This is a genomic window from Paenibacillus sp. FSL R10-2748, from assembly GCF_038005565.1.
GTDB classification, from domain to species: domain Bacteria; phylum Bacillota; class Bacilli; order Paenibacillales; family Paenibacillaceae; genus Paenibacillus; species Paenibacillus polymyxa_B.
Genome location: NZ_JBBOTK010000010.1, coordinates 1 through 57671 on the forward strand (window position 1 = coordinate 1; position 57671 = coordinate 57671).

The 57671-nt window shown below is 44.2% G+C and carries 50 protein-coding genes and 3 pseudogenes (1 of these 53 running past the window's edge); 33 read left to right on the forward strand and 20 right to left on the reverse strand.

The window, feature by feature from the left end:
* Positions 1–172: 172 nt before the first annotated feature.
* Positions 173–3143 (reverse strand): annotated as a pseudogene (locus tag NSS66_RS23320) (Tn3 family transposase).
* Positions 3144–3289: 146 nt separating this feature from the next.
* Positions 3290–3829 carry a helix-turn-helix domain-containing protein gene (locus NSS66_RS23325; RefSeq protein ID WP_023988862.1) on the reverse strand — a complete coding sequence of 180 codons (540 nt, stop codon included), beginning with the start codon at positions 3827–3829 and terminating at the stop codon, positions 3290–3292.
* A gap of 269 nt (positions 3830–4098) precedes the next feature.
* Here NSS66_RS23325 and NSS66_RS23330 point away from each other — a divergent pair, with 269 nt between their 5' ends.
* Together NSS66_RS23330 and NSS66_RS23335 are read left to right on the forward strand one after the other, a co-directional pair.
* Entirely contained in the window at positions 4099–4512 is a 414-nt protein-coding gene (locus NSS66_RS23330; protein WP_013310427.1) for a DoxX family protein, read from the forward strand.
* A gap of 49 nt (positions 4513–4561) precedes the next feature.
* The gene (locus tag NSS66_RS23335) at positions 4562–5428 is read left to right on the forward strand and encodes a VOC family protein (protein WP_340959884.1); all 867 of its coding nucleotides are present in this window, start codon (positions 4562–4564) and stop codon (positions 5426–5428) included.
* Between the two features lie 73 nt (positions 5429–5501).
* Here the strand turns inward: NSS66_RS23335 and glsA are convergent, their stop codons facing one another.
* On the reverse strand, positions 5502–6440 hold the full coding sequence (glsA, locus tag NSS66_RS23340) for a glutaminase A (RefSeq protein WP_340959886.1): 939 nt from the start codon (positions 6438–6440) through the stop codon (positions 5502–5504).
* 135 nt (positions 6441–6575) lie between these two features.
* Here glsA and NSS66_RS23345 point away from each other — a divergent pair, with 135 nt between their 5' ends.
* Positions 6576–7634, forward strand: coding sequence for a DUF1835 domain-containing protein (locus tag NSS66_RS23345; protein ID WP_028541639.1), 1059 nt, complete (start codon positions 6576–6578; stop codon positions 7632–7634).
* Between the two features lie 110 nt (positions 7635–7744).
* On the opposite strand, the gene NSS66_RS23350 is transcribed toward NSS66_RS23345, so the two are convergent.
* Entirely contained in the window at positions 7745–8047 is a 303-nt protein-coding gene (locus tag NSS66_RS23350) for a hypothetical protein (protein WP_023988858.1), read from the reverse strand.
* 292 nt (positions 8048–8339) lie between these two features.
* Between NSS66_RS23350 and NSS66_RS23355 the strand changes: the two genes are divergently transcribed.
* The 5 genes from NSS66_RS23355 (at position 8340) to katA (ending at position 13072) form a co-directional block, all read left to right on the forward strand.
* Positions 8340–9245 carry an NUDIX hydrolase gene (locus NSS66_RS23355; RefSeq protein WP_340959888.1) on the forward strand — a complete coding sequence of 302 codons (906 nt, stop codon included), beginning with the start codon at positions 8340–8342 and terminating at the stop codon, positions 9243–9245.
* Between the two features lie 28 nt (positions 9246–9273).
* Positions 9274–9756: an NADAR family protein gene (locus NSS66_RS23360; RefSeq protein WP_023988856.1), complete on the forward strand. Its 483-nt coding sequence runs from the start codon at positions 9274–9276 to the stop codon at positions 9754–9756.
* Between the two features lie 5 nt (positions 9757–9761).
* The gene (locus tag NSS66_RS23365) at positions 9762–10661 is read left to right on the forward strand and encodes a TIGR02452 family protein (protein WP_068938776.1); all 900 of its coding nucleotides are present in this window, start codon (positions 9762–9764) and stop codon (positions 10659–10661) included.
* Between the two features lie 60 nt (positions 10662–10721).
* Positions 10722–11324 (forward strand): adenylyl-sulfate kinase, encoded by a 603-nt coding sequence (gene cysC, locus NSS66_RS23370; RefSeq protein ID WP_068938777.1) that lies wholly within the window; start codon positions 10722–10724, stop codon positions 11322–11324.
* A 290-nt stretch (positions 11325–11614) separates the two neighbouring features.
* A complete protein-coding gene (gene katA / locus NSS66_RS23375) occupies positions 11615–13072 on the forward strand; it encodes a catalase KatA (protein WP_028541635.1) in 1458 nt (485 codons plus the stop codon).
* A gap of 119 nt (positions 13073–13191) precedes the next feature.
* Here katA and NSS66_RS23380 read toward each other — a convergent pair whose 3' ends face one another.
* From NSS66_RS23380 to NSS66_RS23410, 7 genes are all read right to left on the reverse strand, one after another.
* Complete coding sequence (locus NSS66_RS23380) at positions 13192–14502, reverse strand: MATE family efflux transporter (protein ID WP_340959892.1); 1311 nt, start codon at positions 14500–14502, stop codon at positions 13192–13194.
* Positions 14469–15311: an ABC transporter ATP-binding protein gene (locus tag NSS66_RS23385; RefSeq protein WP_068938778.1), complete on the reverse strand. Its 843-nt coding sequence runs from the start codon at positions 15309–15311 to the stop codon at positions 14469–14471. Before NSS66_RS23385 ends, NSS66_RS23380 begins: the two co-directional genes overlap by 34 nt.
* Positions 15304–16140 (reverse strand): ABC transporter ATP-binding protein, encoded by an 837-nt coding sequence (locus NSS66_RS23390; protein WP_340959893.1) that lies wholly within the window; start codon positions 16138–16140, stop codon positions 15304–15306. The genes NSS66_RS23385 and NSS66_RS23390 overlap by 8 nt, the downstream gene beginning before the upstream one ends.
* A 7-nt stretch (positions 16141–16147) precedes the next feature.
* Positions 16148–17002 carry a nickel transporter permease gene (nikC, locus tag NSS66_RS23395; protein ID WP_023988850.1) on the reverse strand — a complete coding sequence of 285 codons (855 nt, stop codon included), beginning with the start codon at positions 17000–17002 and terminating at the stop codon, positions 16148–16150.
* Entirely contained in the window at positions 16999–17943 is a 945-nt protein-coding gene (nikB, locus tag NSS66_RS23400) for a nickel ABC transporter permease (protein ID WP_023988849.1), read from the reverse strand. Before nikB ends, nikC begins: the two co-directional genes overlap by 4 nt.
* Position 17944: 1 nt before the next feature.
* Positions 17945–19480: a nickel ABC transporter substrate-binding protein gene (nikA, locus tag NSS66_RS23405; protein WP_081326341.1), complete on the reverse strand. Its 1536-nt coding sequence runs from the start codon at positions 19478–19480 to the stop codon at positions 17945–17947.
* Positions 19481–19689: 209 nt separating this feature from the next.
* A complete protein-coding gene (locus tag NSS66_RS23410; protein ID WP_023988847.1) occupies positions 19690–21162 on the reverse strand; it encodes a DHA2 family efflux MFS transporter permease subunit in 1473 nt (490 codons plus the stop codon).
* Between the two features lie 126 nt (positions 21163–21288).
* Here NSS66_RS23410 and NSS66_RS23415 point away from each other — a divergent pair, with 126 nt between their 5' ends.
* On the forward strand, positions 21289–21858 hold the full coding sequence (locus tag NSS66_RS23415) for a TetR/AcrR family transcriptional regulator (protein ID WP_338532437.1): 570 nt from the start codon (positions 21289–21291) through the stop codon (positions 21856–21858).
* A 202-nt stretch (positions 21859–22060) separates the two neighbouring features.
* On the forward strand, positions 22061–22312 hold the full coding sequence (locus NSS66_RS23420) for a YolD-like family protein (protein ID WP_340959894.1): 252 nt from the start codon (positions 22061–22063) through the stop codon (positions 22310–22312).
* Between the two features lie 207 nt (positions 22313–22519).
* On the opposite strand, the gene NSS66_RS23425 is transcribed toward NSS66_RS23420, so the two are convergent.
* Positions 22520–22849, reverse strand: coding sequence for a DUF3817 domain-containing protein (locus tag NSS66_RS23425; RefSeq protein ID WP_023988844.1), 330 nt, complete (start codon positions 22847–22849; stop codon positions 22520–22522).
* Between the two features lie 627 nt (positions 22850–23476).
* On the opposite strand from NSS66_RS23425, the gene NSS66_RS23430 reads away from it, so the two are divergent.
* Positions 23477–25528 (forward strand): stalk domain-containing protein, encoded by a 2052-nt coding sequence (locus NSS66_RS23430; protein WP_023988843.1) that lies wholly within the window; start codon positions 23477–23479, stop codon positions 25526–25528.
* Between the two features lie 85 nt (positions 25529–25613).
* Here NSS66_RS23430 and NSS66_RS23435 read toward each other — a convergent pair.
* The 3 genes and pseudogenes from NSS66_RS23435 to NSS66_RS23445 all read right to left on the reverse strand — a co-directional run bounded on the left by NSS66_RS23435 (position 25614) and on the right by NSS66_RS23445 (position 27715).
* Positions 25614–26576, reverse strand: a pseudogene (locus NSS66_RS23435) (aldo/keto reductase).
* Between the two features lie 113 nt (positions 26577–26689).
* Positions 26690–27085, reverse strand: a complete 396-nt coding sequence (locus NSS66_RS23440) for a MerR family transcriptional regulator (RefSeq protein ID WP_338532436.1) — start codon at positions 27083–27085, stop codon at positions 26690–26692.
* A gap of 177 nt (positions 27086–27262) precedes the next feature.
* Positions 27263–27715 carry a helix-turn-helix domain-containing protein gene (locus tag NSS66_RS23445; RefSeq protein ID WP_081391243.1) on the reverse strand — a complete coding sequence of 151 codons (453 nt, stop codon included), beginning with the start codon at positions 27713–27715 and terminating at the stop codon, positions 27263–27265.
* A 391-nt stretch (positions 27716–28106) separates the two neighbouring features.
* On the opposite strand from NSS66_RS23445, the pseudogene NSS66_RS23455 reads away from it, so the two are divergent.
* From NSS66_RS23455 to NSS66_RS23475, 5 genes and pseudogenes are all read left to right on the forward strand, one after another.
* Positions 28107–28865: pseudogene (locus tag NSS66_RS23455) on the forward strand (MFS transporter); the annotation flags it as partial.
* 342 nt (positions 28866–29207) lie between these two features.
* Positions 29208–29813, forward strand: a complete 606-nt coding sequence (locus NSS66_RS23460; RefSeq protein ID WP_338532435.1) for a pentapeptide repeat-containing protein — start codon at positions 29208–29210, stop codon at positions 29811–29813.
* Positions 29814–29831: 18 nt separating this feature from the next.
* Positions 29832–30326, forward strand: coding sequence for a hypothetical protein (locus NSS66_RS23465; protein WP_338532434.1), 495 nt, complete (start codon positions 29832–29834; stop codon positions 30324–30326).
* Positions 30327–30338: 12 nt separating this feature from the next.
* Positions 30339–33176, forward strand: coding sequence for an excinuclease ABC subunit UvrA (gene uvrA / locus NSS66_RS23470; RefSeq protein WP_340959896.1), 2838 nt, complete (start codon positions 30339–30341; stop codon positions 33174–33176).
* A gap of 89 nt (positions 33177–33265) precedes the next feature.
* Positions 33266–34393: an NAD(P)/FAD-dependent oxidoreductase gene (locus tag NSS66_RS23475; RefSeq protein ID WP_023988836.1), complete on the forward strand. Its 1128-nt coding sequence runs from the start codon at positions 33266–33268 to the stop codon at positions 34391–34393.
* A 78-nt stretch (positions 34394–34471) separates the two neighbouring features.
* On the opposite strand, the gene NSS66_RS23480 is transcribed toward NSS66_RS23475, so the two are convergent.
* Entirely contained in the window at positions 34472–35338 is an 867-nt protein-coding gene (locus NSS66_RS23480; protein ID WP_023988835.1) for a MurR/RpiR family transcriptional regulator, read from the reverse strand.
* 181 nt (positions 35339–35519) lie between these two features.
* Here NSS66_RS23480 and NSS66_RS23485 point away from each other — a divergent pair, with 181 nt between their 5' ends.
* Together NSS66_RS23485 and NSS66_RS23490 are read left to right on the forward strand one after the other, a co-directional pair.
* Positions 35520–36539 carry a Gfo/Idh/MocA family oxidoreductase gene (locus NSS66_RS23485; RefSeq protein ID WP_340959897.1) on the forward strand — a complete coding sequence of 340 codons (1020 nt, stop codon included), beginning with the start codon at positions 35520–35522 and terminating at the stop codon, positions 36537–36539.
* A 1-nt stretch (position 36540) separates the two neighbouring features.
* Positions 36541–37533: a Gfo/Idh/MocA family protein gene (locus NSS66_RS23490; protein ID WP_340959899.1), complete on the forward strand. Its 993-nt coding sequence runs from the start codon at positions 36541–36543 to the stop codon at positions 37531–37533.
* A gap of 39 nt (positions 37534–37572) precedes the next feature.
* Here the strand turns inward: NSS66_RS23490 and NSS66_RS23495 are convergent, their stop codons facing one another.
* Complete coding sequence (locus NSS66_RS23495) at positions 37573–38115, reverse strand: TetR/AcrR family transcriptional regulator (RefSeq protein WP_023988832.1); 543 nt, start codon at positions 38113–38115, stop codon at positions 37573–37575.
* 198 nt (positions 38116–38313) lie between these two features.
* Between NSS66_RS23495 and NSS66_RS23500 the strand changes: the two genes are divergently transcribed.
* The 3 genes from NSS66_RS23500 to NSS66_RS23510 are packed head-to-tail and all read left to right on the forward strand — an operon-like array spanning position 38314 to position 40420.
* On the forward strand, positions 38314–38643 hold the full coding sequence (locus NSS66_RS23500) for a carboxymuconolactone decarboxylase family protein (RefSeq protein WP_075154243.1): 330 nt from the start codon (positions 38314–38316) through the stop codon (positions 38641–38643).
* A gap of 24 nt (positions 38644–38667) precedes the next feature.
* Positions 38668–39414 (forward strand): SDR family oxidoreductase, encoded by a 747-nt coding sequence (locus NSS66_RS23505; RefSeq protein WP_025722787.1) that lies wholly within the window; start codon positions 38668–38670, stop codon positions 39412–39414.
* 22 nt (positions 39415–39436) lie between these two features.
* On the forward strand, positions 39437–40420 hold the full coding sequence (locus tag NSS66_RS23510; RefSeq protein ID WP_023988829.1) for an aldo/keto reductase: 984 nt from the start codon (positions 39437–39439) through the stop codon (positions 40418–40420).
* Between the two features lie 145 nt (positions 40421–40565).
* Here the strand turns inward: NSS66_RS23510 and NSS66_RS23515 are convergent, their stop codons facing one another.
* Positions 40566–41483, reverse strand: coding sequence for an AraC family transcriptional regulator (locus NSS66_RS23515; RefSeq protein ID WP_075154242.1), 918 nt, complete (start codon positions 41481–41483; stop codon positions 40566–40568).
* Positions 41484–41957: 474 nt separating this feature from the next.
* On the opposite strand from NSS66_RS23515, the gene NSS66_RS23520 reads away from it, so the two are divergent.
* From NSS66_RS23520 to NSS66_RS23565, 10 genes are all read left to right on the forward strand, one after another.
* On the forward strand, positions 41958–42944 hold the full coding sequence (locus NSS66_RS23520) for an aldo/keto reductase (protein WP_193217084.1): 987 nt from the start codon (positions 41958–41960) through the stop codon (positions 42942–42944).
* A gap of 461 nt (positions 42945–43405) precedes the next feature.
* Positions 43406–44461 (forward strand): LacI family DNA-binding transcriptional regulator, encoded by a 1056-nt coding sequence (locus NSS66_RS23525; RefSeq protein ID WP_179085483.1) that lies wholly within the window; start codon positions 43406–43408, stop codon positions 44459–44461.
* 52 nt (positions 44462–44513) lie between these two features.
* Positions 44514–45686: a Gfo/Idh/MocA family protein gene (locus NSS66_RS23530; RefSeq protein WP_075154240.1), complete on the forward strand. Its 1173-nt coding sequence runs from the start codon at positions 44514–44516 to the stop codon at positions 45684–45686.
* Positions 45687–45721: 35 nt separating this feature from the next.
* Positions 45722–46450 (forward strand): ThuA domain-containing protein, encoded by a 729-nt coding sequence (locus NSS66_RS23535; protein ID WP_028541614.1) that lies wholly within the window; start codon positions 45722–45724, stop codon positions 46448–46450.
* A gap of 237 nt (positions 46451–46687) precedes the next feature.
* Positions 46688–47794 (forward strand): Gfo/Idh/MocA family protein, encoded by a 1107-nt coding sequence (locus tag NSS66_RS23540; protein ID WP_340959904.1) that lies wholly within the window; start codon positions 46688–46690, stop codon positions 47792–47794.
* Positions 47795–48539: 745 nt separating this feature from the next.
* On the forward strand, positions 48540–49577 hold the full coding sequence (locus tag NSS66_RS23545) for an aldo/keto reductase (RefSeq protein WP_053325522.1): 1038 nt from the start codon (positions 48540–48542) through the stop codon (positions 49575–49577).
* 101 nt (positions 49578–49678) lie between these two features.
* On the forward strand, positions 49679–50251 hold the full coding sequence (locus NSS66_RS23550) for a TetR/AcrR family transcriptional regulator (RefSeq protein ID WP_023988821.1): 573 nt from the start codon (positions 49679–49681) through the stop codon (positions 50249–50251).
* A gap of 310 nt (positions 50252–50561) precedes the next feature.
* Positions 50562–51314: an SDR family NAD(P)-dependent oxidoreductase gene (locus NSS66_RS23555; protein WP_023988820.1), complete on the forward strand. Its 753-nt coding sequence runs from the start codon at positions 50562–50564 to the stop codon at positions 51312–51314.
* A 47-nt stretch (positions 51315–51361) separates the two neighbouring features.
* The gene (locus NSS66_RS23560) at positions 51362–52441 is read left to right on the forward strand and encodes an alkene reductase (RefSeq protein WP_075154238.1); all 1080 of its coding nucleotides are present in this window, start codon (positions 51362–51364) and stop codon (positions 52439–52441) included.
* A gap of 178 nt (positions 52442–52619) precedes the next feature.
* A complete protein-coding gene (locus NSS66_RS23565) occupies positions 52620–53618 on the forward strand; it encodes an NADP-dependent oxidoreductase (protein ID WP_075154237.1) in 999 nt (332 codons plus the stop codon).
* A gap of 302 nt (positions 53619–53920) precedes the next feature.
* Here the strand turns inward: NSS66_RS23565 and NSS66_RS23570 are convergent, their stop codons facing one another.
* Together NSS66_RS23570 and uxuA are read right to left on the reverse strand one after the other, a co-directional pair.
* Positions 53921–55528 carry a mannitol dehydrogenase family protein gene (locus NSS66_RS23570; protein ID WP_053325519.1) on the reverse strand — a complete coding sequence of 536 codons (1608 nt, stop codon included), beginning with the start codon at positions 55526–55528 and terminating at the stop codon, positions 53921–53923.
* Positions 55529–56605 (reverse strand): mannonate dehydratase, encoded by a 1077-nt coding sequence (uxuA, locus tag NSS66_RS23575; protein WP_053325518.1) that lies wholly within the window; start codon positions 56603–56605, stop codon positions 55529–55531. It lies immediately after the preceding gene.
* 160 nt (positions 56606–56765) lie between these two features.
* Between uxuA and NSS66_RS23580 the strand changes: the two genes are divergently transcribed.
* Together NSS66_RS23580 and NSS66_RS23585 are read left to right on the forward strand one after the other, a co-directional pair.
* Entirely contained in the window at positions 56766–57419 is a 654-nt protein-coding gene (locus NSS66_RS23580; protein WP_028541608.1) for a GntR family transcriptional regulator, read from the forward strand.
* A gap of 69 nt (positions 57420–57488) precedes the next feature.
* On the forward strand, positions 57489–57671 hold the beginning of the coding sequence (locus NSS66_RS23585) for a hypothetical protein (RefSeq protein ID WP_226887811.1). The gene runs 192 nt beyond the window's last position; only the first 183 of its 375 coding nucleotides appear in the window; the start codon lies at positions 57489–57491; its stop codon lies beyond the right edge, outside the window.

Below are 57671 nucleotides of genomic sequence, written 5' to 3' on the forward strand. Positions count from 1 at the left end.
GAGTATCAAAGGTAGAAAATGATCAAACTTTTTTATAAAACCGAAACTTAAATCTGTAGAATAAGAATCCATTTTGATCAATCTTTTTTTCAAAGTGGATTCTTATTATTTACCGTAAAAAATACGAGTTTGTGAGGTGTTTTTGATCAAACTTTATTTCAAAGCAACACTTTTATGAAATTTTTAGATTGATTGGAATTCTCTTATTCATATTTAATTTAAATGTCCCATATGGATTCACATGGTTATAAAATAAAGGTGTTAATCCTCTAAAGTCTTCGGGAGTCATCCTCTTTAACCAATACTGATTGTTATTATAGAGAATCTCTTGAACCATTAAAGTATTGATATAAACTAAGCAGTTTTGAAGCAATTGGAGCGATAATGCAGATACTTCTTGGTCTTCTAGAGAATTGAACCGAATTTCGCTATTCTTTCCATAAAAAATGTAATTGTTAACAGAATTCCAATGTTCAATGGTATTTAGTCCTTCATGGATTTCTCTACGAACTTCCTCAAAATGCAGATAATCACATAAGAAAATGGTTTTTATCGCTTTCCCTAACTCACATAAAGCTTGGTAAGTCGGGTGCTTCGTATCTCTCGTAAATCGCTTTAAAATAGCTTCTGCTGATGCAGTTCCTAACCGTAAAGCAGTCGCAAACTTAATGATTTGCTCATACTGTTGACGGATGAGATCCCAGTTAATGGGCCTACTTAATACAGGTTGTAAGTGAGGATATTCCTCATTCATTCCGGCTTCAGGACGATATAATTTTTGAGAGCCAATATTTTTGAAGCGTGGCATCAGCTTAAAATCAAGCAAATGACAAAAGGCAAAAGCAACGACACTTTGTCCATGCGTGTCTACATAATTTCGGTCTATTTCCATGTCTGTACAATGACGAAGAACACCCTCCATCATGGCTGCAACTTCGGAGGAAAGACAAGTTTTAAGCTGAGAATAGATACATGCTGACTTGCGATCTGTATGCCAATATATCATGACTCCATGTCTTTTATAACGAGGATGCCATTCAGTAAGAAGGTTTTGATCCCACGATCCAAAATGTTTTGAATCGGAAGCGCAGGCGGTAGTAGCTTCCCCCTACACCTCTTTTATTCGATGGTAAATGATTTGCTTGGTAACCTCTGCATTGGCTTTTCGCAAGTGATCTTTATGAATAAATTTATTACGGATATACTGAAGTTCACGATAGCTATCTTGGTTATTTCCAGCAGAGACAGCTTTTAAACCTGTATTTGTTCCCAATCCAAATAGACTGAGAAGTAGCCGACGTTGAATCGTTTCCTCATCTAAAATAGACCGGTCCGCTGTAGTTTTAAAGTGCTTGGTGAATCCAGTATGAAAGTCTGTTTCTTTTAATAAATCTAAGAGGTTGATATTGGACCAACGGTTTCTGATCTCCTGTTTAATCATAGACAAATGTGGAGGTTCGGGCTGCTTTTCTAGCGGGGTAACACGAATCCATCCCTTGTTATTTCTGCTGGTAATCGCAACTTTATCGTTGCTCTTATCTTCAAAGCCTTGGTTCAGTAAATAGAGCTTATCTTTCATCAGTTGTATAATGTCCGAAATAAAAGGCTCTACATCGAGTGGCGCTTTTAGCGCTTGGAAATATTCTTCTTTGTGTTCTTCAAAATCTTGGGGCAGGTCTTCATCAGGATTTCGATATCGGTCAGCGCCCTCAATCCAGATTTCCTTACACCGAAGTCGCGTGCGAAGGGATTGTAAAACAGCAATCTCATAATTAATTCGGTTAACTCTCTCTATCCCCTTGCTATCTTCCTCAATAATGATATCCTTCCACTTAGGCTGAATGACTCCTTCAATAGGAACTTCGTCCCCAACTGCAAAAAAACGCTGACCACTTTCACTGTATTCTTGAATAAGTTGAAGAGCTTCAATGATAGGTTGATGGGATAGATTATTAGACTTAAACGTAAGGTTTTTTAGGATATCACAGAGAGCTCTCCTATAGTGCCCTCGATAGGAAGAGTACATCTTTATATAAATTTTTTCTTTGTATTCTCGGTTGTTTCTTGTCATGTCTTTAATAATATCCCGAATGGTGGAAGAGCTTACGATTGGATATAAAGTATCTTGAATGATTCCATCTGGATGATCAACTGTTGCTTTTAATAAGTTGAGAATGTGTTTATTTTTCCCCTGTACTTTTTCTAACTCTGCCACTGTTTCATTACGGGTTGTATTCTTTGCTTTATTTCCAAACTTAAGCGTGATTTCATCTAACAAATCAGCTAAATAATCGATGATTTCAGCTTGGCGATGCCAAAATAAAATAGCAAGTAAGGTGTAGCGAATAGGCATTGGGTGTGCACGCAATTCTGTTACTGTCTCAGTAGCTGCACGAAGCCGATATTTCTTTATTAATTTTGGAGTCAAATGATGAAATAAACCATCTGGAATTTGAAGGTGTCGAATAAGCCAATAATTTCTTAACTTCCATCTCCATTGTATTGACACTTGGTTTACGAGGGGAAGAAAGTAGGTGCCGAAAAGCTAAAATGTCCCTTTCCTCTTCATCAGATTCCCCCTTATCATGGGAGTCTAATAAAGAATCTAATCGAGCGCATGTCTTAGAAGATAATTGCTGATAGGTTTCTTGGTAGAAACCCTTTTCAAAGGTATCAATAGCAGAATCAATTATTCGGTTCAATCTCCCGGCAGAAGGTGGTTCAACTTTCCACTTGCGAAAAAGACTATATGCTTGGTTTTTTAAATAGTCTGTATCATGTGTAAATGGAACCTGTTCTACTAACCATTGTTCTAAACGTTCATTATCTTTACGGGTAAGTTCCTGAAAACCGAAGAAGTCTCGAATTTGCTTTCTATGGTAGGTGTAATTCCTTTCTTCAGCTCCCCAACGATATTGGTCGAATAGATCAGGAGACAGCTCGAGTTGCTTTGCAATATACTCAACAACAGGCCTTGGTATGTCACTTCTTTTGGTTGGGAATCTAGCCTCATGCTGAAAATACTTTAATAACACCGTAAAACCAAGACGGCTCGCACCAGTTTTGTTACCGATTAATTTACGCTCGATGTTAACCAAAATAAAATGTTCTAACAGCTCGTCTTCTGTCCAACTCCTCTTCATGTCTGTCTCTCCCTATATATGTAATATTTTTACCTATAATGTTAGTTTAGGTAAAAATAAACATTAAAAAGCCTTATTCGGCCTATATATTTTACATATTAATATCTACTTTGCGGTCTATGACAAGAACCCTGTGATCAAGCCTATTAGGCGTCATTTTCTGCTTCGAGAAATACGGAAATCAGGATACGGGCGTTGTTTTCACCCACGTTTTTGGCATAATGGGGGATAGCTGCCCTCCAGCTAAAGGAATCTCCTGCTTCCAAAGTAGCTGAATCCTCGCCTTGCTCCACGTATACCGTGCCCTCCAAGATAAAATGAATCTCATCCCCCGCATGAGCATGCTCCTCTTCTGTAGATGAGCCTGGCGGCATGTCCACCAGCATCATTTTAACGTTTCCTTGCCCCCCCAAATGATCGACCTGGAGGTTGTTTTTACCATATAACGTTTTACGACGCTCGTCCTTACGAATCACTTGCATCCGTTCCTCTTCTTTAAGAAGCAGAAAAGCAAGGGGAACCTTAAGCGCATTTGCGATACTGTCCAATGTTGCGATGGAAGGGGAGGTTTTATTATTTTCTACTTGACTCATAAACCCTTGCGATAGTCCGGTTCGTTCACATATTTGCTGGATGGATAAATTTTTACGTTTACGAGCGGCGCGTATGTTGCATCCTATACCCATAGAGCGTTCCTCCTTTAAGGTAATATAATGTATACTAATTTATTATTTATCATACCAAATAATTTGTTGACAGACTACAGTTTCTTATGATAAATTCACACTACAAAATAATTATTTCTATTACTAATAATTCGAGTTTGATTCACACTAATGTGGTGCGGCAGAGATTCAGACAGTATTATTTTTTTAACCAAATTATTAGTAATATAAATTAATTATTCATATGCACTTGTATGAGTGTAATAAACAAACAGAATGGAGAGATAAACATGAGTTCAGCAAGCAAAAACATTTCTACAATTATGCGGGTGGCGCTGGGAATTTTGTTTTTGGCACACGGAATTGCTAAATTCCAAATGGGGTTGGGTAATGTAGCAGGCTGGTTTTCCAGCATTGGCGTTCCAGGATTTTTAGGTTATGTCGTTGCGGTGATTGAGTTGGTCGGTGGGATTGCATTGATTCTTGGATTGCTCACTCGCTATGTATCTGGGCTTTTGGTTATTGTTTTGATCGGCGCCATTTTTACAGCAAAATTGTCCGGCGGGTTGATGGGGAATGGTCAAGGCGCTGGCTATGAGCTGGATATTGCTTTTATTCTGGTAGCTCTTCATCTGGTATTTGCTCCAACGACTCGATTGTCTCTGGATTCTTTGTTCAGCCGTCGTGAGTCAACCAAACAATAATTTTTGATTAGCTTTAGTCCTCCAATCCATGTAGAAAGAGGGAAATCTCATGACAGCACATATTCATGACAACACCAAAATCGGGCAGGTTTCATTAAAGGTTAGTAACTTGGCGCGTTCTATTCAATTTTATACAGAGGTCGTTGGCTTTCAGCTGCTGCGTCAAACGGCGGATACCGCTGAATTGACTGTCGATGGGAAGCATGCGCTACTGATCCTTAACTATATTAAAAATGCAGTTATTCTGCCGCGTCAATCTGCTGCCGGGTTATATCACTTTGCTATTCTTCTCCCAAACCGTGTAGCTCTGGGCCTGTCTTTACGTAATCTGCTGGCTCATGAGATTGAAATCGGACAGGGAGACCATGATGTAAGTGAAGCTCTATATATCCATGACCCTGATAATAACGGAATCGAAATCTATGCAGATCGTCCCCGTGATCAGTGGAAAAAGGATGCAAATGGATTTTACATGATGGGAACAGATCCCGTGGATGCAGAAGACTTGGTTGCGATTTCCGAAAATCTACCTTGGCAGGGACTACCGCAGGGAACGGTAATCGGGCACGTCCACTTCCATGTGTCTAATTTGCTCAAAGCACAGCAATTTTATTGCGATGTGCTTGGCTTTGACATTACGTGCCGGTATGGCTCTTCAGCCTTGTTCGTTTCCGCAGGTGGTTACCACCACCATATGGGCTTGAATATATGGGCAGGTGAAGGAGCACCACCAGCTCCTGAGCACGCTGCAGGATTGGATTATTTTGAATTGATCGTACCGGATCAGAATGAATTGGATGCCATTGTAGCTCGTTTAGAGGCAGCAGGCTATGGAATGCAAGAACGCGATGGCGCCAAGTATGTAGCTGATCCGTTCCGCATTCAAATTAAACTGATTAACGGTCAAATCTCGTAACATAGAAGACACGCAACAAAAAAGGGTATTCCTATGAGCCGTAAAGGCTGGGAATACCCTTTTTTCCGTATACTTAGAACAAGCTCCAGTCCAAATCCCGAGACATCTTCTCCAGCAAGTGTACACCGGCTGTACTGTTGCCCATACGGTTCAGAGAAGGTCCAACCAGTCCAATGCCATATCGTCCGGGTACCATCGTCATAATACTGCCTGATACGCCGCTTTTGGCAGGTAGTCCGACTTGAATGGCGAATTCCCCTGAAGCGTCATACATGCCGCATGTCGTCATAAATGTTTTGGCGATCTGTACATAGCGGCGGGGAATCAGCGGTATACCTGTCACCGGATCTCGACCATTGTAAGCTAATACAAGTCCCATACGAGCTAAATCAGCACAGTTCAATTTGACAGCACAATGTCTGAAATAAACTTCAAGCACATCCTCCACATGACCTCTTAAAATTCCTTTTTCCATTAGAAAATAAGCAAGGGAACGGTTCAAATGGCCTGTGGCAGATTCTGAATCGTAGACATCCTGATCATATTCCAATGTGTCATTGTGGGTAAGCAGGCGGAAAAATTGGAGAACACGGGCAAATCTCTCTTCTGGACTGTTCCCGCGAATCAGAGAGGAGACTGCGATTGCTCCGGCGTTAATCAGTGGGTTAAACGGAATGCCCGGCTCAACTAGTTCTAGCTTTAGCATGGAATTAAAACGGTCTCCGGTAGGCTCCATACCCACCTTAGAGAAGACAACGTCCTCTCCATTATCCATCAAGGCCAGAATGAGCGTAAATACCTTTGAGATACTTTGCATCGTAAATTGGATTTCCGTATCCCCGGCCACTACGGTTTCACCCGCACCGCTCATTACAACAACACCCAGCGCGTCGGCTGGTGCTTTGGACAGTTCGGGAATATATGCTGCTACCTTGCCATGAATATACTCATGACGGCTTTGTTCTACCCATTCCGGCAGTTTGGTCTGTAATCTCTGCCACTCCGATGTCATTTCTTTTCCTCCAGTCAAGTAAGCAATCTGTGGTATTTTATTGTAGAGTAAGAAGTGATAGCTATACGCCTATTCTAAAGATATTTCTGGTCGAAAGACAAGTTTGAATTGAATTAGATAAAAGGAGGCAGTGACTTGTTGTTATCTCATAATGAACCGAATTTTGATGAAGACTACGATGAGGTTATTAAGGGTCGAAGACTTAGAGGTTTTGTACATAGTGTACTGGAGCAGGTTGCAGCCTTATCAGACAAAAATCCTGAATGGGCTAATCCTATATTAGAGCAGTGGGCAAATGATGTGGAAACGAGCCGAAATGAGCGTCTGGAGCATGAGCGCACCCGGGAGAGGCATGTGCATCTATTGTTTTCTCAGTCTGCCGCAGGCTCGATGAAGGGAGGACTTTCAGGTGCAGGATTGCGGCTTGAGAGTATCGTGCTGTCTTTTAATGATCAGTTTTCCATAGGACCATTGTGGAGGCTGGAAACATTAGAAGGACAAGAAAACCGTCACGGCTGGTTGGCTGAACGGATGATGCATTATGAGTTTTTCCATTACGCCAATTGGGAGCACCGTATTGAACAGATGATGGTTACCCTAAGTGAAATTCCAGATGAGAAGTCGATCACGATTTGGTGTGGCTCTAATGCTGACGAGCAGGTCGGATTACGCTTTGTATTATATCTCTTGCGCAAAAGAGCTACACCTATTCGGGTCATTAATGTCACGGATACCTTGGAGCGGGAGCCGGATGATCATTTATATAATGAGAGTCCATTCCCTTTATCCATGGGCGTGGTGCATTCGAAAGAAATCGAACGGTTCATTAAGCGAAGTGAAGATGAACTTTATGTGGTGTGTATGGAAGACCGACGTCGATATGAACGGGAGTGGTTGGAGCTTAGCGAGCAAGATAGTGTCCTGAGATTATGGGACAATGACCGTATTGTCCATGTGCCGGAGGATTATTTGGATCAGGCCTTGCTGGATATGATTAGCAAGATACAGTTAGCGGATAATCTGGGATTTGTGAACACCGGAAAAATAATAGGTCAAGCTTTAACGCAGTGGTCGCAGCCAAGAAGCGATACTTTTTTGGAATACCGGATTCAATATTTGATCGCCCATGGCAAACTTGATTTTCAGGGGATGCCGGGAATGATGAATCGTTATGCTGTGAGAATAAAGGAGTAAAGCAAAAAGTGATCAAATAAAAACTGCCGACGGGATCGGCAGTTTAGTTTAAAGACCTTCTGATGTATCAGGTTGATTCATCAGAAGGTTATTTTGCTATGTACTTGGAATCAATAGTAGCTGCTTGAATTCAATGAACTTATGATAGCAGGCAACAGAGCAACAGCCATAATGATATAGATCACGATTACAATAGCGGCCCAAAGAAGGCCTGCTTTAGCATAGTTAGCTTTGCTCGGATTAGTCGAGCCGCTAAATGCCCACACAAACAGCATAATAAGTCCAACTACCGGTATAGCCATCAAAAGTAAACTGATCATCCACTCCTTGAATGATACAGGAGGCGGGTAAACAGGGGCTGGCCTGGATGGTGCTCCTTGCTGATTGTTTTGCGGGTTAAACTGGTTAGTCAATTAGATCTTCTCCCTACGTGTTTAGTATGTTGTATTTCCTATATTGACCAAAACATCATACATGATATGACAATAAGCAACAAGTAAAATTCAGTAAACAGTCTAATAGTACTATCAAACGATTGAAAATAGGTCTATACACCCTATTGACGAAGCGCTTTTTATATATTATTGTATTGATATTAACATTTTGTTTTTATCAATTTATTCAAATTAAAAATTACATAAAGCATTCGTCACTTTTGAATCAAAAGCGACAAATGACCCATATATGAACAGGTAGGTGACGCAAGTGACAGATGGATCGAAACATAATCACAGTGGCTTGACGGAAGAGGAGTTCTTGGCCCTGTATGATGCGAATGTATATGAGCGCCCATCCGTAACGGTAGATATGCTGCTATTTACGGTAATGGATCAGCTCCAACAAAATTACCGGAAGCTGCCGGAGAAGACCCTCCAGCTTCTTTTGATCCAAAGAGGGGAGCATCCCTATATAGGGCAATGGGCGTTGCCGGGTGGTTTTGTAGGTATAGATGAAAGTCTGGAAGAGGCTGCACGACGCGAGCTTAAAACGGAAACGAATGTGGATCAGATTTATATGGAGCAGCTATATACTTGGGGAGATGTGGCACGTGATCCTCGTATGCGGGTAATTAGCTGCGCTTACATGGCATTGGTGGACCACGATTCCTTGGAGGTACAGGCGGGGGATGATGCCGCTGATGCCCAATGGTTTGAGCTGGATTACAGCGTAGCTCAGGAGACGCGGACGAAGCAGCCGGAAGGTTACACATGGGAACAAGACATTGATATCACATTGAAGCATGGGGACATCCATCTATCAGCCAAAGTAAAAATAACTGAAATTCTTAAGGGAAGAACCATTGAAATCAAGCGAGAGGTGCTGGAGTCACAAGGAATTGCTTTTGATCATGCCAAAATTATTGCGTACGGTATAGAGCGTCTGCGCAGCAAAATAGAATACACAGATATCGCGTTTCACCTGATGCCAGCTCTATTTACACTGAGTGAGCTTCAGCAGGTGTATGAAATTATTCTAGGTAAGGAGCTGTTGGCCGCAGCTTTTCGTCGCAAAATAGCTGATCTCGTGGAAGAAACCAATGAGTATAGAAAGGCGGCTGGACATCGTCCGTCCAAGTTATACCGATTTAAGCCTCGGTCGCGTTTTATGTAGCATAAGGAATATGAAATGAGGAATCTTCATGGAAAAGTTTACATTTTTTTATCGCAGTCATTCGCCATTTTCGCAATGGTATCCTTCTGATTTTGTCGTGGATGGATTGGAGTTTAACTGTGCCGAGCAATATATGATGTTGAAAAAAGCACAGCTTTTTGGGGATGAAGAGGCGGCCTTGAAAATTATGCAAGCCCCTACCCCAAGGGAGCAAAAAGCCCGGGGCCGCAGTGTGCGCGGATTTGACCAATCCTTGTGGGAGGCCAATTGCCGGCAATTTGTATATGACGGTAATTACGCCAAGTTTACACAAAATCCGAATTTGCTCAAGCACCTGCTTAAAACGAAAGGAACCACTCTGGTTGAGGCTAGTCCGACCGACACCATTTGGGGTGTAGGCTTAGCTGAGAGCGATGCTCGTATACGGAACCGCAAGCTATGGCGTGGCACGAACTGGCTAGGAGAAATATTGACAAATTTACGTGAGGATGTATTGCAAAAGGAGGAATAGTCATCATGAAAAATACAATGAATTCCCGGAGCAACCGGGATGCCCGATCGCATATGGCGCAGGAAACACTATCCATTTTGGAACTTGGGTATTATACGAATATCAAACTGGTTCAAGTAAATATGACAAAAGAGATAGGAAATGCGGTCACAGACTCGAAGTTATATACACCTTCTCAGCTGGTAGCTGTAAAACAAGAGGCAGAGCAAAGAATAAAAAGTATATTGGGGCCTTTTTCCCGTATAGACGAACAGACGATCATTGCAAAATTGGAAATTACGGGAGAAAGCACGTTACAGGCGGCATACAGACTCCAGGTAGAGGAGAAGCTGGCCCACGTGGCGTGTTTGAATTTTGCATCAGCCAAAAATCCGGGAGGTGGATTTCTCGGAGGCAGCCAGGCTCAAGAAGAAAGCTTGGCTCGTTCGTCAGCATTGTATCCTTGCATTTCACAAATGGAAGAGATGTATGGACATAATCGGAAGCTGCGGAGCTGTTTTTATTCAGATTATATGATTTATTCGCCTGAAGTTCCGGTATTTCGGGATGATCAGGGGACATTGTTGGAGAAGCCGTATCAAGTCGATTTCCTGACCGCACCTGCTGTAAATGCTGGAGTTGTGCGAGAACGGGAACCAGAGCAGGTGAATCGGATTGGTGAAGTGATGCTGGAGCGGATTCGTTACATTCTTGGAATGGCTAAGCAAAACGGCGTAGAACATCTTGTGCTGGGAGCCTATGGTTGCGGAGTATTCCGCAATAAGCCGGAAGAGGTTGCCCTCTGGTTCAAGCAAGTACTTGTAGATGAAGGATATGGCTTGTTGTTTGACCGGATTGTTTTTGCAGTGTTGGATCATAAAGCAGAGCAGCGTACTTTAAACAGCTTTAAAAATGCTCTATCCTGAAGCTTGAGCTGTGCATAAAAACTGTTTACTATAATATCTCATGAAAAAGGAAGGTGCTGAATGAATCCATCTTCGAATATAACCTGGCATGTGTCCGATGTTGATAAGCAAGCGCGTCAGCTTTTGAATGGACATAAAAGTCCGGTGCTTTGGTTTACTGGCCTGTCTGGTTCGGGAAAATCAACGGTATCCTCCACACTTGAAAAAGCGTTATACGCACGAGGCATACACACGTTTATTTTAGATGGGGATAATGTTCGGCACGGTTTAAATCGGAATCTAGGTTTCCTGCCCGCTGACCGTAAAGAAAATATCCGCCGTATTGCTGAAGTTGCAAAGCTAATGGCACATGCGGGTGTTCTAACGATTTGCGCCACCATTTCCCCTTATCGTGAAGATCGTGAAATGGTAAAGGACATTTTACAGCAGGAAGGTTGCTATGAGATTTATATACAGTGCAGCTTGGAGGAATGTGAGCGACGCGATCCAAAAGGAATGTACAAGAAAGCACGTGCCGGAGAAATTCATCATTTTACGGGGATTGATGCTCCCTATGAAGTACCGCTGGAACCGGATTTAATCGTATCGACTGAAGGTCGGGAGGTAATCCAGTCGGTTCAGGACATCTTGGATTTTCTTGATAGGAAGCAGCTGCTTTTATGATTTTATGATGAATTCTACATGAATATTGTCTGAAAGCCTCCATGCCAAGACTTCGAGAAGTGATCAAAGTAATCATTACAGAACGTGAAAATTGAAGCATACCTATTAGTAAATAAATACAATACTGCATATACGGCAAGCCTTATAGGGCTTGCTTTTTTGTTTATGATTTTAAACTAATTCTAAATCCTAAATTGTAATAATTATAAAAAAGTATTGATTTTTGTTTGTGCACAATTTATAGTGAAAGGCACATAGTCAACCAATTCATTCAAGAGGTGATGTCAATCATGAGTAACCAACCAACGAATCTGACTACAAGCTGGGGCGCTCCTGTTGGAGATAATCAAAATTCGATCACAGCAGGCTCACGGGGTCCCGCACTAATTCAGGATGTGCATCTGCTGGAGAAATTGGCGCATTTTAACCGGGAGCGTGTGCCGGAACGTGTCGTTCATGCAAAAGGTGCAGGGGCGCACGGATATTTTGAAGTCACTAATGATTTGTCTGCATTTACAAAAGCAAGCTTCTTGTCTGAGGTGGGCAAGCGTACACCGATGTTTATTCGCTTTTCGACTGTGGCGGGTGAGCTGGGCTCGTCCGATACTGTACGCGACCCGCGTGGTTTTGCGGTGAAGTTTTATACAGAAGAAGGCAACTATGATCTCGTGGGCAATAATACACCTGTGTTTTTTATTCGGGATGCCATTAAATTTCCTGACTTTATTCATACGCAAAAACGTCATCCCCAAACTCATCTGAAAAACCCGAATGCGGTCTGGGATTTCTGGTCCTTATCTCCTGAATCGCTGCATCAGGTAAGTATCCTTATGTCTGACCGCGGTATTCCAGCTACACTTAGACATATGCATGGTTTCGGTAGTCACACGTTCAAGTGGGTCAACGCCGAAGGACAGGCAGTATGGGTGAAATATCATTTTAAAACGGAGCAAGGTGTGCAAAATCTTGATGTGGATTTGGCTGCGAAAATTGCCGGTGAAAATCCGGATTATCATACAGAAGACTTGTTTAATGCCATCAAAAAAGGTGATTTTCCTGCATGGAAACTTCATGTGCAGATTATGCCGGTAGAAGATGCAGATACGTACCGCTTTGATCCATTTGATGTGACAAAAGTATGGTCTCAAAAGGATTATCCGCTGATTGAGGTTGGGCGCATGGTGCTGAATCGCAATCCTGAGAACTACTTTGCTGAGGTAGAGCAGGCGACATTCTCTCCGGGTTCATTTGTTCCTGGAATTGAAGCATCCCCGGATAAAATGCTGCAAGGACGCCTGTTTGCCTACGGCGACGCACATCGCTACCGTGTAGGTGCAAATCATAATTCGTTGCCGATCAACCGTCCGCATGCAGAAGTACACAACTACCAACGCGATGGTGCATTACGCAGTGACAGCAATGGCGGAGGATCTGTTTATTACGAGCCTAATAGTCTCGGTGGACCCAAAGAATCACCTGCGCACAAAATTGCTCCTTTTGAAGTGTCTGGCGAAGCTCAAAGTGTAGCCTACGATCATCATGATCACTACACACAGCCAGGCGACCTGTACCGCTTGCTCAGTGAAGAAGAGCGTGCACGTCTGGTCCGAAACATCGTAAATGCGATGAAGCCCGTAGAAAGTGATGAAATCAAACTGCGTCAGATCGGTCATTTTTATAAAGCTGATCCTGAATATGGACGTCGTGTAGCCGAAGGTTTGGGCTTGACCGTTCCTCAAGGCGAGTAGAGGTATCTGCAAACTCTAACCTGAAAGCCGTATGAATATATAATAAAAGGATGTCCCAACACCACGTACATGGTGGATGGGACATCCTTTGTTTTGAGAGCGATGTAAATCAGGTGCTGCTATATCCTCTGCAAGCGAGGTAAATAGATTACAAGAAACAGCGACCGTCCTAGGGCAAATACAATAAAGGACAGCCAAAGTCCGTGATTCCCATAATGGGGAACGCACCAGAAGAGAGCGATCAAAAAGCAGAGCAATGAGATCAGCATCGAATTACGGATCGGATACGTTACCGTCATCCCCGTAAACACACCGTAGAATACCAGTCCCAGTCCGGCTGCCAGCGGAAAGACCACAAGCCATCCATTATAAGGGCCTGTAAGGTTAATCACTGTAGCATTATCCGTAAATAGCGAGATAAGCGGCTCTTTCAGTGCGAAATACAATCCTCCCGTCACTACGCTGGTCACCAGTGTCCAGAACCAGGACAAGTGAATAACCCTTTGCAGCATTTTACGATCCCCGGCACCCCTAGCCTGACCCGTCATAATGCTACTGGCGTTGGCGAACCCATCAAAAAAGTAAGCCATAATATAATGGATCTGCAACAAAATAGCGTTCGCCGCCAACTGATCGGTTCCAAAGCTCGCACTGCGTGCCGTAAACAGATTAAACATTGTCAGCAGACAGGCTGTGCGAATCATGAGATCAAGGTTTGTCGCCATGACATTTTTCAACTCTGAAGCTCCAAACCAACCTCGCCAATTCATCTGTCCGCTTTGCTTCCATTCCCTCCAAATCGATGAGCGGAACACCAGCGCCAGACCCAATACACATGCAAGAATTTCCGCAATCAGAGTAGCGCTTGCCACACCCGTGACATTCCAATGCATCATCTGTGTAAATACAATAGCTAATACCATATTGATTACGTTCATTGAAATTTGCAAAAACAATGTAGCCTTCACACGGGACAATCCCATCAGCCAGCCGAGCAGCACATAGTTCACCAATGTTAGAGGTGCTCCCCAAATACGAATGTTAAAATAAATCGCTGCCTGCGCCGCCACATCCTGCGCCGGATGAATTAGCTGGAGAGAAGCCAGCAGAATTGGCTTTTGTAACACAACGAATACCGCACCAATGAGTAAAGCAATGGCCAGTGGGCGCATGAGAGCAGCTATGCCCTGGTCGTTATTTTGTGCCCCTGCGGCTTGTGCCGTGAAAGCTGATGTGCTGACTCGCAGAAAGCCAAACAACCAATATAAAGTATTAAAAATAAGAGTGCCCACCGCTACACCGCCTAAATACGCGGAATGGCTTAAATGACCGATTACAGCTGTATCCACCGCACCGAGCAGCGGGGTTGTAATCGTCGAAATAATTAAAGGGATAGCTAAAGCAAGATAGGCTCGGTGGGAAGGCAACATGTTGAAAAAACCTCCAGTAATGATTGTGTATAGGGATGGCGATCCGAATGAAATAATGCTTCTTTGGGAAAATGCTCAAGCACACTGCCTTCTTTCATGACCATGATTCGATCACTCATAAAGTGCACAGCCGCCAGATCATGTGAGATAAACAGATAAGCCAGTCCTAGCTCATCCTGCAAATCTTTGAGCAGATTCAAAATGGTGGCTTGTGTGGTCACATCCAGACTTGCTGTTGGCTCGTCCAATACGATAAAATCCGGTTCTGTGCTGATGGCACGTGCGATGGTTACACGCTGCTTTTCCCCACCGCTGAGCTGATGTGGAAACTTGTCCAGGTAGCTGGCTGGAAGCTTTACCATCTCAAGCAAATGTTCTGCTGTATCCCGACGTTCTGAGGACTTACCCGCCATAAAGGAAGGAACATAGTACTTAAGCTGGTCCAGTGGCTCCAGCAGGGATTGCAGGATGGTTAGTCTGGGATTCAAAGCCGCGGATGGATGTTGAAATACTGCACCCAGCCTGCTACGAATCCGTTTTAATTCGCTCCGCTTTAGCCCACGGATAGACTGTCCATCCAGTCTAAGCTCACCTTGATCAAACGGGTCCAATGTCAAAATACAGCGAGCGAGTGTGCTTTTCCCACTGCCGCTTTCCCCGACGATACCCAGACATTCTCGGGGGGAGATCGACAGAGCAACATCTTGCAGCACCGTTTTACCTCCAGCGTAAGCCTTCGTCAAACCGGAGACGGTCACGACAGCATTAGACGTGTCTTGCTGCTGAGCGTAGGCGGCTTGATTATTCATGTAAAGCGCTCCTTTCCAATGCGTTCTGTTCTTCAGTGCTGTTGTAAGGCAAACGTACTGGAGCGCCCGGAGACAGCGGCGGAATAGCCGCCAGTAGACGACGAGTATACGGGTGGGCCGGATGGTTCAGCACCGCTTGCGTTTCACCAGTTTCAACCAGTGAACCTTCGTGCATCACTGCGATTCGATCTGCATACTTGCGTACATGACGCAGGTCGTGAGTGATCCACAAGACGGAAATACCCGTCTCCGTCCGGATTTGGTCAATGAGCTGAAGCACCCGATGAGCTGTGAGCGTATCCAGCGCAGTTGTAGGCTCGTCGGCAATAAGCAGCTTCGGCTCCAGTAGTAGTGCAGCCGCAATAGCTGCCCGTTGCAATTGACCGCCGCTGAGCTGAAACGGATAGCTGCGGTACACGCGCTCGGCGGGAAGCTGTACGCGCTCCAGCACCTCGATACAGCGTTGCTTACGTGCCTTGCGATCTTGTTTGCCATGGGCGCGCATCAGCTCGTCCAGTTGGCTGCCCACACGCAGAAAGGGGGTGAAAGCCCCGTGGTAGTCTTGAAAAATGTAAGATATTTCACTACCAAGCAAAGAACGTCGTTGTTTAGCGGATAAATCCAGCAAATTATTGTCCTTCCACGCAATAATTCCTTCCGCTGTAACAGAAGAGGGGAGAAGGCCGCCGATAGCAAATGCCGTCATGCTTTTGCCACTACCGCTTTCGCCGGCTAGAGCACACCATTCCCCCGGACGAACGGCAAGCTTCAGTTGCTCTACAATCGTTTTTATATTTGTCCGAATCGTTAAGCCTTCAATAGTCAGCATGTACAGCTCACTCCTCTGTCCGGGTTTTAACATCATAACGGTCGCGCAGTTTGTCTCCCAATACGTTCGCCAGTAGCACTGTTAGCACGACAGCTATCCCTGGAACCAGCATCAGGTGGGGAGCCATTTGAAAATACGCTCGTCCTTCATTCAACATCGTACCCCATTCGGGAATTGGCGGCTGTGGACCTAAGCCCAAAAAAGATAGGGAGGCAATCATTAAAATGATTTTGCCGATATCCAGCGTAGCTAGCACAAGAACATTCCCAATTGCATGGGGGAGAATATGCCGCATGACAATCCGCAGGGAGGAGGTACCCGCCAGTATGGATAACGAAATGTAATCCTTTTGCTTTTCAGCCAGAACGGTACTACGCACCAGGCGCGCATAACCAACCCATTTTACCGCAGTCACCGCGAAAATAAGATTTACTAAGCCTGGTCCGAGCAAACCGCTCAGTACAATGGCAAAAATATAATCAGGTAATGTCATGAAGGCATCGACCACCCGTTTGAATACACGATCCATCCAGCCTCCAATAAACCCTGAAAGCAGACCAAGAGGGACCCCGACAACCAGCGAAACGGCCAAAATCAATAAACTGGTTCCGACAGTCGTCCGAAGTCCAGCTATCACTCTCGATAGTACATCTCTGCCCAAATGATCTGTTCCCAGCCAGTGTGTAGCGCTGATCGATTGTAGTCGATTCCCCATCTGGATACGATACGGATCTTGCGGAGCAAGAAACGGAACGACTGTAATTGCTGCAAGAATGAGCAGGATGGAGAGCGACACGATCCATGTATTGGACAATCGCGTTCTAGTGAGCTGCCTGTTTTCCGCATGTACGGATTTTATCATGATAAACGTTTCTCCTTCAAAGCGATTTCAGGATTGACCCAACGGTAGGACAGCTCTACCAAAATATTGATACATACAATGAATGCAGCCATAAATACGGTATAGCCCTGAATAATGGGGTAATCCCTTGCAGCAATGGCATCCACAATCCATTTGCCCAGCCCTGGATAGGCGAATAGCACTTCAATCACGACTGTGCCTCCCAGTAGGCTGCCTATACTCTCACTGAATACCGTAATGAGTGGAACAAGACTGTGACGGAGCATATGTCTGAAAAAAATGCGGATGGGGCTGATTCCACGCGCTTGCGCCGCTTTGATAAAGTCTTGCCCCGAGCTTTCAATCAGACTTGCGCGGATCATTCGTACATAAACGGCCGCCATTGCCAATCCCAAGGTAAGAGAAGGGAGTACCAAATGAAAAGCGGTTCCTTCACCCATAGACGGCAAAATACGTAATTTAACTGCAAACCATTCGATAAACAAAAGCCCCAGCCAAAAGCTGGGAATCGAGGAGCCAATTAAGGCAAACACACGACTGGCTCTGTCAATCCAGCGGTTACGGTAGAGCGCCGCCATCGTTCCCAACGGGAGAGCTATCAGCAGCATAATGAACAGAGACCCTCCGGTAAGTAGCAGTGTATAAGGCAGTTTTTCCATAAACTCTGTGAATACTGGACGATGGGTTAAATAAGATTGTCCAAAATCAAACTGAAGCAACTGGACCAACCACTTACCATATTGCACAGGTAATGGTTGATCCAGCCCCAGTTGGCTGCGCATATCCATAATTTGCTGATTGGACACAGCTACATCGTCGACTCGGAGAATGCTCCGGACGGGATCGCCCGGAACAAGCTTAAGCAGACAGAAGCTCACAAAGGAAAGAATAAGAAAGAACAAGACCAGTTCAAGAAACTTTTTGGCGATGGATTTAAACATGCTAGTTCACATCCAGGTCCTGGGTCAGCAAGTAGTATTCACTTTGGCTAGTTACCCAGTTATGTACGTAATCGCGATAGGCCACTACGTTGTTTGGATGGACCAGAAAGGATTGCAGATTTTCTTGGTCAATCAGCGTGACAGCCTTCAGCGCCAGCTTGTTGCGTTCTTCCTCATTCACGGTGGTGTTCAGTTGTGAAATCATACCCGTGAGTTCCGGTACATGCACACGCCCATAATTCAGTGCTCCTTCAGGCATGTAAGCCGCATTCAGAAAATAGCTTGCATCGCCGCGCGGGGCTGTAATGCTACTATAAGTCGCTAAATCCCAATCCTGATGAGCGGCAAGATATTCGTCAATATTATCAACCTGACGGATATCAATCGTAATGCCAAGTTCTTTAGCGTTAGCCTGAATAAGCTGAGAGATGAGTGGAAGCTCCGCTCTCGACTGGTAAGTTAGCAATGTAAGATGAAGCGGCTTGCCGTCGGGGTTCGCAACTTTACCGTTCTGTACTGTATATCCAGCTTGCTTGAAGCCTTCTCGGGCAGCATTCAAATCAAACTGTTTCGTAATATATTCCGGTGAAAAAGGAAAGTCGGACAAGAACGGGCCTTGAGCAGGGGTTCCCTGACCAGACATGATACCACTGGCGATCTCATCCCGGTTGATCAGGTTATCAAATGCTTTACGAACAGCCGTCTTTTTCAGATCGTTATTGTTCATATTGTAAATAAGCTGATGCGTTCGCAAACTAGGAAGTGAGTCAACCTTAACGGTAGAATCAGCTTTCAATAGCTCCAGGCTTTCAATTGGCGGGCGATACACAATATCAGCAGTTTTGGCTTGAAAAGCAAGCTGACGTGCATTGGCGTCTTCGTTAAACATGAATTTAGCATGTTTCAACTTTACTTCACCGTTCCAATATTGTTCATTGCGATCTAAATTCAGTTCACTTCCAGCACGGAAACTGGCAACCTTGAACGGTCCCGTTCCTGATGGGAGTTCACCTGTAGCTGTTGTGTCTATAATAGCCGTATTCGGATGAACCAGCTCGGACACAAATTCCGGGAAAGGCTTGTCTGTCGTAATGGTCAAAATCTGTCCATCCGCATGAATATCACGGATATGTAGCGCATTTTTGACCGATGGATTGAGCTTTAGCGCTCTTTCCAAGGAGGCTTTGACAGCAGGGGCATTGACGACTTTACCGCTGTGGAAGTTCACACCTGGTCGGATGTTGAAGGTCCAGTGCTGTCCGTCCTTGCTGTCCCATTTGTCTGCAAGCCAAGCTTCCAGCTTAAGATCCTTGTTCACTTTGATCAGTGTTTCACTTACTCCAGCACGAACAGCTGTGTAATTTACATCTGAATGAGGATCTATAGAAGGGCTTTGCACATTGAACAATAAGGTGACACTTTTATCTTGTGGTGCAGCAGATGGAGAGGGTGAAGCTGACGGAGATGAAGCGCAGGCTGCCATCATCACCGCAATTACCGCAGGTATAAATAGTTTAAAATACGAACGCTTAAACAACAGGGAGTCCTCCTTAATAGTAATCGTAATTTTTACGCTTTAATACATAAATCATATCGTAACCAAATGAAGGAGCTTTGTAAATATGTAATTGATGAATGTGTATTTAAATTCATATGAAAAAAGGCTGCATAACCAATAGTGAGATGGTTAGCAGCCTTTAAGTGTATTTAGAAATGTTTAATTTGGAATGGCTAAAAATTTATGAATTAATGCATGGGTGCTTTGGCAGTGCCATGTTCAACATGAACTCTACGGATGAAAAACGCAAGGATCAACCCGATCACACTGATGATCATCGCAAAGAAAAATGAATTTTGTGATCCGATTGCCATGGCATTAGCCATTTCATTTACGGATTCAGGCATACTGGATTGGCTCAAATAGCTGTCCATGCCTTTCGAGAGAATGCTTACCGCTACGGCTGTACCGATAGCACCAGCAACTTGTTGGAGCGTGCTCATAATGGCCGTTCCGTCTGGGTATAGATCCATAGGGAGCTGGTTTAGGCCGTTTGTCTGAGCTGGCATCATAATCATGGAAATGCCGATCATCAAGCAACTATGAAGCACAATAATGAGTACGAGAGTTGAAGTTGTTGTAATGCCGGACAGGAAAAACAAAACAGCGGCCACAATCACAAGGCCTGGAATAACAAGCCATTTGGGACCAAATTTATCGAATAGGGAGCCCATAATGGGAGACAAGAGACCGTTGATAATCCCACCAGGCAGAAGTACCAAACCTGCTGCTAGAGCAGACAGAGCCAGCCCTTTTTGCAAAAAGAGTGGAAGAATCAGCATCGTAGAAAGGATCGTCATCATACATAGGAACACCATAATAACGCCGATAACGAACATTGGATATTTAAACACACGCAAATTCAACATTGGCTGCTTCATTTTCAATTGACGTACAGAGAACAGTATCAACGATACCAGACCGACGATCACTGGAAGCAGAACCATCGGGCTAGCCCAACCTTCGCCACCTTCTCCAGATTTACTGAAACCAAACACGACACCACCGAAGCCAATGGAAGACAGGAGGATAGATAAAAGATCAATTTTGGGCTTGGTCGTTTTTGAAACGTTTTGCATAAATAAAATACCGCAAATTAGCGAGAGAACTAAAAACGGAAGAGAAATCCAGAAAATCCAGTGCCAAGACAGATTTTGCAGTACCAGTCCTGCAATGGTAGGTCCCACCGCAGGTGCAAACATAATTACCAATCCGATGATCCCCATAGCCGCGCCTCTCTTTTCAGCCGGGAAAATGATCAAGATGGTGTTAAACATCAACGGCAATAACAGCGCTGTACCAATGGCCTGAAGAATACGAGCGATCAATAGCACTGAAAAAGTAGGTGAAAGTGCAGCAACGAGGCAACCAGCTATTGAGAACAGCAACGATGTAACAAACAGCTGTCTTGTCGTAAAGGTTTGAATCAGCAATCCCGATACAGGTACTAAAATACCGAGTGTCAGCAGATAAGCGGTCGTCAGCCATTGGGCTGTTGCAGTTGTAATATGCAAAATCTGCATCAAATCATTCAGTGCAATGTTAAGTGCCGTTTCACTGAACATTCCAATAAAGCCACTAAGGAGCAGGGCAATCATAATAGGTAGCACCTTGAACGTTTTGGGTTCAGAGGGTGAACTCGTTTGACTCTTTGTACTCATGTTGTTTTTGTTCCTCCAATAAATTAATGGGTATTGAATTATAACGATCGGTCTATATATAATAAACATGTTGTTATTTTTTTGTCAAAGTAAATTATAAATAATATATAATGAAGGATGCTGTATATGGCTGCTAAACCTGAATCATACGAGAATATCGTACAAACCGCATCGAAGCTCTTTTTTCATCAGGGGTATCACGCAACTGGACTGAATCAGATTCTTGCGGAGAGTGGATCACCGAAGGGCTCACTTTATTATTATTTTCCGCGTGGTAAAGAAGAATTAGCTTTGGAGTGCATAAGAAGAGGGAATGAATTTATTAAGCAAAAATTAAAACAGACACTGGACGAAAACGATAATCCTGTACTAGCCATTCAGAATTTTATTCGTAATACAGCTGAGGAGGCAGACCGTACCGGCTTTAACGACTTCATGCCGATTGGCTTCTGGGCTGCTGCTGAAACTTCCTGTATTAGCGAATCGCTACGTCATGCTTGTGTGAATACATTTGCAGATTGGCAGCGCATTTATATAGAACGTCTTCAGAAATCGGGCTGGACAGAGGAAAAGGCACACAGTCTGGCGGTACTTATCATTTCGATGCTCGAAGGTGCATTAATTTTGGCTGTTACGCAACAGAGCAGTGCTCCTATTTATAATATCGTGGATTACATTCCACAGTTGGTCAAATAATCCTGTCTCTTCGATTTTCAATCGCTCCTAATGAGCTCCAACAAGCAACTTTAAAAAGCCGATGTTCTCGTTTTTGAGAACTTGGCTTTTTAGAGGTTCTGAGACGTAATTTTACTCACATTACCAGCACCAAATGATGAAAAGTATGGTAAAATGGAATGAATTTGATTTTGATTTTGCACGAAAGGAAGGGTGATAGCAAATGGCAAAAGCGAAGGTAGCCAAACGGCCTACTCGGGATGAATTTGTACTGGAGGAAATCGGGAATCAGCTTGTAGAAGCACAACGTGAGCAATCCGAAATCGTATTGACCGTATGGGGACGCCAAGAAACAACCCGCGGACAGATCGTTAAAATGGACCCGAGAACGGGAAAGGTTCATGTGGAGAGTAATGGAGAAACAGAAAAAGTTCCTTTTGTGGATATTATGAGTGTAAATTACCCGAGAGATTAGTTGTTGTGATTACATAAATATAGCAGAAAGGGACGAAAAGAATGACAAAGTTAGGGTCTCCCTTACTGCTGTGGGAAAGTAACAATTTACAATTCGCGTATACAAAAACAACCGAGTGGTTTAGAGCCATCGGTTGTTTTTGTATACTGCTGCATGAGTGGGAAGAGAAAGCCGCGTTATTGTGTTGGCACTTTCCCTTGTACATGCTTATGTAGCTTTTATCGGGCTGGTATGACTGGCACGTGCTTCGGCTTTCTTAAGCACCTTACGATCAAAAATGAAGGGGCCAAACGGCAACAGCGATGCAATCAAGGCTGCAAGACTTTGCAGTAGCGTTATTTTCCGCAGAATCAGCATGACCACAGTAGCTATGACATAAGCCACGAACAGTACCCCATGGATCATACCCACCCAGCTTACCATTTGCGGCATTCCAGCTGCGTATTTAAGCGGCATAGCGATACACACAAGCAGTAGATATGAAATCGCTTCAATATTACCAATGACACCAAACATCTTAAAGGCATTTTTGAACATAATACACCTCCTTCTCCTATTGCTTAAAATTTAATATATCCTATAATGCAATGTTATTAAACGGTAGAAAGTTACGATATATCGAATATTTACAGCTGAACCCCAAGGTTATGTCAGAGCTTTCACATGACTGAAGTATCTCACATCAATGCTTCATTTCGCTGATTCCAACGTACCACAGCTTAGCGTGCCCGGAAACGATAATCGTAATTTCGTTTATCTTGTCAAAATATGTATCTATATTCACTGGTTGCATGATCTAATCTATTAAAAGCAAAAATATAAAATATAAAGTCACTCTGATATTAACACGCTATCGAGAGGCCGAGCAAAAAGTGATGAAATTGAAACAAACAATTGGGCTTAGAAAGATGGCTTGGAGTAAGAAAAAACACTAAGCTGGTCAAGTTCGAAGGCTTAGCATATGTTGTTTGCGCGACCCTATCAGTAAAAATGCTAGTGTGAAGTCTAAACATTTTGTATGCAAATTCCGATAACAGTTAAATGAACGTGTGTACATTATAGTGTGAATTTTAAAAGCTGGATGGCAGCAGAAGGGTTTATAAGCTTAACTTATTAGTTTTGACAAATAAAATTTCCATACTGGTATCAAGGAGAGCATAGATCATGAATAAAAAACGTTTGCGTCAATGGATGGCTCCGTTCGCAACGGCTACACTGATTTTAAATACGGGATATGGCATTTTGGCCCCCGATGCAGTGGCTAGCGCGTTGCCGACTGAGAGGCATAACTCAAATCTGACAGGACTGAATACAGCACAGTTACATACCAAATTAGCAACCGCTCAAGGTCGTAATGTGCCGGTTACTTCAGGCACGAAAGTGACTACGTTAACAAAAGGTTATGGTCAGAACACCTATCTCAACCAAATGCTAAAAGTAATGTCGAGCCAAATGGTTACTGCGAATATCGCGCCGGCAGAGGTAAGCAATCTGACAGCGGTTCCTACAGAAACAACAAAAGTAAATTTGTCCTGGACCAATCCGTCGGACCTTAATTTCGACCATGTAAAAGTGGTTGGTGTCACTAACGATGTGTATGTAGATAATATTAGAAGTAACTCTTATATGTTGAGCGGTTTACAGCCGAATACGACCTATACCTTTCGAGTGAAGACGGTGAATAAGAGCGGAGATGAATCACAAGGTACGACAGTACAGGCCAAAACGGCTTCCATTGATGTCCCTGTAGATAAGACACCTCCAGGAGAGGTAAGCGGGCTGACAGCGACGAATGTCGGATATAACGCTTTTACCGTAAATTACATATTGCCTAAGGATGCTGACCTGAGCCAAGCGATCATCTATTTAAATGGTAAGGAAGTGCAGCGAACTACAGGGACGTCCTATACGTTCAGTGGATTGATTGCCTCCACAAATTATACAGTTCTGGTCAAGACTATTGACAAATCCGGCAACATCTCTGGAGGAATCAGTATTCCGGTTACGACCTCAGCGCTCAGCGTTGATACCGTGCCCGAAGTGACAGGAGCTTCAGTGACATCAGTTAATAACTATAGCGTCACTGTTTCCTGGACGAGACCCAGCGGAATTAGTACAGTCAGTCTGTATAAGGACGGGCAACTGGTAACCGATTCATCAGGAACATCCTATACATTCAACAATCTTTCTTCAGGGCAGGCCTATTCGTTCACGATTAGGTCCAAGCGAAGCACAGGTGCATTGTCCTCCGGTGTGAGACTGACTGCCACAACGGACAGTACGTCCTCCAATTCGTCAGAAGTGTCCAATCTTGAAGTAGATAGCAAAAGTGACACCTGGATCAAAATCACCTACGATATGCCGAGTAAAGCCGACAAGGTGAAGATATATGTTGATGGAGATTATGAGGGAACTACAAGCTCTGAGTCCTATAAAATCACGGATTTGCGAGAAGGACGCTGGTATGAGATTAAGGTCGTAACTGTCAATAGTAATGGAAGAGAATCTAGCGGTGTAAAGATATCAGAACGCACGAATTCGGATGGTTACTATTCTTCTTCGTCATCTAGTTCATCGAATTATGAGAAAGCGAGAGATTTGATGCGAATTGCAGAAAACAGTCTGAATGCCTCGGACTGGCGTTCTGCCAGAGATGCAATCAGTGATCTGCCGAGCGGAACCCGTAAAAGCGATTTGCTGGATCGGTTAGAAGCTATTCGCAATAGAGCGATTGGTACCAGTAGTTCATCATCCGGGACGAGTTCTACAACAACAACTTCTGGTACAACGTCCTCATACCCTAACAATGCGGTTTCCTCATATTCAACTTCGTTCACCCTGACACCAGGAGCTAAATCAGCTTATGTCGATGGTCGTGCTACGACGATGGCTCAGGCTCCGCGAATCATAAATGGGGCGACGATGGTCCCGCTGCGCTTTATCAGTGAACGGATAGGTTACGAGGTAAATTATGAAAAGGCGACCAAAAAGATCATTCTGACTCGACCTACAGACGGCAAACAAGTAGTGCTTCAAGTCAAGAATTCGACCCTTGCCGTGTATGAGTTAAACAACTCCCGAAGTTATTCGACGAACATCACAGCTCCGGTTATTGTTAACGGCTACACACTGGTTCCATTACGAGTAATTAGCGAGCTTTCGGGGTATCAGGTGAACTATAATACTGCATCCAAACAAATTACGATTACAAAATAAATACTTCTGTAGAAAGGGTTCTAAAGTTTTCACTTTAGAACCCTTTCTGTGTATTAGGAAGTGTATGTAGAACAATGACAATCTGTTACTCTGTAAACAAGTTATTTTGATTGAAAAGAATATCGAGTTGCTTAAGCTCGCCACTTGTTAGTCGAACACCCAGAGTTTGAAGATTGGACTCGATTTGATCAGACTTGGTTGCACCTGGAATAATTAGATCAACGGCTGGACGCGTTAATAGCCAAGCTAGCGCAATCTGTGCAGGATCTGCACCCTTGTCTTTCGCGAATGCTTTGAAGCGATCCACGCGTTCCAAATTTGCGAGAAATGCTTCTTTTTGAAATAAAGGATTATTCATTCGTGAAGTGTCATTAAAAACATCATCCTTCTTATATTTACCGGCCAACAGACCTGATGCGAGCGGGAAAAAAAGGAATCAGTGAAATTTCGTGCTCTAGACAATAAGGAATAACGTCGGCTTCTGCATGACGAACCAGTAGTGAGTATTCAGCTTGAAGAACATCCAAGTGCTTATCAACATTAAAAGCCTGAAGCTGCTCAAAGCTTAAATTTGAAGCGCCAATGGCTTTGATTTTCCCTGACTTCTTCAGCTCTGCAAGTGTGTCAGCAGCTTCAGCTAGCGGGGTCCGGCTATCGGGAAAATGAAGAAAGAAAATGTCAACATAGTCTGTCTGTAATCTCATCAGGCTGTCATCCACAGCCTTATGTAATGCAGCTGGACTGTTGTCGACTTCCAGATGGCCTTGATTAAATTGGGGTTAGAAGAAGATTTAGTAGAGATTACAAGATGTTCACGGCCACCATAATCCCGGATGGCTTCACCGATTAACTCCTCAGAGTGGCCCATTCCATACAGAAATGCGGTATCAATGAAATTGATCCCTTTTTCAAGGGCAGTCCTAATTAATTGTCGGCTTAGAGTATCATCGACTTTTGGATACATCATTGAATTACCTACCACACCTGCTCCAAAACCAAGTTTAAATGCTTTTAATCCTGTTTTTCCTATTGCTATTGTATTGTTCATGTTTTTAAGCTCCTCTTTTGTATGATGTGGAATCCTAGGAAGGACTCTAATGCACATCTTACAACCTGGTGTAAACACTAGGTCAAGCAGAGCGATCAGGAATCGAAAACAGATTAAGTTTGGGTTTCAAGTGGCAAAAAGTTATGGCCAAATTTTTGCCCGGTTTGCAATTTCAATTCAATCATATCCTTAATTTCCTGAAGTTCTTTCAGCTGCTGATCTGTCTTTTTTTGGTAATCGTAAAGCCTATCGTACCATTCAATATTTGATATGTTGCTCTCATCTAATTGAAGCTGGATCATAGGTTTTAACTCCTGCAGCGACATCCCAGCTTTTTTTAAACACTTGATCATAAGAAGTGCCTCTTTGTGTGAATTGTTATATATCCTGTGTCCATTATTTTTTCGGGCCACGGGAGGAAGAAGACCCATTTTCTCATAATACCGTAAGGTATCCTCACTGACTTGGAATTGATCCATAAGTTCCTTCATTTTAAAATTTGTTGTCATCTCTCGTCACCTTCGTAAGGGATCATTTAACGCATTAATTATAATATCTGGAGTTAACACGAGGTCAAGATTTATTCATGGAGAATCAAGATATTTCGCAGTATAAGTTTTCAAAATGAGACACGCTGCTGGACTTGGCTATTATTGTTTTCTGCTATATGAAGATAAGATCTCGCATTACTGTATATTCGAACAGGCATTAAAACGAAATTCATGCGGGGTCAATCCACATCGTTCCTTGAAAATTCGATAGAAATACTTCATATCATGAATACCGACTTCAAGTGCGATCGTTTGAACGCTCCAACTGGTATCTAATAGTAAGCTACAACTCTCGTGAATACGAATATCCTGCAGCATTTTTGTATAGGTCATTCCGCTAGCTTTTTTAAATTTGCGTTGAAATTGACGTGAGCTAATTAAAAATTGCTTGCAAATTTGATCAACCGACAACGGATTTTTATAATTTCTGGTTATATCATCAATCGTATACTGAATGGGATCCGTTATGACTGGCTTGGAAACATGAGCTACTTGTATCACATGACTGAAGCTTCCAATAGAGCAGACATTGTATTCCTTCAAGATGTTGTTAAATGGGGAGTGTATAACTTGCCTGAAGGGAGCCATAATCCGAGAAGCGCAGCCCCTTATGTTCTGGAAAATGGAGAGGGAGACCGATTACTCACTGGAGATCAGCTCCACAGAATTCTAGCCACTCCTGATTACCTTTGGATTATGTTGTTTTGCGCTAGGATCTATTGTCGGCTTTTTTTCTTCTAATTATTGGATGGTTATTGTGAGCAGAATCTTCCAATCCATAGGGGCGTCTGTTGTCCCGGCATCATCCATGTTGATCCCGATTTGCTATATATCTATCGAAAATCGTGGCAAGCTTTGGGGATTACCTCTGCAGGAATGGCCTTAGGGACGGCAATAGGCCCAATTATTGCTGGATTTGTTATTGGATTTGCAAGCTGGCGCTACCTATTTTTAATTTCATTTCTAGTCATTATTACAATCCCTCTTTTCAGGAGGTATTTTGCTTGCAGCTTCAATTACGCTGCTGCTACTCTCCATTACTGGACACAGCTGGAGTTATTTTACGGCTACTATCCTAATATTCATATTATTCATCATTCGCATTAACAAAACGGATGAACCCTTTATTGAACCGACACTTTTTAAAAATACAAGGTATACGATAGGGTTGATTATCGCTTGTATGATTCTTACACTTAATTTATGTGTTCCGTATTTGATCCCGCAGGTGTTAAGCTCAATACATCACTTATCTTCTGTAAACACAGGACTCGTGATGTTTCCTGGTGCTTTGATTGCTGCATTGCTTGGGTTGGTGGGTGGAAGAATTGCGGATGCAAAGGGCAATCGCTTTGTATTCTCGTTGGCATTCCTGTTCCAAGTGATGGCATACCTCATATTGGTTTTTTTTATGGACACGTTTCCTGCCATGATTGCAATTATCTTAATTCTAGCGAATACTGGATTAACATTTGCTCAGATTACAATGGCAAACACCATTTCTCGAACGTTAAGCGGCAACCAAACCGGAGTTGGTATGGGTATCTATATGATGGGAAGCTTTATGGCGGGGGCTATCGGAACGTCTATTCTTGGATCCGTACTTGATCAAGGAGCACAAAGCAAAATTATGTTCAGCACTATTTTTTTGATTTTGGGCATATGGATTATAGGCTTTGCTATTTTCTATTTTACAGTTTTTCGTAAAGAAGCATCACCCGTTCAGCAAGACACATAGCAATCAATTATACTAAACGATCCTTATTAATAACCGACAGGTGTCTTAGTTACGACCTGTCGGTTAAACCTTACTAAAACACTCCTGACATCAGTATGTCAGGAGTGTTTTCATTTCGATGCAGCAGACAGAGGAACTCAATGTCTATTTGCATTAAGCGAAAATGAAGACTGAACCTCTGAATATTGGTTTCAAAAAAAATGGACTTGACTTTCTAACCATTTTAGACAGGTACTTGACAGGTATATGATATATTAAAAAAAGTTGAGATTTACTTATAGACTTTCAACATGATTGTCTACTCATAAGAATTAAAAATCAATTAAATGGCGGGGATATACAGTGTATCAATACAAAGATCAGGATTATGAAGCTGTTCATTTTGATGGACAAGATTTGCGGTATGGAGAACTCGTACGCTGCACTTTTAAAAAGTGTACATTCATGAATACTTCATTGGATGAGATCGAGACAAGCCATTGTCGTTTTATTGAATGTGACTTTAAAGGTGCTGCTCTATGTGGATCTGTGCATACGGAATCAGCTTTTGAAAATTGTTCTTTCAATGGTGCCAACCTTTTTGTTTCCAAATTCAGCTCTTGTAAAATGACAGGATCGGACTTTGCAGGTGCTCAATTGGACGGTGTCACTTTGAGTCAAGGAGACTGGTCCTACACTAATCTAAAGCATACCAAGCTGGGGAAACAGGATTTGAGAGGAATTCGTTTTTATGAAGCAGATTTTTCTGATACCGATTTGACGAAAGCTGACCTGAGAGACTCTGACCTAACGAGAGTAACTTTGAGCAGAGCGAACTTGCAGGGAGCCGATCTACGTGGTGCCAATCTTGAAGGAATTGATTTGAAAACTTTGAATATTAAAGGCGCGCGAATGGATAGAGAGCAGGCGATTCTGTTTATACGCTCTTATGGAGCAAAGGTAGACTGAAGAACAGTGGAGGTTTTCATGGAACAGTCTAAAAAACTTCTTTTTTATCCAATGTATGGTGTATGTATTCTCGAATCTGTAGAGAAAGAAGATGACTTGGAAAACCTACAAAGTTCCTATAACTTGTATTTTCCTAAACAAGGACTTCGCATGTTTATTCCGCAACATAGAGCACTGCAAAAATGTATCCGACCTTTGTCCAATGTGGATTACTTTTTGAGTTCCAGAGCTCAATTTTTTGGAGAATATGCTCAACTTCCTTTGAACCCTTCTGAACGTCGCTGCTTTTTGCAGGCCAAGATCGAGTCAGGGCTTCTTCATGATCATTTTGGCATCATCAGGGATATGATTTGTTCCAAAGCCTACAATTTGAAAATGAATTCTCATGATAGGTCCATTCTGAGTATGGCTCGAGAGATGCTGGTAAGTGAACTAATGTATGTTTTGAATCTTTCAGCGGACGATGCAGGCAGGTATTTGAAAGAGGATATTGAAAAGCGTCAGCTTGGGTAGGAGGAGCAGTACATGCAAAATTTTATTAACGTTCATGGAGCACGGGAAAATAATCTGAAAAATATTGATATTCAAATTCCTCGTGACCAAATCGTTGTGATCACCGGGGTGAGCGGCTCGGGAAAATCCAGCCTGGCATTCGATACGCTATATGCTGAGGGACAAATGCGTTATGTTGAATCACTATCTTCCTATGCAAGACAATTTCTCGGGCAGATCAATAAACCAGATGTCGACTCGATCGAAGGACTTTCACCCGCAATTGCCATTGAACAAAAAACGACATCTAACAATCCACGTTCCACAGTGGGCACTGTAACTGAGATTTACGATTTTTTGAGGTTATTGTGGGCAAGGGTTGGAACGCCGCATTGTCCATCCTGTAAAAGTGAAGTTACGCGCCAGTCTGTCGATCAAATTGTAGATCAAATATATAGGCTTCCTCAAGGAACGAAATATATGGTGCTCGCACCTTTAGTACAAGATAAAAAAGGGGAGCACCAGCACATTTTTGAACAAGCGAGAACCAATGGCTATGCACGTGTGCGAGTAGACGGTATCGTTAAGAACCTATCAGAAGAGATCCAACTTGATAAAAACAGGAAACATACTATCGCTATTGTAGTGGACCGTCTGGTAGTCAAAGAGGGGGAAACTCAGAGACTGACAGACTCTATTGAAACAGCCATTACTTTGTCCGGCGATACTGTATTGGTTCACCGGATGGATAGCGGTGAGGACATGCTGTTCTCCCAAAGTTTTGCTTGTGCCCGTTGCGGATTTTCCATGCAGGAGCTGTCTCCTCGCATGTTCTCTTTTAATAATCAGTACGGCGCCTGTCCGACTTGCTCGGGACTTGGGTTTCATCTTGAGGTTGACCCGATCAAAGTCGCACCTGATCGCAGTCAATCGTTGAACTCGGGCGCAATTAAAGCTACCGGATGGGGAAATGTCGAAACCAACTCCTATTGCAAAATGTATTTTGAAGCGATTGGAAAAAAGGCTGGATTTGATCTGGATACTCCTCTTGATCAGATTTCACAGCAAGCATTGGACATGCTCCTGTATGGAACACAGGGTGAAAAACTTGAACTTAGATGGGAAAGCAATCATCGGGAGAGGCTGCTGCACCAGGCATTCGAAGGGATTGTCAACAATCTGGATCGACGCTACCGGGAAACCCAGTCCGATACAATGCGGAAAGAACTTGAAAGCTATATGTCCGCCTTGCCTTGCCACGACTGTCACGGTGATCGGCTGGCACCGATGCTTCTTGTTGTAACCGTCTGTGATATGAACATCTCAGATTTCTGCAAGCTGTCTGTTACCGAGGCCATTCATTTTATCGAAAATATGCATCTGTCCCCGGCTAAGGCTATGATTGCCGCCCCGATTACGACGGAGATTGTTGACCGACTTGTATTTTTGAAAAATGTCGGGCTGGAATATTTGACGTTATACCGAACTGCCGGAACACTTTCAGGCGGGGAGAGTCAGCGCATTCGTTTGGCCACCCAGATAGGATCGCGCTTAACAGGAGTGCTGTACATTCTCGACGAGCCCTCGATCGGTTTGCACCAGCGAGACAATGAACGGCTTATTTCCGCTTTGAAGGAAATGCGTGATTTGGGCAACACCGTCATTGTGGTGGAGCATGACGAAGAGACGATCCGCCAAGCAGACTGGATTGTGGACATTGGTCCGGGTGCGGGTAAACATGGAGGAGAAGTGGTTGCTCAGGGAGAACTTGACCAAATTACCGCTGAAAAACGTTCGATAACAGGCCAATATTTGTCGCATCAAAGATGGATTCCCGTGCCTGAGAACCGTCGACCAGGCAATGGACATCATCTGACTATTGTGGGAGCAGCGGAAAACAATCTGAAAGACATCAATGTATCCATCCCATTAGGAACGATCACGTGTGTTACGGGCGTTTCCGGATCAGGTAAGTCCAGCCTTGTTAACGAGATACTTTATAAAAAGCTGGCGGCGACGCTAAATCGAGCTCATACTCGCTCAGGAAAACATTTACAAATTGATGGCATAGAGCATTTGGATAAGATTATTAATATGGATCAAAGCCCGATCGGACGGACTCCTCGTTCCAACCCGGCCACATACACCGGTCTTTTTGATAATATTCGCTCCCTATTTGCCATGACAAACGAAGCCAAGGTGCGTGCTTATGGCCCGGGTCGCTTTTCGTTTAATATTAAGGGCGGACGCTGTGAAGCCTGTACGGGTGATGGATTGATGAGAATCGAAATGCATTTCCTGCCCGATGTGTATGTGCCTTGTGACGTCTGTAAAGGGAAGCGATACAATCGCGAAACTCTGGAAGTTCACTATAAAGGGAAAAGCATTGCAGATATCTTGGAGATGACTGCGGACGAAGCTGTTGTATTTTTTGAGTATGTTCCAAAAATACGGAAGAAAATCGAGGCGCTCTGTAAAGTGGGGTTGGGTTATGTGAAGCTGGGTCAGTCTTCTACAACGCTATCAGGCGGAGAAGCGCAACGAGTGAAACTTGCATCAGAACTGCTGAAGCCCGCTACGGGTTCAACGCTATATGTTATGGATGAACCCACTACAGGACTTCACGTTGCGGATGTGCAGCAATTGATCAATATACTTCATGTGCTGACCGAGGAGGGGAATACCATTGTTGTTATCGAGCATAATCTGGATGTGATCAAGAATGCAGACTATATTATTGATCTGGGACCCGAAGGTGGTAGCAACGGAGGGAATGTCGTATGTACCGGGACCCCGGAACAAGTGGCCGACTTTAAGCTGAGCTACACGGGGCAATATTTACGAAAAGAACTTAGAGACATACATTCATAGATAATCATCCTAATCTCGAATTTCAAACTCTATGCATTCATGCAGTATTCGCTATAATGGATACAGTGATTTAGGAAAGGGATGTAATCATGAAGAAGGTCATCGTAATTGGATCAGGAATTCTGGGGGCATCGACAGCATACCAGTTAGCAAAAATGGGTGCTAATGTCATTATTGTAGACCGCAAAGATAAAGGACAGGCTACTGATGCCGCAGCTGGCATTATCTGTCCCTGGCTATCACAGCGACGTAATCAGGCTTGGTACCAGCTGGCAAAGGCAGGCGCACGCTTTTATCCTGGGTTGATTGAAGAACTCAAAAGCGAGGGAGAAACAGAAACAGGCTATGCTCAAGTGGGTGCTCTCAGTATTCATGATGATTTGGAGAAAATCAAAAAAATGGAGGAGCGGGCACACTTACGACAAGCGGATGCACCGGAAATCGGTGAAATTACCCGGCTAAATGAAAAAGAAACCCATGAACGGTTTCCTTTGTTAGTAGAAGGTTATCATTCTGTTCATATTAGCGGTGCCGCCCGTATAGATGGTCGTGCGCTGCGGGATGCGTTGGTCCAATCAGCACAGAGACATGGAGCGACCCTTATACATGGGGATGCTGCACTTCAATATGAGTCCGACCAAGTAACTGGAGTAGCGGTCGGTGCAAAAAGTTTCTCGTCCGACAAGGTCATTGTTTGTGCAGGTGCATGGGCAAATCAATTACTGTTGCCTTTGGGCATTCATTTTAAGGTTAGTTATCAAAAAGCACAAATTATGCATTTGCAGGTTCCTAATAGGCAAGACACAGGCACCTGGCCTGTAATCATACCGCCTTCTGATCAATACCTGCTGGCTTTCGATAAACAGAAGATCGTAATAGGGGCGACTCACGAAAATGAAATCGAGGGTTACGATACGAGGGTAACAGCAGGTGGGATGCAGGAAATTCTGAACAAAGGTTTAGAGTTGGCCCCTGATTTAGCAAACAGCACTTTTCAGGAGGTAAGAGTTGGTTTCCGTCCTTTTACACCCGGTTTTCTACCGGTGATCGGAGCTGTTCCAGGCTGGGATGGTCTTATAGCGGCAAATGGGCTTGGAGCATCCGGGTTGACCATGGGCCCCTTTATTGGAAATCAGCTGGCAAAGTTGGCACTTGGAATGGATTTAGATATCGATATCAATGATTATGATATTCGAAAAGCAATAGATGAAAGTTGATCCTTGACCGGAGACAACAATATATATGCTTATGAAGTCGCCATACTGGCGACTTTTTGTTTTAGTGCTATATTCATTCTATACGTCATTCATCATGTCATTGAGATGCGAATTTTTTAACGATTGTGTTGTGGTTTGCATGTTTTTCAAGTAGTCGATTTTATAGATACAGGAATAGATCACATTTAATACATAGTCAAAGGCAATCTGCGATGAAAATGTACCAATCTTGGCATGTTTTACTTCGTCATTAGGGACCTGGATACAGATATTACTGAGTTTGGCCAATTCGCTTTGATTGGTTGCTGTAATTGTGATAAAAGGGATATTTTCATGTGCGAAATGCCGTGCTGCTTTTAAAAAAATCGGCGACTTTCCGTGGTAAGTTAAAAAAACAGCGCAATCCTGTGTCGTAAGATTAGCCGTATGGTAAGCCCACTCAGACAGCTCCGTGGCTATAAACACATACTTGTTTATTTTTACCAATTTATTTTGGAAACTTTTCGCACGGATTTGTGAATCACCTAACGCATATATAAAGATTCTTTTCGCTTGATCCAGCAGTAGGGCTGTTTGCGACAATAAATCATCATCCATGAATGTAAAGTTTTTTTCAATCGTTTCTTTCATTAATTCTGCAATTTCTTTCGCTACTTGAAGTGGGGATTCATCAAAACCGAAAGGATAGTTGGGGTCTACATTGGAAATGTTCTGGGTATTCTGCTGAAATTCCCGAGCAAGTTTGATTATGAACTCCTTGAAACCAGATAGCCCAAGTTTATGTGTTAATCGATTAATCGCGGAATGCGAAGTATATGTTGCCTTTGCAAGCTCCTGAATATTTAAGTGCAGGATACTTTCCTTATGAAGCAAAATATAGGATGCAATGCTTTTTTCGTTTGGTGTAAAGTTTTGCATTTCGGATAATTGCATCAGTATTTTCAACAGGTTCACTCCGGTTCAATTGAAATAACGTTTGATAAAGGATATAAAATAAACATTTTGTTTAAAAACAACCCGCCATGTTGACAAATAATCGGTTGAATGTACCATTTTGGCGGCAAATCCTTTACGATCAACATTCTTCTTCTATAATAAATGAAAAAGAGCCTAAGGGGGAAATAATATGCTTACCATCGGTTATATTGGAAATGGGAAAAGCACGAACCGTTATCATCTTCCTTTTTCATTGAACAGAGCTGATTTGAAAGTGAAGACGATATACACACGTAATCCAGATAAAGGGGAGTGGAAAAAAGTCCCTGACGTGCAGTATACAGATAATATTGAATCTCTAATGAACGATAAGGAGATTCAGTTGATTGTTATCTGTACACCTGTAGAATCCCACTACGACTATGCGAAAATGGCGCTTGACCACGGGAAAAATGTACTTGTTGAGAAACCTTTTACGTTAACCAAAGAAGAAGCCATGTCGATCTTCCAATATGCTAAAGAGAAAAATCTGGTTGTACAATGCTATCAGAATAGACGTTACGACTCGGATTTCCTCACTACCCAGAAGATTATTGAATCAGGAAAACTTGGAGATTTGCTGGAAGTGGAGATGCATTACGATTATTATCGCCCTGAGATCCCGAACTCCACTTCTCATTTTTCCAAGTATAACAGTTACCTATACGGACATGGCGTTCATACCATTGACCAGGTTCTTTCCTATTTTGGGAAGCCGGACACAATTCGTTACGATGTTCGTCAATTGCTGGGTTCTGGGAGAATGAATGATTACTTTGATCTGGATTTTTATTATCCCTCGCTCAAGGTATCCATCAAATCCAGCTTTTTTCGCTTAAAAGAGCGGCCGAGTTTTGTTGTATACGGCAAAAAAGGCGTTTTTATAAAGCAAACGAAGGATCGTCAGGAGGAGCATCTGAAATTATACTATCTGCCTAAGGGACACGCCGATTTCGGCATCGACCTGCCCGAGGATTACGGCATCTTAACATATTTGGATGATAAAGGCGAGTATCATGAAGAAAAAGTCGTTTCTGAAAAGGGAGACTATGCCCGAGTGTATGACGATATTTATCAGTCGATCGTATTTGGTAAAGAAAAAGTGATTAAAGACGAAGAAACGATAATTTGTATGGAAATACTTGAAAAAGGTATAGAGGAGTGCAACTAAAATGAAGTTGGGAATTGTCGGAGCAGGGATGATCGTAGGGGATCTATTGAGCTTTATTCAGGAAATCCCGACCATTTTATTAAAGGGCATTTGTTCTAGACCTAGCCACCAGGAGAAATTACTGGATTTGAAAAATAAATATGGAATATCTCAGATTTATTCGGATTACAGCGAAATGCTGATGAACCGTGATGTGGATACAGTTTATATCGGGTTGCCTAATCATCTTCATTATTCATATGCCAAAGAAGCATTATTGAGTGGTAAACATGTCATTTGTGAGAAGCCGTTTACTTCCAATTTGCAAGAATTTCTAGAGCTAAAAGAAATTGCTAAGCAAAGAAAACTGGTATTGGTGGAAGCCATAACGAATCAATATTTGAAAAATTATTTGTCAATGAAGGAGTATCTACCTAAACTTGGTGAGATCAAAATAGTTGAATGCAACTATTCTCAATACTCATCTCGATATGAAGCTTTCAAAGCGGGAATAATCCAGCCTGCGTTTAATCCGGAAATGTCTGGTGGAGCCTTGATGGATATTAATTTATATAATATTCATTTTGTTGTTGGATTCTTCGGTAGCCCAAAGAAAGTGGAGTATTGGGCGAACATGGAGCGTGGAATTGATACTTCAGGTATGCTGCTGCTTGATTACGGTGATTTCAAGTGTGTCTGCATAGGTTCAAAAGATAGTACGGCCCCCAATGCCGTGAACATTCAAGGCAATAAGGGCTATTTACACATGGCAAGTTCAGCTAATATATGCGACTGCTTTGATTACACTGCGAATAAGGAAACGCCAATTCGGGTGGACCTAAAAGATCATTCGCATCGAATGTATGACGAATTCGTTGAGTTTGACCGCATCATCGAGGAAAAAGATTTGGAAAAAGCCTCAGATATGCTTGAACATAGCGAGAAGGTCATGAATGTCATTGAGAAAGCCAAGCAGTCCGCCAATCTTGTATTTGGCCCTGATAAACCATTTTGAGAGTAGCAGACATATGTCTGCTACTCTTTTTTATCAGATTCACAATTTCCGGTCCAACAGCATGCCTATTTGCTCTGCCATCTCGACAGGAGGGAGAGGTTTATCATTCAAAAACCACCACTCCATAATCCCTACCACAGCGGACGCTGCATAACGGACAACCACTTCTTCGTTTAGTCCCCGATTTCTTGCTTCATTCATGTCGACCTCTTCCCGAAGTTCATCGATCATAAATTCAAGAAACTGAGTGCGGAAGTAAGGGGCGCCTTTGCTCACCAGCATCGTGGAGAAAAATAAATAGTTAGCCTCAAAATATTCAAACCAAACAATTTCGGCCTCTGTAAAGCTCAAATGAGCCGATTCAATACATAATCTTCGAAGTTCATTGATGTGTGCGGCGATCAGCTTATCCAGCAAATCATATTTGTCCACGTAATGAAGATAGATGGTTCCCCGGCTTACATTCGCTTTGTCGGATAGATCCTGAATCGTAATATGGTCGAAACTCTTTTCGGCCATCAACTCCGTTAATGCTTTCTTCAAGGCTTCCTGTGTTTTGAGTATTCTCCTGTCCACTTTCACTGTGTTCAACCCCTAAACTTCTAAATGATAATTGACTGTTTTAACTTATATGTCTATTAATGAACAAATCAAGCGTATTTAACAATTGCAAGCATTCTGTATCAGCTTATAATAATAGACACAAGTTCAATAATGTATCTTTTTCAATTATAGATGCATTTATATGAAGGATCAATGCAAAGAAAGAGGAGATATCACATGTCAGATACTCAAAAACTTACGGCTGCACAGCGAACGATTGGGGACTTCTCACCAAAGATCGTCGTGCTGACCGACAAGGTGCTTTTTGGGGACGTTTGGGAACGCAAAGAGCTGGCCCCACGCGACCGCAGCCTCATTACCGTAGCAAGCTTGATCACCGGAGGGAATTCCGAACAACTGGGCTTTCATTTGGGTAAAGCCAAAGACAACGGCCTGACGGAAGAGGAACTGATCGAAGTCATTACCCATCTTGCCTTTTATGCGGGCTGGCCGAAGGCGATGTCCGCTATTACAGTGGCCAAAGAACTATTCGCAAAAGAAAACTAAGTCTCGAAAGGATGTTCATTCTCTATGTCCAATATTCAAGATAAAGTCGTTATTATTACAGGTGCTTCCAGCGGAATCGGAGAGGCAGCGGCCAAAGAACTGGCATCTAAAGGTGCGAAGCTTGTGCTGGCGGCTCGCCGTGAAGACCGTTTACAAAAGCTGCAAGAAGAAGTTGAACAAAGCGGGGGTACAGCCATCTACAAAGTAACCGATGTGACATCGCATGAACAAGTGGAGGAGTTGGCTTCGTATGCACTTCAAGAGTTTGGGAAAATCGACGTACTTATCAATAATGCCGGAGTCATGCCGCAATCGTTTCTCTTTAAGAAGAAAATTAATGAATGGGATATGATGATTGATATTAATATCAAGGGCCTTTTGTACGGGATTGCTGCTGTTCTGCCTGCGATGCGGGAACAGAAATCTGGCCATATCATTAATCTGTCTTCTATTGCCGGACATAATGTCTACCCCGGCGGCACTGTATATTGCGCGACCAAACATGCCGTAAGGGCGATTACGGAAGGTTTACGTCAAGAAGAGGCGATCAGTGGTACCCAGATTCGTACAACGAATATCTCTCCAGGAGCTGTCAGCACTGAATTGACGGAGGGAATCACGGATGCAGAGTTAAAACAAGCCTACGACGAGTTATATCAAGGAGCGATTAAAGCGGAAAGTATCGCACGTGCGATTGCTTTTGCGATTGAAGAGCCAGGAGATGTTGCGATCAATGAAATGATTATTCGCCCTACCACACAACAGGCGTAAGTCAACAGCAGGAGGAATGACGATGAATTATCGTACAGTAGGAAAAACAGGAATCAAGGTTTCAAATTTATGTTTTGGCACGATGTCCTTCGGCGGAAATGCCGATGAAGAAACATCCAAAAAAATGTTCAACCGCTCCCGCGAAGCTGGCATTAACTTTTTCGATACAGCAAACGTGTACAGCCAGGGTCGCTCCGAAGAAATTCTAGGCGAGTGCATCGAGGACTGTCGGAATGAGATTGTACTGAGCACCAAAGTTTTCTATCCGATGGGACAGGACGTGAATGCTAGGGGGCTTTCCCGTCGTCATATCATGCTTGAAGTGGAAAACAGTCTGCGACGCCTGAAGACGGACCGCATCGACTTCTACTTCGTGCATATGTTCGACGAAAATACACCAATGGAGGAGACGCTTCGTGCACTCGACGATCTTCAAGCGCAGGGCAAAATCCTTTACCCAGCGGTGAGCAACTGGTCGGCCTGGCAGATTGCCAAAGCGGTCGGCATCTCTGCCAGGGAGGAGCTGGCGCGCTTTGAATTGATCCAGCCGATGTACAACCTGGTCAAACGTCAGGCTGAGGTAGAAATCCTGCCTCTTGCCGCTTCCGAGCAGATTGGGGTCATTTCGTACAGCCCTCTGGGAGCCGGGATTCTTACGGGCAAATACGGAACGAACAAACGACCGGAGCAAGGACGGCTGGTCGAAGAGCAGCGGTATACGGACCGCTATGCGGATGAAATGAATTTTGCCGTCGCCGACCGCTTTACTGCACATGCAGCAGAACGAGGCGTGAAGCCCTCGACGCTTGCGGTAGCCTGGGCGATGTCCAATCCTATGATCACGGCGCCAATTATTGGCGCAAGAAACCTCGCGCAGCTGGAAGACTCACTGGGCGCTGTCGATGTAGAGATGACTCCAGAGTGGCGCGATGAGATTTCCAGACTTTCGGTGACTCCCGCGCCTTCTACAGACCGGGGCGAGACGCTACTGCCGAACTGGGCTTGAAGACCGAAGACCGCCTAAATGATGTTGGGGAAGTCGGTGGTGTCCTCGTTTTATAGGAAATGACGCTGGAAGTTAAACGTATCATACCGAAAAAGAGACGGCCTAAGGTCGTCCTTTTTGCTTCTTCGCCGATCAGTCTAGATACTTAGTCATTCATGACCTGGTCGTATTTTTCCTTCAATCGCTTGATGTCCGCTCTCGGAGGAGCACCGAACATGCGGGAGTATTCGCGGCTGAATTGGGAGGAACTCTCGTAACCGACCCTGAAAGCGACGTCTGCGGCGTCCGCCGATTCAGCCAATAAGATGCGGCGAGCTTCCTGAAGTCTCAGCTGTTTTTGGAACTGAATTGGGCTCATGGCGGTTACCTCTTTAAAATGCCGATGGAACGAAGAAACACTCATGCTGGCGGTGTCTGCAAGATCTTCGATCCGAAAAGACTGGTCCCAATTTCGGACAATATGGTCGATAGCTTCCCGGATCCGATAGGTGCTGCTTCCTTCGACTGCAATCTGAGCCAATTCGACTCCATAGGGCCCCTGCAGCAGCCTGTACAGAATCTCCCTCGTGTAAAGCGGGGCGAGAAATGGGATTTCTCCCGGGGTGTCCAGCAGACGGGCAAGCCTGAGCACGGCGTCCTGAATGGACGATTCCATCCAGCCGACGAACAGGGCACGCTTGGCATTATCTTTTGACGTGACCTTAATATCACAATCGTTCAGCACTTCAAGGATCTGGTTCTGTGTAAATTCGAGCTTGAGACTCAGGTAAGGAGAGTCAGCAGACGCTTTTATAATTTGACCGATCACAGGCAGATTCATGGAAGCGATCAGATAATTGGACGGTCCATATTCAAATCTCTCCTGTGCCAGCAAAATTTCTTTCAGACCTTGAACGACAACACAAAAAGAAGGCTTGTAAACCCGATAAGCGGGCTCAGTTATGCTGGAATGCTGATAGAAAAATAGGGAAGGGATCGCCGTTTCCTTGGCGCTATTCTGAAGCGAGTGACGCTCGATTAATTCGGTAAGCTCCTGTTGCTGTCGAATAAGGTTCTCGGACATTCAATCCTCCTTGCAGGTTTGTCTGGTCCCATTATAAGACTTATCCGCCTGTAGCAACAGTAGCCGTAATAGGATTGGGCAATCATTTAAGACGAATGAGATATCACTTCGCTTTTTCTGTTCGGCATAATAAGACTAAGCTCACAGAATCAAGCAAGGGGGAGAACAATGTAACAGCTGAAGCGGATGAAGTGACAGAAGCCTCTAAACTACCGCAAGCATAACGACATTATCAAAGAACAAGTTTAAAAAAGGGAGGAGATGAATTATTTGAATCGTTGGTTTAGGAACTTATTGGTTCAAAGGCTTATCACATTAATAGAGTTTGAAGAGCATGAATGTTTCAAAAAATTATATAATAGTTCTCTTGATAGGATCGTAAGCCAATTAACTAAAGAAAAATAATGAACATTTATCATTACCCACCCTCCTACTGGATAAAGAAAAAATGATATTAAGAAAGGAAGAGGTATGTTGGAAAAGCGTAAATTGGGAAATAGCGGTCTGGAAGTTTCCGCAATCGGACTTGGATGCATGGGAATGAGTTACGGTTATGGGCCGGCTTCGGACCAAAAGGAAATGATCTCGGTCATTCGGAAAGCAGTCGAGCGCGGCGTGACTTTCTTTGATACCGCCGAAGTATACGGACCCTACACGAATGAAGAACTCTTGGGCGAAGCTCTTCTTCCTGTTCGAGATCAAGTCGTGATTGCCACGAAGTTCGGCTTCAATATCCAGGATGGCAAGCAGTCCGGAATGAACAGTCGCCCTGAGCATATCAAGAAAGTTGCCGAAGAATCGCTTAGACGGCTCAAGATTGAAGCCATCGACCTGTACTATCAGCACCGAGTCGATCCAGATGTGCCGATCGAAGAGGTAGCGGGAGCTGTGCAAGATCTGATCCGGGAAGGAAAGGTGAAGCACTGGGGATTGTCTGAAGCAGGAGTGAAGACCATTCGTCGTGCACACGCGGTTCAGCCACTCACTGCAATTCAGAGCGAATATTCCCTGTGGTGGAGACGCCCCGAAGAGGAACTCCTCCCTGCCCTAGAAGAGCTCGGTATTGGCTTCGTTCCGTTCAGTCCTTTGGGCAAGGGCTACCTGACGGGAAGTTTTAACGCAAACACGACATTCAACCATGACGATTTGCGCAGTATTCTTCCACGTTTTACTCCAGAAGCGCTGGAGGCCAATCAGGTGTTGGTCGACCTGCTTAAAGAGATGGCTGAGCAGTTAAAAGCAACGCCAGCCCAAATCGCACTCGCCTGGCTGCTAGCCCAGAAGTCGTGGATCGTTCCGATCCCGGGCACACGGAAATTAAGCCGTCTGGAAGAAAATCTAGGCGCAGTGGACATTAAGCTCACATCCGAAGATGTGCGCAATATTAACAGCGCAGCCTCGCAGATCACTTTGATGGGCGCCAGATATACGGAGGAACTGGAGAGAAGAACGGGTCTTTGATCTAATTCTTCAAGTCATATCCCAATCATGAGGAAATCTCTTTTGTTAAAGTAAATAATTAGATGAGAAATCGTATTTCTCCGCAATATTAAAATTCTGTCCCGCCTTGTGAGGCGGGGTGAGTATAAGTCCAATGTTCATTAACTCGCTGCTGGTAAAATAGCATTAAAATCATCCCAAAAATCGAAATAGCGGCAGTCATGGACGAGGAAATAAAGTCCTAGAACTGCCGCTATTTTATTGAACTTTCGTATCCGTTAGCGCAATAGTTAATAAACATTTATTTGTTCGCGGCACCGACTGCTGGGGCTGGGATATTCCGTTCAATCTGCTGGCAAGCAGGAATCGCGAGACAATGTCCTTTTAGTAGAGAAATGAGCTTATTCATCTTTGAAGCACGCTTTTTGGGATTGACAGAGGTATGGCTGCATGAGAAAATGTACGCGCGTACATAAAATGATTTGGAGGTGGGTAATATCGTTTCGCGCAAGGAAGTAGCAGAACTTTCCGGCGTGTCTGAAGCGACGGTATCCCGGGTCTTAAATGCAGTAGGTCCTATCAAAGAGGATACGCGGAGAAGGGTTCTGGACGCAGCTAATCAGCTTGGATATGTTCCTAGTGCGCTGGCCCGTAACTTTGCCCGAAGCAAGAGTGGCCATCTTGGTGTGGTTATGCCTTATGTCCCGAAGGCGCACCTGTTCTCAGCCTATTTTTTCTCTGAGATGCTGAGCGGTATCGGAAACAAGGCCAGAGACAGCGGACTCGATCTGCTTCTATTGTTCCGGAAGCCGGGGGAACGGATTGATTACAGTAGTCTTTTCCGCCAGCAAAGGATCGATACCTGTATCATCCTTGGAGCCAGGGATGACCACGATGAGGTGGAAGCTCTAAAGAGACTTCAGGAAGAAGGGCGTCCATTCTGCGTCATGAATCACCATTTTGAAGGGCAATCGTTCTGTGAAGTGGATGCAGACCATGTAGAAGGCAGCCGAGCGGCTGTAAGTCACCTCATCGAGCAGGGATACAAACGGATTGCCTTTCTCAACGGCCCGGATATCTATTCCAATAGTACTGAGCGAATGAAGGGTTACCGTACCGCGCTTCAGGAGGCCGGTATTGAATATGACCACGATCTGCTTCTGGAAGGTAACTACAGCCGTCGAAGCGGGCTCGAAGCCTCAGCCACAATAGCAGACAAATTGAATGATATTGATGCCGTATTTGCGGCGAACGACCGGATGGCCCTCGGGGTAATGCAGGGTCTCCGTGAGCGCGGACTGCCAGTTGACCGGTTCCCAGCGTTTGTAGGCTATGACGATTCGGATGCGGCTGAGATGGCTGTTCCGCCGCTAAGCAGTGTCCGCGTTCCTTTTTATGAGATGGGAGAGCTTGCAGCCTCGAAGCTTATACCCGATTCTCTGGACCTTATTCCAGCCCTGGAACTGACCGGGTCCGACTCGATAAGAGAACTCCTGTCCACAGAGCTGATTATCAGGGCGTCATCCATTCGTCCATAACACCAATCGTCAAAAACTCGTTGAAAATCAGACCCATAAGGAGGATCACGACATGTCTAATCGTCTTCGTATCGGAATGGTTGGCTACAAATTTATGGGCAAGGCTCACAGCAACGCTTACCGTAGTCTACCCATGTTCTTCCCAGATGCCCCGCTGCAGCCAGAGATGTCCGTTATCTGTGGACGCAACGCGCAGGGGGTTCAGGCGGCTGCCCGCCAGTTCGGCTGGACCGAAAGTGTTACGGATTGGCGTGATCTAGTGAAACGTAACGATATTGATCTCATTGATATTAACGCCCCGAGTAATGCCCATAAGGAAATTGTCGTTGAGGCTGCCCTCCAGGGCAAGCATCTGTTCTGTGAGAAGCCGCTTGCGCTCTCGCTGGCGGATTCCCGTGACATGCTGCAGGTAGCAGAGGAAGCAGGGGTCAGACATATGGTAGGCTTCAACTACCGCTTTTCTCCGGCTGTCCAGCTGGCAAAGCAGCTAGTCGAGAGCGGTCGCCTAGGCAAAATTTATCATTTCCGTGCTTTCTTCCTTCAAGACTGGATCATGGACCCGTCCTTCCCGCTGGTATGGCGGCTGCAAAAAGAAGTGGCCGGTTCTGGCTCTCATGGTGATCTTGGCGCCCATCTGATTGATCTCGCTCGCTTCTTGGTCGGCGAGTTCCATGAAGTGATCGGCATGAGCGAGACATTCATCAAACAGCGCCCGTTGGCTTTGGAGATGAGCGGGTTGAGCTCCAAAAGGAGCACAGAGGCAAATGCACCGATGGGAGAAGTGACAGTCGATGATGCCACGCTGTTCCTGGCACGCTTCGCCGGAGGTGCGCTGGGCAGCTTCGAGGCCACACGTTTTGCTGCCGGACATCGGAGCACAAATTCATTCGAGATCAACGGTAGCCTAGGCAGCGTGCGGTTTGACTTTGAACGAATGAACGAACTGGAAGTGTATTTCACACAGGATAAGGAGGACGTTCAGGGCTTTCGCCGCGTACTCGCCACCGATCCGGCACATAAGTACTCTGAAGCCTGGTGGCCTGCAGGACATACAATTGGATTCGAGCATACCTTCACCCACGAGATGCTTGAGATGTTGAGGGCCATCTCCGAAGGACGACAACCTTCGCCGAACTTCCACGACGGTGTCGCTTGTCAGGCTGTGCTTGAAGCGGTAGAACGATCCATAGAGGAACGCCGCTGGGTATCCATTGAAGAAATGTAGTATAACAATACATTCCGAAAGGTGAGTGGTTACAGATGCGCAAGGCACTGATTGTATGGGGTGGATGGAACGGACATGAGCCGGAGCAGGTGGCGGCCATTTTTGAACGAATTTTGAAGGAAGAGCAGTTCGAGGTGGAGGTGTCTAATACCCTTGAAGCCTACCAGGATGCAGAGAAACTGCTTGACCTGGACTTAATCGTTCCAATGTGGACCATGGGACAGATTGAGCAGGAACTAGTCAATAATGTCTCAGCAGCCGTTCAAAGCGGCGTAGGTCTCACAGGCTGCCATGGCGGCATGTGTGATGCCTTCCGGAACAACGTGGATTGGCAGTTCATGACAGGCGGGCAATGGGTTGCGCATCCCGGCAATGACGGGGTGGAGTACATGGTGAACATGAAGCGCGGCTCCAGTCCACTTCTAGAGCACATTGAGGATTTTCAGGTCAAAAGCGAGCAGTATTACCTCCACGTAGACCCGGCAGTTGAAGTGCTGGCAACCACACGCTTCCCGGTCGTACCAGGTCCCCATTCAGCCAATGGGCCAGTGGATATGCCTGTTGTATGGACGAAGCGCTGGGGGAACGGACGCGTCTTCTACAATTCGCTGGGCCATCACGCAGAAATCATAGATATGCCTCAAGTGACCGAGATGATGCGCAGCGGGTTTCTGTGGGCAGCCGCAGGCAAACAGGCGGTGGCCACCCAGGGCAGCTCGCTGGCAGAGGCTTATACAGGCATGACAGACAACCAGCAGCGTTAGCGTGGATCGGATGAATTGGTAGTACCTCTGGCAAAGAGTTTGACCACCTGAACTCACCATGGTCAGAAAGGGACAGAGCACAGAAGGAGAACAGACAACACGGACAGTAATACCGTTAGGCGTGTGCCCTTATGCAATGATGTCCTGATTGAATTCGTATTGCCAGTCTCTAATAGTATCCGATGAAATAAAAGAATGCCATTATCCATTTTTTCTGAAGAAGAAGGGAGTCCAGGCATGAACAAAATGAAAGTAGGCATTATCGGGTGTGGTAAAATTAGCGGAATTTACATGAAAAATTGCCATCGTTTCGACATTCTGGAGCTTTACGCAGTAGCGGATCTGGACCAAGGTCGGGCAGAGGAGCAGGCGGTAGCGTTTAACATTCCGAATGTATATTCGGTAGAAGAGATTTTGGCTGATCCGGAGATCGAACTCATTATTAATTTGACCATTCCGGGCGTTCACGCTGACGTTTGTCTCAGAGCTCTTGAGGCAGGCAAGCATGTTTATGTGGAGAAGCCACTTGCCGTCACCCGTGAGCAAGGGCAGGCTGTCTTGGATCTTGCTCATCAAATGGGACTGCTTGTCGGCTGCGCACCGGAGACCTTCTTCGGTTCCGGTATACAGACATCATTGAAGCTGATTGAAGACGGAGTCATTGGGAGTCCGGTAGCCGCTACGGCTTTCATGATGAGCCGTGGACATGAACATTGGCATCCTGATCCTGAATTTTATTATGCAGTCGGCGGCGGTCCAATGTTTGATATGGGCCCCTATTATTTGACGGCTCTGGTGCAATTGCTGGGTCCGATTGCTACCATTTCAGGCATGACAAGCAAGGCGATGGATCAACGAATGATTACGAGCGAGAAAAAGAGAGGCCAGACCATCCCGGTCGATATACCGACCCATGTGGCCGGATTGCTGCGCTTCAAGCAGGGGGCTGTCGGCACGCTAATTACCAGCTTTGACATCTTTGGTGGAAGCACTCTGCCACCGATCGAGGTATACGGCACTCATGGCACGTTACAGGTGCCTGACCCGAACACGTTCGGAGGGCCAGTTCGCTATAGGGTGCTAGGCGGGCAAGAATGGACAGACGTTCCGCTGTTGTCGGGCTACCAGGAGAACACAAGGGGCATCGGTGTTGCCGATATGGCCTACGCTATCCGCAGCGGACGGCCTCACCGCGCCAGTGGTGAATTGGCCTATCATGTGCTGGAGGCGATGTGGGCGTTCCACGATTCCTCCGATCAGCAGACCTTCTATCCAATGCAAAGCACATGTCTGCGTCCAGCGGCTTTACCGGAAAACCTGCCTTTGTACACGTTAGATACGTAAACAAAGGTCAGCCTAGTGCTAGTCGGCAGCATTCAAAAATTACAAGACTGGAGGGCATGTCCCAAAAGTCAGTTTTTGTTTTTTTACATTCCGCTTTGAATGTTCATTTCTATTGAAAAGAAGACTCCAGCTCCGTTTTGACCGCGGCTTTGGAGTCTTCTCAGTTCAAATTTCGGGAAATTTGACAGAGCGAGAAGTTGTGGAAGTCCTTTCATAAAGGATTATAGAGCAAAGACTAAAAGAGGAAAGACAAAGCAAAGTAACCGTCATAGGTACGTCGGATAAGAAAAGCTCACGTGTGCATTCACCGGTAATGAGAGGGTTCACTTGGTAACCTAGCTTTAAACTGACGAGGAGTCAATAATCGAAAATATGATGAACTGAAACGGATTTTCTTTACGCACAATTGGGACTGCCTTAGTGGCGAACAGTTAGATCGAACGAAGAACATTTTCTCCGCTACATTTTCCGGATCGCCGTCATACAGACAGCCATTCAATTTGCATTCTTCATCGATCATCTCTGGCGTGGTCGGATTATGCTCCCAAAAGACCTGATCTTAATTTCGGTCATAAAATCATTCTTTACCGATCGTTCTAAATATGTTATATTGTTGGCGTGGGAGGAATACACGGATAAGAAGCCAAGAGTTATGAGGAGTGGTGTGAGATCTTGCCGTGGAGCTCTTCTACGCATATTAGAATGATCATTCTTATTTTAAAAGATGGAGAAGGGATGGATTGACATGGAATATCGTGTGTTAGGAAATACAGGCCTTAAAATAAGCAGTTTTGTATTAGGTACAGGTACTTTTGGTTTTTGGGGGAACAATACGGAGAAAGAAGCTGCAGTCATGTTGGATGAGGCTTTGGCTGGAGGCATTAATCTGATCGATACAGCGGATGTCTATTCAAGTGGTCAATCCGAAGAAATTCTAGGTCAAATCCTAAAAGGACGCAGACAGGATGTTATTCTGGCCACGAAAGGCGGAATGCCCATGGGCAGTGGGCTTAATCAATCCGGTAACTCGAAATATTGGATTAAGCGTGCAGTAGAGGGTAGCTTGAGAAGGTTGCAAACGGATTATATCGATTTGTATCAACTACATCAGCCGGATCTCCATACTGACATTGAAGAGAGTCTTGACGCACTTACGGACCTGGTTCGTGAAGGGAAGATTCGCTATATTGGTACATCCAATTTTCAGGCATGGCAAGTGACCGAAGCACAATGGACTAGCGAACGCAAAAATACCGCACGCTTTGTATCCGAGCAAGCCCCGTATTCCATATTGAATCGAAGTATCGAATTCGATTTGCTTGCTGCAACCGCTAAATACGGAATGGGTGTAATGGTTTGGAGCCCACTTTCGGGTGGTCTACTAACGGGAAAATACCGCTCGGGAGAAGCTGTTGCCCCAGATTCAAGAGCAGCAAGTTCTCTAGGGAAACTTTCAACTGTTGTAGATCCGAATCGAGAAGAAAATCGCATCAAGTTCGAAGCCGTTGCTAAGCTCCAAACCCTTGCAGGTGAAGCAGGATTAACTTTGCCTCATCTTGCCATGGCATTTACACAAGCTCATTCGTCAATTACTTCTGCTATAGTGGGGGCAAGAACAATTGAGCAACTTCGTGAAACGTTAAAAGGCAGCGACATCCGATTAAGCACTGATATCCTGGATGCGATAGATGCTATCGTTCCGCCAGGAGTAACCCTGGATGCCCTGGAAAAAGGATGGACGCCTGATTGGTTACAAGCAGACAAACGAAGAATCCTGGGTTAAATATGTAAGACAGACCTCATACCTGTAATGTATTCACTTATTTTAAATCTAGTTTGCCGATCCTTCACTAAATTGTATAATGATTATTCGAGGTGATGACGATGGCAAGATCAAAAGAATTTGAAGTTAATGAAGTATTAGATAAAGCAATACACCTATTTTGGGCACAAGGATATGAGAAAACCTCAATGCAAGATTTGGTTGAGTTTATGGGCATTCACCGAAGAAGTATCTATGATACCTTTGGGGATAAGCATGCCTTATTTATGAAAGCTCTCGAACGATATGAAACGAAGCAGACCAGCAAAATGAGGTTTCTGATTGAAAAACAAAAACCGATCAAAGAATTAATTCGGGAGTTGTTTGAGGCGACAGTAAGAAATGAAGGAGAACCTCTAGGGTGTTTTCTCGTGAATTCAGGCGTGGAACTCGGCGTGTTGGATCCAGAAGTTGCATCCTTAGTTGATGAGAGTTATTCGCGAACTGAGGAACTCTTGACTAACCTTGTTCTGAAGGGTCAACAATCGGGTGAGTTCAAGAATGACTTGGATCCTGTAGTTATTTCTCATTATTTAATGAATGCGTGGTTGGGGCTACGTACGTTGGTTAAGACAACAACGGATCAGCAAAAATTAAAGAATATTATTGATATGACACTGACCGCTTTGGATTAAAAGTGGAATTACAGCATGACAGGCAAAAGGAGCCACCTAAATGGAGGACTGTTTGTTTCCTTGATACAAGTTTTTTCTTGTCCCTCTAACGAAAGAAAGAACTTGTATCTCATGCCTCACACAAGTCAAAGAATACCGCTCCAAAATTAAAATTCTTAGCCACAAAAAAATTCTTTACTGTTCGTTCTAAAATTGATATGCTAATAGCAAGTTAGATCTAACTGTTTTTTATTCCAATAAGAATGATCGTTCTAAAATCGTCTTTAAAACTCATTTATACTAATCTGCATGTTATGAAGGAGAGAATATTATGAAGTATACAGTTATCACAGGAGCAAGCTCAGGGATTGGATATGAAACGGCATTGGGCTTTGCTGCACGTGGCAAAAACTTAATCTTGGTAGCTAGAAGATTGGATAAATTAGAAGAACTTAAATCAGCAATTCAGGATATTGATCCTACTGTAAATGTTATTGTTCATACAAGTGATCTGTCTGTTACAGATCAGGCCTACACACTATATAACAATTTAAAGGAATACCAAATTGAGACCTGGATTAACAATGCGGGGCTCGGTGAAGCTTCTTTTGTAGCAGAACAGAATTTAGATAAAGTTGAAACTATGTTACGTGTTAACATCGAATCCTTGACGATCCTTTCTACACTATATGTGCGAGATTATGCTGATGTAGAAGGAACTCAGTTAATTAACGTCTCATCCGCACTCGGATATGCCATTGCTGTTGGGAGTGTTGCTTATTCTGCATCTAAATATTACGTTAGTGCCTTCACAGAAGGGCTTGCAAAAGAACTAGAAATGAAAGGTGCAAAACTAAAAGCTAAGGTTTTAGCACCAGCTATAACAGAAACGGAATTCGTTAAGAAATCATTAGATACTGAAGAATTTGATTACAAAGCAAACATGCCTAAGTACCACACTGCCAAACAAATGGCGGACTTCATGTTGGATCTTTATGATAGCAACGAGGTGGTAGGGATTGTAGACCAGAACTATGATTTCAACCTGAGAGGCCAAATCTATCCAATCATTTCAGAATTTTAAATTCAATTCATATATCCTTGAATACATTAAAAGAGGAGAGTATCCGAATGAAAAAATTGTGGAGTAAAACAAACATTGGAACAATGGAATTACCTCATCGTTTAGCAATGGCACCAATGACACGTAGTAGATCGCAAGAAGATGGTACACCGGGAGAGCTAACTTCCCTTTATTATGCTCAACGAGCGTCAATGGGACTCATTATTACTGAGGGTGTACAGCCTTCTGATGATGGGCAAGGTTACTTATGGTCACCTGGGATCTATACGGATAAACATATCGAAGGATGGAAAAAGGTTACAGATGCAGTGCATAAAGCAGGTGGATATATGTATATCCAATTAATGCATGCTGGTCGCATGTCGCACCCTGATAATACACCACATCATCGCCAACCTGTTGCGCCATCTGCAATCGCGCCCGGTGTAGAAATGTTTACTGCTAAAGGTATGCAGGACATTCCCGTTCCTCGTGAGTTAAGTGAAGAGGACATTCAAACGACCATTGCTGATTTCCGGAAAGCAGCAGTAGCGGCTATTAAAGCAGGTGCGGATGGCGTTGAAATTCATGGAGCAAATGGCTATCTGATTAATCAATTTATTGGAGAAAATTCGAATACACGGACGGATGAATATGGGGGATCTATAGAAAATCGTGCTCGCTTCGCGATTGAAGTAACGAAAGCCATAGTCGAAGAAATTGGAGCAGAAAGAACAGGCTTCCGTATCTCGCCAGGGACACCTCTTGGTGGGATTCAAGATGGTGAACAAGGTCCTGAACTTTATCGTTATCTTGTAAAAGAATTAGCTAAATTGGATTTAGCTTACCTTCATGTCATGCATCTTGGAAATGAAAAACTGCTCCAAGACATTCGTTCAATCTGGACGAATCCTTTGTTAGTCAATCGTGCTGGACGAGCTCTGGAGGATCTTAGCGTGGATATAGATCGTGGCCTTGCTGATCTGGTGCCTGTTGGTGTGTGGTCATTAGCCAATCCGGATTTAGTGGAACGACTTCAAAAAGGTGCGCCGTTGAACGAAGCAGATCCGACAACATTCTTTGGTCTGGGAAGCAAAGGTTACACGGATTATCCTACGATGGAAGAATTAGAATCCCAAGAGGGGTAACAATAGTGAATATGGTAAATCATGGCGTGCGACTGAAAGTTGTACGCCATGATTTATCTACTCTACCTTGATTTTATTAGCCAAGAACTAAATATTTATTTTGATCCACCTACACTCGTAACTAGTGATTGCATTCATGGTGTGCTACCCCAAAATTAGCAAAGGAAGAGGATGAATCATGAGAGCAGCACAAATACAGAAATATTCAAAAAAAATCCAAGTGGAATTAAATGATGTTAACATACCACAGATCAATAGCCATGAGGTTCTTGTCAAAGTAAAAGCTGCAGGTGTAAATCCACTGGACATTCTTAATCTGAATGGCAGTGTTCGGATGATTGCTGACTATAAGTTGCCATTAACTTTAGGGAATGAACTATCGGGCATTATTGAAGCCGTTGGTGATGATGTTTTGAATTTTAAGGTTGGTGACCCTGTTTATACGAGGTTGCCGCTTAATAAAATCGGTGCTTTTGCTGAGTATGCGGCCGTAAATGAAGAGGCTTTATCCATCATACCTGAAAATCTATCTTTTATTGAAGCTGCTGCGGTACCCCTTACTGCCTTGACTGCTTATCAAGCATTGCACGATGTACTCCATGCCCAGCCGAATAGAAAGCTATTCATTCCTGGAGGAACCGGAGGATTTGGCGCTATGGCAATTCCCATTGCCAAATCAATGGGATTACATGTTATTACAAGTGGAAGTGAAAGAGGCAGATCACGTACACTGTCGATCGGGGCTGATCAATTCATAAATTATAAGGCAGAGAATTATGCTAACATACTGTCCGATATCGATTATGTGATCGACACCTTGGGTGCCAAAGAGATCAAAGCTGAACTGGGCATTTTAAAACCACAAGGGAAATTGGTATCATTGAAAGCCGGACCTAATTATCGCTTTGCGGTTGACAATCATTTTCCGTTGTGGAAAAAAGCATTGTTTGGTCTAGTGGGTGCTCGCTTAGATTCTTTAGCACGTAAGAATCAAAATGAATATCGCTTTTTATTTGTGCAAGCCAATGGAAGTCAATTACAAGAAATCACTAAACTTGTTGAAAAAGAAAATATAAAGCCCTCTATAGATTCAACTTATACGTTTGGTGACATTAACAAGGCGCTGATTAAAGTGTCGACGGGCCACTCCCAAGGCAAAGTAATTGTGACCTTCTAAATAATAAGCAACTTATGTGATGTTGCTTGCGTGTTCTGAGAATAAACAAATTATACTGTAGGCCGAAGTAAGCACATCTAATATTACAAACGCCGTTCCGAGATGACCTAAATAAACGATTATTGCTGGAAACGTAACAACAGGTGAAGCGACACGGGATTTAATATTACTTTGTGAATCCAAAAAAGGGGAGAAGAACAGATACTTAGTCATGTGGATGTTGATTATTTAAAGAATTGGTTCTCATTAACGCAATCCCCCTGACCAAAGTTTCTGGCAGGGGGATTGCATTAATGTAAGTTCTAGTTCACATACTTCTCTATCGTGCTTCGGACTGCACCAGGACCTGCCAGCATCTCATGAAACATGGCTTCAATCTTGTCGCCCAGACCAATCTCATATAATCGGACACCGAACAGTTTGTCATCCTCGAGGAGGCAGCGAATCTCGGAGGTCTGATCGCCCAGCTTCGTGTTCTGCAAATATCCCTGCAATGAATCCAGTAATGGGTCCGGGCTGAGTGTGAAGGGTGCTCCTTGATCATCCACTCCCAGCAAATAGCGACACCAGATCGCAATGGTCAAGGGAATAGCAGTCAAGTTCGCAGGATCAAGTCCTGCTGTGCTAGCATAAGACTTTATGGTTTCACCAAAACGGATGCTCATCTTTTGAGAGGTATCTGTGGCAATCCGCTGAGGCGTATCCGGAATATAGGGATTGGCGAAGCGTTCCTGCAATACCTCGTCAATAAATGGTTGCGGTTGGATAATACCGGGATCAACTACAACAGGCAAACCTTCCTTGTAGCCAATGGTTTCCACCAGACGACGCAATGTGTGATCCCTCATTTCATCTGCAATAAGCTCATACCCAAGCAGACACCCAGCTAGGGCCAGCGCTGTATGCAGCGGATTGAGACAGGTAGTGACTTTCATCTTTTCCACTTTGTCCACCGTATCCCGATTCGTGAAGATGATGCCAGCTTCCTCCAGTGCGGGTCTCCCGTTCGTAAACTTGTCTTCAATGACCAAATACTCGCTAATCTCAGCATTGACAAAGGGAGCCGTATACGTATGCCTTGAGGTAACGATCATCTCCATGTCGGCTAACCCCAGCTCCCGAAGAGCAGACTGTACTTGCAAGGAAGGGCGGGGGGTGATTTTGTCAATCATGGTCAGGGGGAAGGTTATTTTCTCCTCATTCTGCAGATAGTCTGCAAATCCTTCCTCTACCAGGCCTCTGCGGGTCCACTCCTTGGCGATAGCAATCATACTATCCTTTAACAGATCGCCGTTATGGGAGCAATTATCCATGCTTACAAAGGTCATTGGATGCCGCCCCTTCAGGTAACGCCGATAGGCAAGCGAAGTAGCTATGCTCATCACATGCACTGGCTGTTCAGGACCATTCGTCAAATCCCTCTCCACAACAGCCAGATACTTGCCGTCGGGCCCGGTCAGGGCGTATCCTTTTTCCGTGACAGTAAAGCTGGCCATCTGCAGGGACGGATTCTCAAATATTTCAATCAGACGGAGGTAATCGTCTGGACGATTTTGCTCTGCTGCGAGTCCCTCAACGATGCTTGCGACCACGCTCTTGTGAAATCTTCCGTCTGCACTCATCAACACCAGTAAGGTTAGATTGTCGTAAGGCTTATAGACTTTGTCGATCATTTCAAAATCAAAGGCTTCGGTTGCAACAATACCTGTATCCGCTTTCAATTTATTCAGCAGTTGTTGCTGCGCGTTGGCTATCAACCCTCGAAAAATATTGCCTGCGCCGAAATGCACCCATTGTGGTCTAACTCGGGTGTTATTGGCTACAAGCTCCAGATCATATTTTGGCAGCTCGATGTCTGCTTCTTTCCAGGCCGCCTTGTCTGAAAGGCCTTTCCGGTCAAGTTGGAGCATTTATTTCACTCCTTTGCCTTGAGCGAGACTATCCCAGACACCCAGCAAGTACATAACTCCCAGTGCACGGTCATACAAACCGTAGCCTGGACGACAATTCTTTTCTTCCCCCCATAGATGTCTGCCGTGATCCGGGCGTACATATCCCTGATAGCCGTTCTCGTGATAAGCTCTAACTACTTCCGGAACATCGACGCTTCCGTCCTTGCCGCGGTGTGACACTTCAATAAAGTCACCATTCTCAAACACCTTGACATTACGAATATGAGCAAAATGAATACGATCATGAAACTCCCGAATCATGGCTGGCAAATCATTCTCAGGATTGCTCCCCAGTGAGCCTGTGCAGAAGGTTAGACCATTATATGGGCTGTTCACTGCATCTAGGATGCGCTGGATGGTCTCACGACTACGGACAATTCTCGGCAATCCGAAGATGGGCCATGCCGGATCATCAGGATGAATGGCCATCTTGATGTCAACCTCCTCGCAGACCGGGATGATGCGCTCAAGAAAATACTTCAGGTTGCCAAACAACTTGTCTTCTGTGACATCCGCGTAAGCAGCAAAAAGTTCATCCAGTCTCGCCAACCGCTCCGGTTCCCAGCCAGGCATGGTGAACTTTCCGGCTCCCTCGAGAATCCGATCCACCATTTGGCGTGGATCATCGGTAATGGCAGCCTTTTCATAAAAGAGGGCGTTGGACCCGTCAGGCAGTTCCTTATACAGTTCCGTTCTTGTCCAGTCAAAGACAGGCATAAAGTTATAGCAAATCACCTTGACTCCCACTTTGGCTAATTTTCGAATGGTGTCGATATAAATGTCAATATATTGATCGCGGGATGGCAGGCCGATTTTGATATCATCGTGGACATTTACACTTTCTACGACCGCCGTACTAAAGCCCTTGCTCGTAATCTGATCAGCTACCTCCTGAATTCGCTCCATTTCCCATACTTCACCGGCTACCTTATCATGTAAAGACCAGACAATGCCCATAACTCCCGGAATTTGTCGGATATGATCCAGTGTAATATTGTCGTTGTTTTCACCATACCATCTCCAGGTCATATTCATAACGATACCCTCCCTGATTGTATTTCGTTTGTCTTGTATACAAGATTGAGTTGATCATAAATTATAGGGTTTGTTCTTGTCAATGATAATTTCAGAGGGGTTCGTCAGCTCAAAATGCTTTATAATATAACTAGATTTATAAAGTAAAGGTAGGAATGATATGTTTACAAAAGAAGAAATCATGCAACTGTTGAAAAAAGATATTTTGTCACTGACCTTAAAGCCGGGTACTCTTCTCAGTGAGACGACCTTGTCAGAACGCTTCCAGCTGTCCAGAACTCCGCTACGCGATGTATTGAAGTGGCTTGCGCTTGAGTCCTACATTGATATTTATCCCAAGAAGGGGAACATTGTGTCCTATATTGATCTAGAGTCCGTTGAACAAATTATTTACTTAAGAAGCGCATTGGAAAAGGAGATTATGAAGGAGCTTTCTTCGCAAATTACATTAAGCGATGTACAGAAGTTGAGTGATATTCTAGACAGACAGAGAGCTGTGATTGAAGAAGATCATGCTACGGATCAATTTCTCAGTCTGGATGATCAGTTTCACCAAACCATGTTCCAATTGGTGGGACGGGGGTTTCTTTGGCAGCTCATTCAGCAGTCGAATGTTCACTATATCAGATATCGCAAGCTGCATATGCTGGAAACAGGGAAGCTGATGGGCATCTGGCATGAGCACCAAGCTATGCTTGAATACATGCTGAATAAGGAAACAACCAAAATGGATGATCTGGTTCATCATCATCTCAGAGAGGATATCCATTCGCTCGATTTTCTCCGGAAGTTCGCTGATTATATCAAGAAATAAGGCAGCTAGCTCAAATTAACATGTATGAATTTTAAAGTAGTGGGTAATTCATGGAGGCTGTTCTACAAGTTGAATATGTCGGTGATAGAGCGAGTAATAAACGCGAGACTGCAGCAAATTTATGGGCGGAAACGTGCCGGCCTGTGTCATTCCATTTTTGCTCGTGAGCATTGTTATTTACCGTCAGGCGGTGGTCAAACTGGAGGAATCCTCACAGGAGTTTGCAGCCTTGTATACATGTTTCAGGCCCCG

Excerpts from the sequence above, each read along its gene's own strand:
- NSS66_RS23325 (WP_023988862.1), bottom strand. The coding sequence starts at position 3,829 with ATGGGTATAGGATGCAACATACGCGCCGCTCGTAAACGTAAAAATTTA.
- NSS66_RS23330 (WP_013310427.1), top strand. The coding sequence starts at position 4,099 with ATGAGTTCAGCAAGCAAAAACATTTCTACAATTATGCGGGTGGCGCTG.
- NSS66_RS23335 (WP_340959884.1), top strand. The coding sequence starts at position 4,562 with ATGACAGCACATATTCATGACAACACCAAAATCGGGCAGGTTTCATTA.
- glsA (WP_340959886.1), bottom strand. The coding sequence starts at position 6,440 with ATGACATCGGAGTGGCAGAGATTACAGACCAAACTGCCGGAATGGGTA.
- NSS66_RS23360 (WP_023988856.1), top strand. The coding sequence starts at position 9,274 with ATGGAAAAGTTTACATTTTTTTATCGCAGTCATTCGCCATTTTCGCAA.
- NSS66_RS23365 (WP_068938776.1), top strand. The coding sequence starts at position 9,762 with ATGAAAAATACAATGAATTCCCGGAGCAACCGGGATGCCCGATCGCAT.
- cysC (WP_068938777.1), top strand. The coding sequence starts at position 10,722 with ATGAATCCATCTTCGAATATAACCTGGCATGTGTCCGATGTTGATAAG.
- katA (WP_028541635.1), top strand. The coding sequence starts at position 11,615 with ATGAGTAACCAACCAACGAATCTGACTACAAGCTGGGGCGCTCCTGTT.
- NSS66_RS23380 (WP_340959892.1), bottom strand. The coding sequence starts at position 14,502 with ATGTTGCCTTCCCACCGAGCCTATCTTGCTTTAGCTATCCCTTTAATT.
- NSS66_RS23385 (WP_068938778.1), bottom strand. The coding sequence starts at position 15,311 with ATGAATAATCAAGCCGCCTACGCTCAGCAGCAAGACACGTCTAATGCT.
- NSS66_RS23390 (WP_340959893.1), bottom strand. The coding sequence starts at position 16,140 with ATGCTGACTATTGAAGGCTTAACGATTCGGACAAATATAAAAACGATT.
- nikC (WP_023988850.1), bottom strand. The coding sequence starts at position 17,002 with ATGATAAAATCCGTACATGCGGAAAACAGGCAGCTCACTAGAACGCGA.
- nikB (WP_023988849.1), bottom strand. The coding sequence starts at position 17,943 with ATGTTTAAATCCATCGCCAAAAAGTTTCTTGAACTGGTCTTGTTCTTT.
- NSS66_RS23410 (WP_023988847.1), bottom strand. The coding sequence starts at position 21,162 with ATGAGTACAAAGAGTCAAACGAGTTCACCCTCTGAACCCAAAACGTTC.
- NSS66_RS23415 (WP_338532437.1), top strand. The coding sequence starts at position 21,289 with ATGGCTGCTAAACCTGAATCATACGAGAATATCGTACAAACCGCATCG.
- NSS66_RS23420 (WP_340959894.1), top strand. The coding sequence starts at position 22,061 with ATGGCAAAAGCGAAGGTAGCCAAACGGCCTACTCGGGATGAATTTGTA.
- NSS66_RS23425 (WP_023988844.1), bottom strand. The coding sequence starts at position 22,849 with ATGTTCAAAAATGCCTTTAAGATGTTTGGTGTCATTGGTAATATTGAA.
- NSS66_RS23430 (WP_023988843.1), top strand. The coding sequence starts at position 23,477 with ATGAATAAAAAACGTTTGCGTCAATGGATGGCTCCGTTCGCAACGGCT.
- NSS66_RS23440 (WP_338532436.1), bottom strand. The coding sequence starts at position 27,085 with ATGACAACAAATTTTAAAATGAAGGAACTTATGGATCAATTCCAAGTC.
- NSS66_RS23445 (WP_081391243.1), bottom strand. The coding sequence starts at position 27,715 with ATGGCTCCCTTCAGGCAAGTTATACACTCCCCATTTAACAACATCTTG.
- NSS66_RS23465 (WP_338532434.1), top strand. The coding sequence starts at position 29,832 with ATGGAACAGTCTAAAAAACTTCTTTTTTATCCAATGTATGGTGTATGT.
- uvrA (WP_340959896.1), top strand. The coding sequence starts at position 30,339 with ATGCAAAATTTTATTAACGTTCATGGAGCACGGGAAAATAATCTGAAA.
- NSS66_RS23475 (WP_023988836.1), top strand. The coding sequence starts at position 33,266 with ATGAAGAAGGTCATCGTAATTGGATCAGGAATTCTGGGGGCATCGACA.
- NSS66_RS23485 (WP_340959897.1), top strand. The coding sequence starts at position 35,520 with ATGCTTACCATCGGTTATATTGGAAATGGGAAAAGCACGAACCGTTAT.
- NSS66_RS23490 (WP_340959899.1), top strand. The coding sequence starts at position 36,541 with ATGAAGTTGGGAATTGTCGGAGCAGGGATGATCGTAGGGGATCTATTG.
- NSS66_RS23500 (WP_075154243.1), top strand. The coding sequence starts at position 38,314 with ATGTCAGATACTCAAAAACTTACGGCTGCACAGCGAACGATTGGGGAC.
- NSS66_RS23505 (WP_025722787.1), top strand. The coding sequence starts at position 38,668 with ATGTCCAATATTCAAGATAAAGTCGTTATTATTACAGGTGCTTCCAGC.
- NSS66_RS23510 (WP_023988829.1), top strand. The coding sequence starts at position 39,437 with ATGAATTATCGTACAGTAGGAAAAACAGGAATCAAGGTTTCAAATTTA.
- NSS66_RS23515 (WP_075154242.1), bottom strand. The coding sequence starts at position 41,483 with ATGTCCGAGAACCTTATTCGACAGCAACAGGAGCTTACCGAATTAATC.
- NSS66_RS23530 (WP_075154240.1), top strand. The coding sequence starts at position 44,514 with ATGTCTAATCGTCTTCGTATCGGAATGGTTGGCTACAAATTTATGGGC.
- NSS66_RS23535 (WP_028541614.1), top strand. The coding sequence starts at position 45,722 with ATGCGCAAGGCACTGATTGTATGGGGTGGATGGAACGGACATGAGCCG.
- NSS66_RS23540 (WP_340959904.1), top strand. The coding sequence starts at position 46,688 with ATGAACAAAATGAAAGTAGGCATTATCGGGTGTGGTAAAATTAGCGGA.
- NSS66_RS23545 (WP_053325522.1), top strand. The coding sequence starts at position 48,540 with ATGGAATATCGTGTGTTAGGAAATACAGGCCTTAAAATAAGCAGTTTT.
- NSS66_RS23550 (WP_023988821.1), top strand. The coding sequence starts at position 49,679 with ATGGCAAGATCAAAAGAATTTGAAGTTAATGAAGTATTAGATAAAGCA.
- NSS66_RS23555 (WP_023988820.1), top strand. The coding sequence starts at position 50,562 with ATGAAGTATACAGTTATCACAGGAGCAAGCTCAGGGATTGGATATGAA.
- NSS66_RS23560 (WP_075154238.1), top strand. The coding sequence starts at position 51,362 with ATGAAAAAATTGTGGAGTAAAACAAACATTGGAACAATGGAATTACCT.
- NSS66_RS23565 (WP_075154237.1), top strand. The coding sequence starts at position 52,620 with ATGAGAGCAGCACAAATACAGAAATATTCAAAAAAAATCCAAGTGGAA.
- NSS66_RS23570 (WP_053325519.1), bottom strand. The coding sequence starts at position 55,528 with ATGCTCCAACTTGACCGGAAAGGCCTTTCAGACAAGGCGGCCTGGAAA.
- uxuA (WP_053325518.1), bottom strand. The coding sequence starts at position 56,605 with ATGAATATGACCTGGAGATGGTATGGTGAAAACAACGACAATATTACA.
- NSS66_RS23580 (WP_028541608.1), top strand. The coding sequence starts at position 56,766 with ATGTTTACAAAAGAAGAAATCATGCAACTGTTGAAAAAAGATATTTTG.